The 57,671-nt window shown below is 34.5% G+C and carries 44 protein-coding genes and 1 tRNA gene (2 of these 45 only partly in view); 16 read left to right on the top strand and 29 right to left on the bottom strand.

Going from position 1 to position 57,671, the window contains the following annotated elements; translation table 11 throughout:
• Both ACZ2G2_RS05110 and ACZ2G2_RS05105 read left to right on the top strand, forming a co-directional pair.
• Positions 1–301 carry the final stretch of an AraC family transcriptional regulator gene (locus tag ACZ2G2_RS05110; protein WP_090837315.1) on the top strand. 569 nt of this gene lie to the left of the window's left edge, so the window shows 301 of its 870 coding nt (coding positions 570–870); the start codon falls outside the window, past its left edge; the stop codon is at positions 299–301.
• 16 nt (positions 302–317) lie between these two features.
• A complete protein-coding gene (locus ACZ2G2_RS05105) occupies positions 318–491 on the top strand; it encodes a hypothetical protein (RefSeq protein WP_177183498.1) in 174 nt (57 codons plus the stop codon).
• Positions 492–495: 4 nt separating this feature from the next.
• Here ACZ2G2_RS05105 and ACZ2G2_RS05100 read toward each other — a convergent pair whose 3' ends face one another.
• The 4 genes from ACZ2G2_RS05100 to ACZ2G2_RS05085 all read right to left on the bottom strand — a co-directional run bounded on the left by ACZ2G2_RS05100 (position 496) and on the right by ACZ2G2_RS05085 (position 3,405).
• The gene (locus ACZ2G2_RS05100; RefSeq protein WP_470394324.1) at positions 496–1,152 is read right to left on the bottom strand and encodes an HD domain-containing protein; all 657 of its coding nucleotides are present in this window, start codon (positions 1,150–1,152) and stop codon (positions 496–498) included.
• A gap of 3 nt (positions 1,153–1,155) precedes the next feature.
• Positions 1,156–2,142 carry an acyl-ACP desaturase gene (locus ACZ2G2_RS05095; protein ID WP_090837317.1) on the bottom strand — a complete coding sequence of 329 codons (987 nt, stop codon included), beginning with the start codon at positions 2,140–2,142 and terminating at the stop codon, positions 1,156–1,158.
• A 4-nt stretch (positions 2,143–2,146) separates the two neighbouring features.
• Positions 2,147–2,884, bottom strand: coding sequence for a lysophospholipid acyltransferase family protein (locus ACZ2G2_RS05090; protein WP_470394321.1), 738 nt, complete (start codon positions 2,882–2,884; stop codon positions 2,147–2,149).
• Positions 2,885–2,994: 110 nt separating this feature from the next.
• A complete protein-coding gene (locus ACZ2G2_RS05085) occupies positions 2,995–3,405 on the bottom strand; it encodes a BrxA/BrxB family bacilliredoxin (RefSeq protein WP_090837321.1) in 411 nt (136 codons plus the stop codon).
• Positions 3,406–3,656: 251 nt separating this feature from the next.
• Between ACZ2G2_RS05085 and ACZ2G2_RS05080 the strand changes: the two genes are divergently transcribed.
• The gene (locus ACZ2G2_RS05080; RefSeq protein ID WP_090837323.1) at positions 3,657–4,451 is read left to right on the top strand and encodes a J domain-containing protein; all 795 of its coding nucleotides are present in this window, start codon (positions 3,657–3,659) and stop codon (positions 4,449–4,451) included.
• Between the two features lie 93 nt (positions 4,452–4,544).
• On the opposite strand, the gene ACZ2G2_RS05075 is transcribed toward ACZ2G2_RS05080, so the two are convergent.
• The 6 genes from ACZ2G2_RS05075 to ACZ2G2_RS05050 all read right to left on the bottom strand — a co-directional run bounded on the left by ACZ2G2_RS05075 (position 4,545) and on the right by ACZ2G2_RS05050 (position 10,125).
• On the bottom strand, positions 4,545–5,705 hold the full coding sequence (locus ACZ2G2_RS05075; protein WP_470394319.1) for a metal ABC transporter permease: 1,161 nt from the start codon (positions 5,703–5,705) through the stop codon (positions 4,545–4,547).
• Positions 5,698–6,825, bottom strand: coding sequence for a metal ABC transporter permease (locus tag ACZ2G2_RS05070; RefSeq protein WP_272023133.1), 1,128 nt, complete (start codon positions 6,823–6,825; stop codon positions 5,698–5,700). Before ACZ2G2_RS05070 ends, ACZ2G2_RS05075 begins: the two co-directional genes overlap by 8 nt.
• A complete protein-coding gene (locus ACZ2G2_RS05065) occupies positions 6,825–7,562 on the bottom strand; it encodes a metal ABC transporter ATP-binding protein (RefSeq protein WP_090837394.1) in 738 nt (245 codons plus the stop codon). The genes ACZ2G2_RS05070 and ACZ2G2_RS05065 overlap by 1 nt, the downstream gene beginning before the upstream one ends.
• A 194-nt stretch (positions 7,563–7,756) precedes the next feature.
• Positions 7,757–8,668 (bottom strand): metal ABC transporter solute-binding protein, Zn/Mn family, encoded by a 912-nt coding sequence (locus ACZ2G2_RS05060; protein WP_470394317.1) that lies wholly within the window; start codon positions 8,666–8,668, stop codon positions 7,757–7,759.
• Between the two features lies 1 nt (position 8,669).
• Positions 8,670–9,479 (bottom strand): transporter, encoded by an 810-nt coding sequence (locus tag ACZ2G2_RS05055; RefSeq protein WP_470394315.1) that lies wholly within the window; start codon positions 9,477–9,479, stop codon positions 8,670–8,672.
• Positions 9,466–10,125 carry a metal-dependent transcriptional regulator gene (locus tag ACZ2G2_RS05050; RefSeq protein ID WP_090837335.1) on the bottom strand — a complete coding sequence of 220 codons (660 nt, stop codon included), beginning with the start codon at positions 10,123–10,125 and terminating at the stop codon, positions 9,466–9,468. Before ACZ2G2_RS05050 ends, ACZ2G2_RS05055 begins: the two co-directional genes overlap by 14 nt.
• Before the next feature lie 120 nt (positions 10,126–10,245).
• Between ACZ2G2_RS05050 and ACZ2G2_RS05045 the strand changes: the two genes are divergently transcribed.
• Both ACZ2G2_RS05045 and ACZ2G2_RS05040 read left to right on the top strand, forming a co-directional pair.
• Positions 10,246–10,653 carry a hypothetical protein gene (locus tag ACZ2G2_RS05045; protein WP_470394314.1) on the top strand — a complete coding sequence of 136 codons (408 nt, stop codon included), beginning with the start codon at positions 10,246–10,248 and terminating at the stop codon, positions 10,651–10,653.
• 42 nt (positions 10,654–10,695) lie between these two features.
• On the top strand, positions 10,696–11,238 hold the full coding sequence (locus ACZ2G2_RS05040; protein ID WP_470394313.1) for a hypothetical protein: 543 nt from the start codon (positions 10,696–10,698) through the stop codon (positions 11,236–11,238).
• Between the two features lie 132 nt (positions 11,239–11,370).
• On the opposite strand, the gene feoB is transcribed toward ACZ2G2_RS05040, so the two are convergent.
• The 3 genes from feoB to ACZ2G2_RS05025 form a co-directional block, all read right to left on the bottom strand.
• A complete protein-coding gene (gene feoB, locus ACZ2G2_RS05035) occupies positions 11,371–13,470 on the bottom strand; it encodes a ferrous iron transport protein B (protein ID WP_090837341.1) in 2,100 nt (699 codons plus the stop codon).
• Entirely contained in the window at positions 13,470–13,700 is a 231-nt protein-coding gene (locus ACZ2G2_RS05030; RefSeq protein WP_090837343.1) for a FeoA family protein, read from the bottom strand. The genes feoB and ACZ2G2_RS05030 overlap by 1 nt, the downstream gene beginning before the upstream one ends.
• Before the next feature lie 72 nt (positions 13,701–13,772).
• A complete protein-coding gene (locus tag ACZ2G2_RS05025; RefSeq protein ID WP_090837344.1) occupies positions 13,773–14,447 on the bottom strand; it encodes an SCO family protein in 675 nt (224 codons plus the stop codon).
• A gap of 166 nt (positions 14,448–14,613) precedes the next feature.
• Here ACZ2G2_RS05025 and rseP point away from each other — a divergent pair, with 166 nt between their 5' ends.
• Both rseP and ACZ2G2_RS05015 read left to right on the top strand, forming a co-directional pair.
• Positions 14,614–15,957 (top strand): RIP metalloprotease RseP, encoded by a 1,344-nt coding sequence (gene rseP, locus ACZ2G2_RS05020; RefSeq protein WP_090837346.1) that lies wholly within the window; start codon positions 14,614–14,616, stop codon positions 15,955–15,957.
• A gap of 71 nt (positions 15,958–16,028) precedes the next feature.
• A tRNA-Asn gene (locus tag ACZ2G2_RS05015) sits at positions 16,029–16,102 on the top strand.
• 122 nt (positions 16,103–16,224) lie between these two features.
• On the opposite strand, the gene ACZ2G2_RS05010 is transcribed toward ACZ2G2_RS05015, so the two are convergent.
• Positions 16,225–17,166, bottom strand: coding sequence for an NAD-dependent epimerase/dehydratase family protein (locus ACZ2G2_RS05010; RefSeq protein ID WP_101202888.1), 942 nt, complete (start codon positions 17,164–17,166; stop codon positions 16,225–16,227).
• Positions 17,167–17,326: 160 nt separating this feature from the next.
• Between ACZ2G2_RS05010 and ACZ2G2_RS05005 the strand changes: the two genes are divergently transcribed.
• The 7 genes from ACZ2G2_RS05005 to ACZ2G2_RS04975 all read left to right on the top strand — a co-directional run bounded on the left by ACZ2G2_RS05005 (position 17,327) and on the right by ACZ2G2_RS04975 (position 44,835).
• Complete coding sequence (locus ACZ2G2_RS05005; protein ID WP_470394311.1) at positions 17,327–17,848, top strand: hypothetical protein; 522 nt, start codon at positions 17,327–17,329, stop codon at positions 17,846–17,848.
• A gap of 1 nt (position 17,849) precedes the next feature.
• Complete coding sequence (locus ACZ2G2_RS05000; RefSeq protein WP_101202890.1) at positions 17,850–18,362, top strand: nuclear transport factor 2 family protein; 513 nt, start codon at positions 17,850–17,852, stop codon at positions 18,360–18,362.
• 100 nt (positions 18,363–18,462) lie between these two features.
• On the top strand, positions 18,463–21,927 hold the full coding sequence (locus tag ACZ2G2_RS04995) for a T9SS type A sorting domain-containing protein (RefSeq protein WP_470394310.1): 3,465 nt from the start codon (positions 18,463–18,465) through the stop codon (positions 21,925–21,927).
• 99 nt (positions 21,928–22,026) lie between these two features.
• Complete coding sequence (locus ACZ2G2_RS04990; RefSeq protein WP_470394309.1) at positions 22,027–24,129, top strand: M13 family metallopeptidase; 2,103 nt, start codon at positions 22,027–22,029, stop codon at positions 24,127–24,129.
• Positions 24,130–24,589: 460 nt separating this feature from the next.
• Positions 24,590–41,872: a T9SS type B sorting domain-containing protein gene (locus tag ACZ2G2_RS04985; protein WP_470394307.1), complete on the top strand. Its 17,283-nt coding sequence runs from the start codon at positions 24,590–24,592 to the stop codon at positions 41,870–41,872.
• Positions 41,873–41,925: 53 nt separating this feature from the next.
• The gene (locus ACZ2G2_RS04980; protein WP_090841791.1) at positions 41,926–42,870 is read left to right on the top strand and encodes a PorP/SprF family type IX secretion system membrane protein; all 945 of its coding nucleotides are present in this window, start codon (positions 41,926–41,928) and stop codon (positions 42,868–42,870) included.
• 18 nt (positions 42,871–42,888) lie between these two features.
• Positions 42,889–44,835 carry an OmpA family protein gene (locus ACZ2G2_RS04975; protein ID WP_470394306.1) on the top strand — a complete coding sequence of 649 codons (1,947 nt, stop codon included), beginning with the start codon at positions 42,889–42,891 and terminating at the stop codon, positions 44,833–44,835.
• 68 nt (positions 44,836–44,903) lie between these two features.
• Here the strand turns inward: ACZ2G2_RS04975 and ACZ2G2_RS04970 are convergent, their stop codons facing one another.
• Positions 44,904–45,602: a hypothetical protein gene (locus tag ACZ2G2_RS04970; protein ID WP_470394304.1), complete on the bottom strand. Its 699-nt coding sequence runs from the start codon at positions 45,600–45,602 to the stop codon at positions 44,904–44,906.
• Positions 45,603–45,663: 61 nt separating this feature from the next.
• On the bottom strand, positions 45,664–47,979 hold the full coding sequence (locus ACZ2G2_RS04965) for a M28 family peptidase (protein WP_470394303.1): 2,316 nt from the start codon (positions 47,977–47,979) through the stop codon (positions 45,664–45,666).
• 112 nt (positions 47,980–48,091) lie between these two features.
• On the opposite strand from ACZ2G2_RS04965, the gene ACZ2G2_RS04960 reads away from it, so the two are divergent.
• Positions 48,092–48,559 carry a CBS domain-containing protein gene (locus ACZ2G2_RS04960; RefSeq protein ID WP_470394302.1) on the top strand — a complete coding sequence of 156 codons (468 nt, stop codon included), beginning with the start codon at positions 48,092–48,094 and terminating at the stop codon, positions 48,557–48,559.
• 2 nt (positions 48,560–48,561) lie between these two features.
• Here ACZ2G2_RS04960 and ACZ2G2_RS04955 read toward each other — a convergent pair whose 3' ends face one another.
• Genes ACZ2G2_RS04955 through ACZ2G2_RS04940 form a run of 4 tightly spaced genes read right to left on the bottom strand, consistent with a single transcriptional unit; the run spans position 48,562 to position 51,328 of the window.
• Complete coding sequence (locus tag ACZ2G2_RS04955) at positions 48,562–49,254, bottom strand: hypothetical protein (protein WP_470394300.1); 693 nt, start codon at positions 49,252–49,254, stop codon at positions 48,562–48,564.
• A gap of 54 nt (positions 49,255–49,308) precedes the next feature.
• Positions 49,309–50,433 carry a DUF2891 domain-containing protein gene (locus ACZ2G2_RS04950; protein ID WP_470394299.1) on the bottom strand — a complete coding sequence of 375 codons (1,125 nt, stop codon included), beginning with the start codon at positions 50,431–50,433 and terminating at the stop codon, positions 49,309–49,311.
• A 4-nt stretch (positions 50,434–50,437) separates the two neighbouring features.
• Positions 50,438–50,785 carry a hypothetical protein gene (locus ACZ2G2_RS04945; protein ID WP_090841778.1) on the bottom strand — a complete coding sequence of 116 codons (348 nt, stop codon included), beginning with the start codon at positions 50,783–50,785 and terminating at the stop codon, positions 50,438–50,440.
• Positions 50,786–50,791: 6 nt separating this feature from the next.
• Positions 50,792–51,328, bottom strand: a complete 537-nt coding sequence (locus tag ACZ2G2_RS04940; protein ID WP_101203646.1) for a GNAT family N-acetyltransferase — start codon at positions 51,326–51,328, stop codon at positions 50,792–50,794.
• A 267-nt stretch (positions 51,329–51,595) separates the two neighbouring features.
• On the opposite strand from ACZ2G2_RS04940, the gene ACZ2G2_RS04935 reads away from it, so the two are divergent.
• Positions 51,596–51,928, top strand: coding sequence for a single-stranded DNA-binding protein (locus ACZ2G2_RS04935; RefSeq protein WP_090841774.1), 333 nt, complete (start codon positions 51,596–51,598; stop codon positions 51,926–51,928).
• 71 nt (positions 51,929–51,999) lie between these two features.
• Here the strand turns inward: ACZ2G2_RS04935 and ACZ2G2_RS04930 are convergent, their stop codons facing one another.
• From ACZ2G2_RS04930 to ACZ2G2_RS04890, 9 genes are all read right to left on the bottom strand, one after another.
• Entirely contained in the window at positions 52,000–53,151 is a 1,152-nt protein-coding gene (locus tag ACZ2G2_RS04930) for an AsmA family protein (RefSeq protein WP_470394297.1), read from the bottom strand.
• 70 nt (positions 53,152–53,221) lie between these two features.
• The gene (locus ACZ2G2_RS04925; RefSeq protein ID WP_282069296.1) at positions 53,222–53,362 is read right to left on the bottom strand and encodes a hypothetical protein; all 141 of its coding nucleotides are present in this window, start codon (positions 53,360–53,362) and stop codon (positions 53,222–53,224) included.
• Positions 53,363–53,372: 10 nt separating this feature from the next.
• On the bottom strand, positions 53,373–53,585 hold the full coding sequence (locus tag ACZ2G2_RS04920) for a hypothetical protein (RefSeq protein WP_090841770.1): 213 nt from the start codon (positions 53,583–53,585) through the stop codon (positions 53,373–53,375).
• Between the two features lie 23 nt (positions 53,586–53,608).
• Positions 53,609–54,067 carry a ferritin-like domain-containing protein gene (locus tag ACZ2G2_RS04915; RefSeq protein WP_470394295.1) on the bottom strand — a complete coding sequence of 153 codons (459 nt, stop codon included), beginning with the start codon at positions 54,065–54,067 and terminating at the stop codon, positions 53,609–53,611.
• Between the two features lie 37 nt (positions 54,068–54,104).
• Positions 54,105–54,575, bottom strand: a complete 471-nt coding sequence (locus ACZ2G2_RS04910; protein ID WP_470394293.1) for a hypothetical protein — start codon at positions 54,573–54,575, stop codon at positions 54,105–54,107.
• A 49-nt stretch (positions 54,576–54,624) separates the two neighbouring features.
• Positions 54,625–54,777 carry a lmo0937 family membrane protein gene (locus ACZ2G2_RS04905; protein ID WP_116823882.1) on the bottom strand — a complete coding sequence of 51 codons (153 nt, stop codon included), beginning with the start codon at positions 54,775–54,777 and terminating at the stop codon, positions 54,625–54,627.
• A 26-nt stretch (positions 54,778–54,803) separates the two neighbouring features.
• On the bottom strand, positions 54,804–55,271 hold the full coding sequence (locus ACZ2G2_RS04900; RefSeq protein ID WP_470394290.1) for a hypothetical protein: 468 nt from the start codon (positions 55,269–55,271) through the stop codon (positions 54,804–54,806).
• A 21-nt stretch (positions 55,272–55,292) separates the two neighbouring features.
• A complete protein-coding gene (locus ACZ2G2_RS04895) occupies positions 55,293–55,871 on the bottom strand; it encodes a hypothetical protein (protein WP_470394288.1) in 579 nt (192 codons plus the stop codon).
• A gap of 267 nt (positions 55,872–56,138) precedes the next feature.
• On the bottom strand, positions 56,139–57,671 hold the 3' portion of the coding sequence (locus tag ACZ2G2_RS04890) for a CHASE3 domain-containing protein (protein WP_470394287.1). Its footprint extends 252 nt past the window's final position; only the last 1,533 of its 1,785 coding nucleotides appear in the window; its start codon lies off the right edge, out of view; the stop codon is at positions 56,139–56,141.

Below are 57,671 nucleotides of genomic sequence, written 5' to 3'. Positions count from 1 at the left end.
TGTGAACAAAAATTTTCAGAATCATATTACATTGGATCAGATATCTGATGAGGTTAGTATGACTGTACCTGCATTTTGTCGCTATTTTAAAAAAGTAACAAGTAAAACCTTTACACAGTTTGTTAACGAGTATCGCGTATTTTATGCCACTAAATTATTAACCGAAAGTCAAAGTAGTATTACCGATATATGTTTTGAATGTGGTTTTAATAACTTCTCTCACTTTAATAAAGTCTTTAATGAGGTGGTTGGTAAAAGTGCCTCAAAATACAGAAACGAAATTAAGTCAATGGTACATTAAATAACACCTAAAAGAGATGGATGATAAAATAGAAATAGCATTAAGTTATTACGGTCAAAAACAGAAACAAATTCTTGATGCAGTAAATTTGAGTAGTAATTTAACAGCAGATCAAATTATTAGTTTTGGAGAGGAGATGTCTATTTTAGAATATAAAATTACAGCTTTAGAAGTTGCTAAAGAAAACTAGTTAGTTACCTTTTTCCTTCCCATTCAGCATCAAATTGCTGTAAAAAGTCAACCATGTATTGGTGTCTTTGTTTTGCTATTTTCCCACCGGTTTTGGTGTTCATCATATCCTTTAAAAGTAACAGTTTTTCGTAAAAATGATTAATTGTCGGTGCGTTAGAAGCTTTGTATTCCGCTTTAGTCAGATTTAAATTTGGTTTAATTTCTGGATTGTAAAGGGCTCTGTTTTTAAAGCCACCATAATTAAAGGTGCGTGCAATACCAATAGCGCCAATAGCATCCAATCGGTCTGCATCTTGCACAACGTCCAACTCGATAGATTTAAATGCGTTTTCTATGCCTATATTAGAGCTGTAGGATATGTTTTCAATAATCTTTATAACATGATTAATGGTAGCGGAGTCTACATTGTGTTTTAATAAGAAAGCACCAGCTACTTTTGGACCAATAGTACTATCTCCATTATGGAATTTACTATCTGCAATATCATGAAGTAATGCACCAAGGGTAACAACTAACAGGTCTACCGTTTCGCCTTTTGCAATTAAAAGCGCGTTTTTGTAAACGCGCTCTATATGAAACCAATCGTGTCCACCTTCAGCATCCTTTAAAGTTTCCTTTACAAAGGTTTTTGTCGCTTCAATTAATGCTTGGTTTGACATCTGTTATAATTTTGCAGGTTCTACCCATTTAAATTGGTAAGAGTTTTCAGGTATTTTAATGCGGTCAGCCAAACGCAACATTCTGCTTGGAAGTTTCATTAAATAATCACGTGCCTTTTCAGCCTCGTCATTTAGGTCCGTAATTTTATCAATTTCCCAACGCTTGATTAGTTTTTGTAAAATCTCTATATAATCCATAGAGGTATAAACCCCAATACGTTGTGCAGTGTTAGAAAACTCGTCAAAAACAGTGCTAACTTTACCTCCAGATTCTCTTAAAAAATGAGCAGGCATTGTTATTTTTTGTTTCATCATGTATTGAAATGCTAACATCATTTGACTAGGATCCACCTTAAAAATACGCTCAACAAATTCGCTGTAAGCATGGTGGTGTCTCATCTCGTCTCCCGAAATAATTTTACACATTCTGGACAATTGCTTGTTCCCTTTTTCTTTAGCCAATTTTGCAACACGATTGTGTGACACGTAGGTTGCTAGCTCTTGAAAACTAGTGTAAACAAAGTTTTTATAAGGGTCTCTTGCGGTACCAATATCAAAGCCATCAGCAATAAGGTGCTGCGTAGTTTGTTCTATTTCGCGCATGTTAACACGTCCAGAAAGGTATAAGTATTTGTTAAGCACATCACCATGACGGTTTTCCTCGCCAGTCCAATGTCTAATCCATTTTGCCCAACCGTTTTTTCCGTCTTGTTCAACACCTTCAATATCCATTAACCAAGACTCGTAAGTTGGTAATGCTTCTTCAGTAATCATATCTCCAACTAAAACTACCCAAAAATCATAAGGTAACTCTTTAGATAATTCTCTGATTTCTTTTACTTCTTCAAAAAAGTTAGGCCCTTCAGAGTTTGGTAAAAAATCAGAAGGTTGCCAAATTTTTTCGACAGGTATTAAATATTTTTCTATTAAAGAATCTATATCTTTTTCTAGAAAAGACATCACCTCTAATCTTACATTTTTTAATGACATAATATTATATTTTAATACTGTTTTTAATAGTAGTTTCTATGTGGTCTAGTAAGCTTTGTGTATCACTAAATTCACTTGGTTTTACCGGTTTATGCGCGGTAAATGTTATGTTATTACCAATTCCTAAAGGAAACTTGCCATAACGTAAGTTTTTCCAAGAATTATTTATGGTTACCGGTATGATAACAGCGCTCGGTATATATTTTATTAACGTTTCTAAACCTTTTGTGTGGAATGGTTTTGGTTTTCCATCACGACTTCTTGTGCCTTCTGGGAATATTACCGCAGCACGATTTGTAGATTCTATATAATCTCCAAATTTTCTAATGGCAACAATAGCTTGTCTTGGATTTTTTCTGTCAATTAAAACAGAACCACCATGGCGTAAGTTGTAAGAGACGCTAGGTAATCCTTTACCTAACTCTTTTTTACTTACAAATTTAACGTGGTGTTTTCTAAAATACCACATCATTGGCGGTATGTCTGCCATACTTTGGTGATTAGATACGATAATTACAGGTTGCGAATTATCTAAATTGTATGGATTGGTAAACTTATGGGTAGTTCCTAAAAGGTTTACGCAACGCATTAAGCAAAATTGTAAAAGGTCTACACTTGTTTTATGTGCTTTATAACCTAGCACATTAAAACAAAACCATTGTATAGGATGAAAAACAAGTAAAGACAACCCAAAAAATAGGTAATAAATACATGATAATGGGTATGCTAAAAGTTTTCTCATTTTTTGTTAAAAAATCTATCTCCCAAAAATAGAAAAACCACGTTTAAAAAACGTGGTTTTTCTGTAATACTTAGCTTAAAAAAAAGCTAATGTTTTGCTCTAGAAGTATCTTAACAATGCACATTGTAAGCATCCATAAGGTTTTCTGCAATTAATTCTGCAGGTCTTCCTTCAATATGGTGACGCTCTAACATATGTACTAATTCTCCGTCTTTAAACAATGCCATACATGGCGAGCTTGGAGGAAAAGGTACCATGTGCGCTCTTGCTTGATCAACTGCTTCTTTATCAACACCTGCAAAAACCGTTACAATATGTGCTGGTTTTTTGTCATTTGCTAAACTCATTGATGCTCCTGGTCTTGCATTTGCTGCTGCACAACCACAAACTGAATTTACAACTACTAAAGTTGTTCCTTCTTTTGCAATGGCAGTATTAACTGCTTCAGCTGTATGTAATTCTTCAAAACCTACTTTGGTTAAGTCCTCACGCATTGGTTTTACTAATTCTGCTGGATACATATTCTTGTAATTTTTTATTTATAAATCTATCTCATGCAAAGATAATCAAAAACCGTGCAAAAATTATTATGGCGTTACCTTATAACACTTATGGTGTCATAAGGTCAGGCTATCGCTACTCGCTCTCTGCGAGGAGCTCAGACAGACCGCTCCATCCTTAACGCACCAAACTAGTTATATCAGTAACAAATCAGATTTAAAGTATACTAACAAAGTAGTATATTTACTTTTTTAAAATTAGAACAATATTTATGGCTGGATTAAAATGGATAGGCGCAACTTTAGGATGGACATTAGGTGGGCCAATTGGAGCTATTATAGGCTTGGCGCTTGGTAGTTTAGGAGATGCTATGGCAGGTAAAGGAAACTTGCTAGGAGATGGAAATCCTAATACACAACAAAGACGTCAACCTAATTACAGGACAAAACCAAATTACAGAACACAGCAACAGCGTCGCGCACAAACAACTTCAGGAGATTTTGAAGTTAGTTTACTAATCTTAGCCTCTGTAATTATAAAAGCAGATGGTGTACAAGATCAACGCGAATTGGATTTTGTACGTAGTAAATTTGTAGAGCTTTATGGTAAAGATCGTGCAAATAAAGCCTTCAAATTATTTAAAAGTATAAGTAACCAAAACGTGTCAACAAGAGATGTTTGTGCTCAAATCCAACAAATGATGGATCACGCATCGCGTTTACAATTATTGCATTTTCTATTCGGAATAGCAAAAGCAGATGGCATGGTTACGGATGATGAGGAAGATCAAGTGCAAAGAATATCTAATTATTTAGGCATTAGTAGTCGTGATTATTCAAGTATAAAAGCCATGTTTTATAACAGTAGCGATAATGCTTATAAAATCTTAGAAATAGACAAAACAGCAACTACAGATCAAATCAAAAAAGCTTACCGTAAAATGGCTAAAAAATACCACCCAGATCGTGTAGAGCATTTAGGAGAAGAGCATAGAAAAGGAGCCGAAGAAAAATTTAAGCAGGTCCAAAAGGCTTATGAGTTTTTGCAGGATGAAAGACGATTTTAAATTAGTTTACAGCTGTTGCTGAAACGATACCTTTTTAAGGTTTAAAATGAAATAATTAAAAATAGGCTTCTCACTTTCGAGAGGTCTTTTTTTTTACCCTCTAAACAAAAAGAAATCATCTTTCATATCCTCTATTTGAGCATCCTCGTTAGTGATAATGTAATCAATAGCTTTGGAGGTGAAAGTATCTCCTTTTTCAGTTAAAGAAACAATGTTATTATCTATAATAATCATGTTGTTTTTTTGAGCTAATTCTAAAACATTTTTCGCTCTTACTTTATGCCAATTTATATGCTCGCGTAAATGATTTACGTGACGTTCTTCAAGTTCGTTATGGTTTTTTAAGTGTAATAAAAAAGTTAAAAGACTTACTTCTGTACGTTGTTGTTTTTCGCGATACATAACTGCTATTACACCTTTGTTTGGTGCAAATAAATACACTGCTAAAAATAACAAACCAAGCATTGTGGTAATTGATCCTGCTATAGAAGCGTCTAATTTGTGTGCTAGCCAATAGCCTGAAATGGCACTAAATACGCCAAAAAACATAGCTAAACCTAACATCTTTTTTAAATTGGTAGTTAATAAGTAAGCGGTTGCAGCAGGTGAAATCATTAAAGCGACTACTAATATGGCGCCTACAGCGTCAAAAGCACCTACTGTGGTAACAGAAGACACTGTCATTAACCCGTAATGTATAATTGCAGGAGAGAAGCCAAGAGAGGCGGCTAATCCTTTGTCAAATGTGCTAACTTTAAGTTCCTTGAAAAAGGCAATTAACAATGTAATTGTAATTAATAAAATAGTTCCGATAATCCATAACGACTTTGGGCCAATATCTACTCCTGAAATTATTAGCCTATTAAAAGGCGCTAAAGCTAGTTCTCCAACCAAAACAGCATCAACATCTAAGTGGACATCATTAGCGTTTTTAGCAATTAAAATAACACCAATACTAAACAAAGCCGGAAAAACTAATCCTATGGCAGTGTCCTCTTTTACTAAGCCTGTTTTTTGAATATATTCTACTAAAACCACAGTTATTACTCCTGTAAAGGCAGCTAAAATAATAAGCAGAGGTGAATTTAAATCTTGTGTGATAAAAAATCCAATTACAATACCGGGTAAGATAGAATGGCTTATGGCGTCACTGATCATTGCCATTTTACGTAGTACTAAAAAGGTTCCAGGAATAGCACATGCAATAGCAACTAAACTTGCAATTAACTGTATTTCTATTTGAGCACTATTCATCTTCTGTAGTTTGTTTAGTGTATAAATTTGCGGCTGTTGTAAAACCAATTTCGGTTAAACTCCACATATTTCCATCTAGTGTTACGTAATTTTTTTCGACTAACTTTTGAAGTGTTTTACGCGTAAACCCTTGAAAATTATTTAATAGTTTAACCGCGTGGGGATGCGAAATATTGTCATGTGTTTCTGCAATATGATGCATAAAAGCTAAGGTTTTGTGTAATTCTAAATCGCGTCTGTTTTTAATAAATCGTATTTGCTTAAATAGCAGTCCTCGACTAGGAGAAAACACAAATGAAAACACCACAAATACTGAGGCAACTAAAACAATAACTGGTCCTGTTGATAGATTGGTTTGACTAGCACTTATTGCTGTGCCAAAGACACCAGAAAAGGCTCCAAAAATAGCCGCTAAAAACACCATTTTAGATAAGCTATTGGTCCATTGTCTTGCAGCAGCAGCAGGCGCTAGAAGCATTGCGCTCATTAATACAACACCTACGGTTTGTAGTCCTAAAACAATCGCTAAAACTATAAATGTTGTGATTAAAACATCAATAAATTTGGTGTTAAATCCTAATGTTTTTGTGTAGTCTGCATCAAAAAGCAAGATTTTAAATTCTTTCCAAAATAATAGCAATACAAATAGGCATAACGCTGTAACTGTTGCCATCATCCAAACATCACTTTCTACTAATGTTGCTGCTTGACCAAATAAATACTTGTCTAATCCTGCTTGATTTGCGTTGGGTTGTTTTTGTATAAAGGTTAGCAATAGCATTCCGAACCCAAAAAACAAAGACAAAATTAGCCCTAAGGCTGTGTCACTTTTTAAGTGCGTTTTTTTGACAATGCTTCTAATCCAAAAGGTTCCAATTAAACCGCTTACTAAAGCGCCTAAAAGTAGAGTGTTACTGTCTTTTGCGCCTGTTATTAAAAAGGCAATTGCAATGCCTGGTAACGCAGCGTGTGATATGGCGTCTCCTAGTAGACTTTGTTTTCTTAGTACAGCAAAGCTTCCAAGCATACCAGTTACTGCTCCTAAAATAGCAGTTCCTAGTGTGATGGTTCTTAATGTATAGTCGCTAAAGACTAAAGAAAAATATTCTTGTAAATCCATTATTCTTGAATACTTACTTTGTAGTTAATACCGTAAGTCTTGGTTAGATTATCATCATTAAAGATGTCTTTTACTGGGCCTGTTGCAATTTTCTTCACATTTAAAAAAGTAACCCAATCAAAATATTCTGGAACAGTTTGTAAATCATGATGTACTACGATTACTGTTTTTCCCGCTTTACGTAATTCTTTTAAAATATTAATTATTGCAATTTCTGTGGTGGCATCAACACCTTGAAAAGGCTCGTCCATAAAATAGATTGACGCGTTTTGCACTAGTGCTCGTGCTAAAAATATACGTTGCTGTTGCCCACCTGATAATTGACTAATTTGCCTGCTTTTAAAGGGTAGCATGCCTACTTTTTCTAATGCTTCTAGTGCTGCTTTCTTTTCTTTTTGTCCTGGACGTTTTATCCAACCCAAACTACCATAAGTCCCCATGGTAACAACATCTAAAGCTGTGGTTGGAAAATCCCAATCTACACTTCCTTTTTGTGGCACGTAGGCAACTAATTTGCGTTGCTTGTCGTACGGTTTGTCGTAAATAGTTACACTACCAGCTATAGGTTTTAATATGCCTAAAATAGATTTTATTAGTGTCGATTTACCCGCTCCGTTTGGACCAACAATGGCCATAAGGACACCTTCTGGGATTTCTAAATCAATATCCCAAAGTACCGGTTTGTAGTTGTATGCTACTGTAAGGTCGTCTACTTTTACTGCTATTTTTTGTTTCATAACCATTTCCCAAGTCATTGGGGGCTTTATTTAATTCAAAATATATTCATTTTTTACTTATTCAAAAAACGAATTAAAAAAATATACTTTTAGCAAACCTATTTTTTAGTTAGTGTTGCATCATCCTGAACTTGTTTCAGGGTCTCATTGTTTGTTTTTACTTTGTTTAAATCAAAGTTTTTTTATCTGCTAACTTATTTAAGTGCATTTACAATGGTGTTTACATTGTACTCAAACATACCAATGTAAGTCCCTTCTATTGTTCCTGCGCTTCCTAGGGCATCAGAATATAGTGTTCCTCCAATTTTTACATCATGACCTTTTGAGTTTACTGCTTCTTGTAAGGCTTCAATAGTGCGTTTTGGTACTGAACTTTCTATAAAAACAGCTTTTACTTTTTTGTCTATTATAAATTTAGCTAAATTTTGTACATCTTTTACGCCAGCTTCTGTTGCTGTAGATAGACCTTGTAAACCAACAACTTCAAAACCATAGTTTTTACCAAAGTAATTAAATGCATCGTGTGCTGTTACTAGAATCCTTTTGTCTTTAGGCAGGGTTTGTATGGTCGCTATCACCTTTTTTTGAAGAGTCTCTAGTTTTTCTAAAAAAGTGGTTTCGTTTGCTTTGTAAAAGGATGCGTTTTTTGCATCTTTTTCAGATAAAACTGCGGTTACTTTTTTTGCGAATTGTTTAAAATAAGCGATGTTAAACCAAACGTGAGGATCGTAATTAGAGGCAAAATAATCAGACCCAATCAAGGTTGCTTTATCTATTTCTTCTCCTAAAGCTATTGGGGTTTTTGTGTTACTACCCATCTTTTCAAACACTTCTACAAGCTTTCCTTCTAGGTGTAGTCCGTTATAAAATATAACGTCTGCATTGACTAATTTGGTTACGTCACCTTCGCTTGCTTTGTATAAGTGTGGATCTACACCGCTTCCCATTAAACCATTTATGTTAATAGAATCCCCTCCAATATTTCTAACTAAGTCCGTAATCATAGATGTGGTAGTGACTATGTTTAGTTTTCCGTTCTCTTTTTTGTTAGTATTACAGCTTAATAGTGTGACTAAAACTAATAGTATAAGTAAATATTTTTTCATGTTATTTTGTGTTGTTTGATGGTATTCTAAAGCTTAATCCTGCACTTAGTAATAGATCTTGTCCTTTGGTAATACTTGATCCAACTGTTGCGTCTAATTGTAAATTGTTAGTTATTAAATAAGTTAATCCAGCATCCCAAAGATGATTTGCTTTGTTGTTTTCTGGTAAGTCACCATAAAGTTCTGCGTAAGCACCTAGCTTATCTGTAATACCTTGTCCGAATGCAATAGTGTAGACGTATGATGCTTCTGGCGAATCACTTCCCCAAGCTGCTCCTAAATTGTAAGATAAACTAGAATTATCACTTAATGTATGTGCAAAAGCAAACCTAAAATCAACACCCGTTGTTTCTGGTTTAAAATCTGTGCTAGCGGTAAATGGTAGATATAAATGTCCTAAAAGTCCAATTTCAGGAAACAATCCATTTTCTTTAGCGATGCTAGTTTTAATTCCTAGCAATAAAGGAGAAAAACCACTTATAATATTGTCTATTTGATTGCCATTAATTGATGTTGAACTTTCTGTAAAGTCCCATCCTAATCGTAATTCTAAATTATCTAATAAACCGTAACGCACTAATGTTGTGTTGTACGTGTAGTTTTCTGTTTTGATTTTATGCTCTTCAAAAGTATCATAAAAAGCACCTGTTTCGACTTGTATAGACCCTTTAGGCATAGCGTTAGGAGACTCCGTTGCATCAGGTCTATCTGTAATTAATGGCTCTAATGCAGTGTTGTCTTGCGCTATTGCAGAAATCGAAAGCGCTAACCCTGTAATTATGGAGGCTATTGGCGTTTTAGTCAGTTTCATTAACGTAAATTATTTTTGTAAAATCTTGGTTTAAAAGAATCGTGTTATTATTTATTGAAATTTGAGTCATTTTGTTTTTGCTAAACTGCTTAATTACGGTTAGTTTATTTCCGTATTTTAAACCATTTATAGCGCAAAAATCAAAAAACTCTTTATCATCACTCATTAATCTCGCGATGATATATGTTTTGTTTTCCTTGGTTTTAGACAATGATACAGACGTGTCTTTTGTAGTTATTTCGCCATTTTCGTTGGGAATAGGATCCCCATGTGGATCAAATTTTGGATTACCCAAAAAGGCACTAATTGTATTTGCTAAAAAATCTGAAGTTTCGTGTTCTAGTAATTCCGCTTCGCGATGTATTTCATGTAAGGACATATCAAACGTTTTGTGTAAAAAAGCTTCCCAAAGTCTATGTTTTCTAATAACTTTTAATGCTAACTTTTCACCTTCGTCAGTTAATTGTAAGGCTTTGTATTTTTGATAATCTACTAGGTTTTTAGCAGCTAAACTTTTTGCCATATCAGTGGCTGCAGCATTAGAAATGCCTAGTAATTTGGCTATGTTGCCTGGTTTTGTATCTGTAATATCGTTGATTTTACTTTTGTAGATTGCTTTTACAAAATTTTCTATTGCTACTGACATTTATTATTGCTTTAATAAATTTTTAAGGTTACTTAAATATTTTTCAAATGTAACTAAAATTTCCTTAATTCAATAAAGTGGCATGATTTAAGTTGTTATACTGGTGTTAAATTATTTAAAATGAAATACCTATCCGTATTATTCTTGCTTTGTTTTACTAGTGTAGTTTCTGCTCAAGATTCGACTTTAGTTGCATTAGAAACCCCTAAACTATCAATAGGATTGGTTGAAGGGGGTAGTTATATGCATGAGTATGTAACCGTTAAATTTATTAAAGTTATTCAAGATTCGAGATGTCCAAAAAACGTTATGTGTATCCGTGCAGGAGAAGCAGAAGTGCTTATCGGGATTTATAAAAATGGATTATTATTGGAAGAGAAATCAATTATTGTTAGACCAAATACACGGCTGTTAACTTTGTATTCTAACGCTGAGGTTATCGTGTCTGCTGTTAATTTGTTGCCTTATCCAAAGGAGGCAGGAACTGTTAGTGATCGGTCTTATGTTTTGGATTTGCTTTTTGAATAGTGGTAGGGTATGATTTTTGATAATTATCTGAAAACCAATTTTATGAAACCTTCTGTAATTGTCCTGCTTTTTGTTTTTGTAACCTCTTGTATTCCTGTAAAAATTGCGCCTACCATAGCAGGTGATAGGATTATGGTTGCTAAAAAGTTTAAACGGAAGTTGCCTAAACAATATTCGTTAATCTTTGAAGATCCTAAAGAAGCTAACGAGTTCTATAATTTTATCAATACAAAGTATCAATTAAATCATGTAAATGTTGAAAGTAACGTTGCTTTTAAGATTGAAGATCAACCGTTTTATTTTTCGTTTTACGAAACAAGTAAAGATACTAAGACTATTAATTTAGTACCGATTTTAGTAGATGCTAAAAGAGATGCTGACGGTAATGATCCTTTATTTTTTGATAAATATAGCTCCAGAAAAGGTAAGTGGTATTTGGTACTGACTGCTACGGATTATGATAGTAATGATTGTTTAAATCCTAAACACGCTAATTCTAAAATAATCGAAAAATATCTTAGAGATTTAAGAGTAGAATATCTTAATACTAGTAATTATATCGAGTCTATGTTGCGAAACAATTAATGACAACCACAGTCGTCCGTTCCGCAAGCTTTTTTTGATTTCGTTTTAACGAAATATTTTTTATAAAGAAAAAACAAAGCAAACCCTAAGGTGATAAAAACTAGTATGTTTTGAATAACTGTGTTCATAATATTATTTTAAAAATTGATATGCTATTAATGCCGAAATGTAGGCTATAGCTGTCATGATTACTAATTGTAATGTTGGCCATTTCCAAGTGTTAGTTTCTTTTTTTACAACAGCTAAAGTACTCATGCATTGCATTGCAAATGCATAAAATAGTAGTAGCGATATACCGGATGCAAAATTAAATAACGGACCACCTAAAATAGGGTTTACTTCTCCTGCCATTCTGTTTTTAATGGTGTCTTCATCATCGTTACCAACACTATAAATAGTCGCTAAAGTACCAACAAAAACTTCTCTTGCAGCAAAACTACTAACAATAGCAATCCCTATTTTCCAATCGTATCCTAGTGGTCTAATTACAGGTTCAATAGCATGCCCTGCAATACCTATAAACGAGTGTTCTAGTTTTTGAGAGGCTATTTTTTGATTTAATTCTTCTTCGTTTAAATTTTGCGAAGCGTATTCTGTTTTAACAATATTTTCTGCATCATTAAAGGCGTCTCCTGGACCGTAAGATGCCAAGAACCAAAGGATGATTGAGATGGCTAATATTATTTTTCCTGCTCCAAATACAAACGATTTAGTTTTTTCTAAAACGGTAATGGCAACATTTTTAAATAGCGGTAATTTGTAATTTGGCATTTCTACCACAAAAAACGTTTTACTTTTTATTTTTAAGACTTTGTTTAATATGTAAGCCGAAATAACTGCAGCTCCAAACCCTAATAAATACAATAGCATTAAGGTTAAAGCTTGGTAACTTAATCCAAGAAAACGTCCTTCAGGAATAACAAGTGCAATGATTATTAAATATACCGGTAATCTTGCAGAACACGTTGTAAAAGGTGTTACTAAAATTGTAATTAAGCGTTCTTTCCAGCTTTCAATATTTCTTGTGGCCATAATTGCAGGAATAGCACAAGCAGTTCCTGAGATTAAAGGTACAATACTTTTACCACTTAAGCCAAAACGACGCATGACTCTGTCCATTAAAAAAACGACACGACTCATATATCCAGTTTCTTCTAAAATGGCTATAAACAGGAATAAAAACGCTATTTGAGGTATAAAAATGACTATTCCTCCTAATCCTGATATAATTCCTTCGGCTAATAAATTTGTAAAAGCACCTTCTGGAAGTGTGTTTTTAACCCAATCACTCAGACTAGCAAATACACCATCAATAAAGTCCATTGGTATCGTAGACCAGTCATAAATAGCTTGAAAAATAAGTAGTAATATTAAAAAGAATATTAAGTAGCCCCAGACTTTATGGGTTAAAATACGATCAAATTTTGTGCGTAAATCTTTAGCTTGACTAGCATCTATGGTTTGTCCTTTTTTAAGCGTGTTATTTATAAATTGGTAACGCTTAATGGTCTCTTTTTGCTGAAGACGTTTTAGGTCACTTTTAGATTTAGTTTTAAAACTAGCAAGTGCCTCGACTTCGTTTCTGTCCATTTTACCAAAATTTACATCTTGGGTAATAACCAACCATAATTTGTAAAGCAATTGACTAGGAAAAGCCTGTCTTAGTTTGTCAAAGTAGTCTGTGTCAATTTCTGAGGCATTTAAACATGGTGTTGTTGACAGGTCTCTGTAATTAGAAATTAATAACTTTAAGTTGTCAATACCTTCGTTTTTACGAGTACTAATAACTGCTATTTTTGTTTTTAATTCTTGCTCTAAGTGTTCAATATCTAACGAAATCCCTTTGTATTTCATTCTATCAGCCATATTAATGACTAAAATGGTAGGGATTTCTAAATCTTTAATTTGTGTAAAAAGTAGTAAGTTTCGTTTTAAGTTTTCAACATCACTAACTACTACTGCAACATCCGGAAAATCTTTGTCGTTTTTGTTTAGAAGTAATTCGATGACTACGTTTTCGTCTAAAGACGACGCGTTTAAGCTGTAAGTACCTGGTAAATCAATGATATGTGCTTTTACACCTCTTGGCAATTTGCAAATACCTTCTTTTTTTTCGACTGTAATCCCAGGGTAATTTCCCACTTTCTGATTTAACCCCGTTAAGGCATTAAAAACAGATGTTTTTCCTGTATTTGGATTACCAATTAAGGCGATGTTTATTTGCTTGCTCATTACACTTGTTTTTCAATGATAATATGAATAGCAGTTTCTTTTCTGATTGCTAAATGGCTCCCGTTTATATTTAAATATAATGGATCGGAAAAAGGTGCTACTTGTACCAACTCGACACTATTGCCTGGTAAACACCCCATTTCTAGGAGTTTTAATGGAATTAAATGCGAGGAAACGTCTATAATTATAGCGCGTTCTCCTCTTTTTAGTGTGTCTAGTGTGTTATCCAAGCTTATTTAGATTGATTTTAAAGAAGCAAAAGTATGAGAAAATTTCAGCTTAAAAAAATTGAGAGCAAAAAACTACTCTTCGTATTCTTTTTTTAACTTTTTGATATCATTTAAAAGTGTGGTGATATCTTCCGTTTTTGTGCCATCATAATAGCCTCGAATTTGACTTTTTTTGTCTATTAGCATAAAATTTTCTGTGTGTACCATTCCGTAGTCATCAGGCATTCCGTCGTCTTTAACTGCTAAATAGCTTTTTCTGGCTAGTCTGTAAATTTCGCCTTTATCACCAGTAACTAAATTCCATTTTTTGTCATTTACGCCTTTTTTAATGGCATAACGTTTTAACTGTTCTACGGTATCAATATCTGGAGTAACAGAGTAGGATAATAGCATCACATCGTCATCATTCAATACTTCTTTTTGGATAGTTTCCATATTACCTGTCATAATTGGACAGATGGTTTGGCACGTTGTAAAAAAGAAATCGGCGACGTAAATTTTATCTTTATAGTCCGCTTGAGTTATTGTTTTACCGTTTTGATTAGTCATACTAAAATCGGCAATTTTATGGTATTTTATTTTGTGCTGTATGGTACTGTCAACCAACTCTGTGTTTACCATTGCAGGTTGGTAAATAGGTAGGGGTTTGTCCACTTTTAAGATGTTATAAAAAATAGACATTATAATGATTGAAATTATGCCGAAAACAATCGCAAATAATTTATAATCTTTAAAAAACGAAAGCATTTTTAGTGTTTTAGGTTTATACTGCAAAAATACAATGAAAACCTTAGGTTATCTTATGACATTACTCATAAAATTTGTTAATTCTCGAAAGCATTAAAGCTATTGTTTTTTAAACTAATGGTAAATAGTTACTTTTGGCGCTTATTAAAAAGAATAGAAACACTACATGGAGTTTATTATAAAAATTGGACAGTTTTTGTTAAGTCTGTCATTATTAATTGTTTTACATGAGTTAGGGCATTTTATTCCTGCTAAATTATTTAAAACAAGAGTTGAAAAATTCTACTTATTTTTTGATGTTAAATATTCGTTATTCAAAAAGAAAATCGGAGAAACCGTTTATGGTATAGGTTGGTTACCACTTGGAGGTTATGTTAAGATATCTGGGATGATAGATGAGAGTATGGATAAGGAGCAAATGGCTTTGCCACCACAACCATGGGAGTTTAGATCTAAGCCGGCTTGGCAGCGTTTAATTATTATGTTAGGTGGTGTTTTTGTCAACTTTGTGTTAGCCTACGTTATATATGTAATCATGTCTTTTACTTATGGTGATACAGATGTTACTGCTAAAAGTATGAAAGACGGGTATTGGATTGATAATCCATTATTGGTAGATTTAGGTTTTAAAACTGGAGATAAAATTATAGCTGTTGATGGTCAAAAAGTAGATAGCCATCTAGATGTGGTAAAAAACATAATTAAGACAGAAAAGTATACTATTGATAGAAATGGAGAAACTGTAGATTTACAATTACCTGTAGATTTTCTAGGACAATTGTCTTCAAGAAAAGTAAAAGGTGGTTTGTTTAAATTAAGATTTCCTTTTATGGTTGGAGAAGTGTCCGATACTATGGTTAATAAAGGTGTTGATTTAAAAGAAGGAGATATCTTATTAACCGTAGATAATAAACCGCTTAGATATTATGATGAAGTAGGTGATAGATTGATGGCTTATAAAAACCAAACAATAACGTCTACCTTTTTAAGAGGTACTGAAACAATTACAAGACAGTTACAAGTAAATAACGATGGAAAGCTAGGTATTATGCCAGGTGAAGACGCAAAGCGTTTTGATGCGCTTGGTTATTATGATAAGACATTAAAAGAATATACCTTTTTAGAAAGTTTTGTTGGCGGTAAGGATAAGTTTGTAGATCAAGTTGGAGGTTATTTTGATCAGTTAGGAAAGATTTTTAGTCCAAGCACAGGGGCTTATAAAGGTGTAGGAGGATTTAAAGCCATATACGATGTTTTTCCAAGTACTTGGATTTGGCAAAATTTTTGGGGATTAACTGCCTTTTTATCTATTATGCTTGGTGTTTTAAATTTATTGCCAATTCCTGCTTTAGATGGAGGACATGTTGTGTTTTTATTGTTCGAAATCGTATCAGGGCGTAAGCCAAGCGAGAAATTTTTAGAGAAAGCGCAAGTCGTTGGATTCTTCATTTTGATAGCGTTAGTCTTGTTTGCAAACGGTAATGATATCTTTAAAGCAATATTTAATTAAAAAAAAATTAAATATTGTTTTGTAGAAGTCAAAAAAGATTCTATATTTGCACTCGCAATAGCGAAAAACACTCCTCCTTAGCTCAGTTGGTTAGAGCATCTGACTGTTAATCAGAGGGTCCTTAGTTCGAGCCTAAGAGGAGGAGCAAGTTATAAACCACTTACAGAAATGTAGGTGGTTTTTTTGTGGAATAAAGTGTGGTTTTAAAACATAAAAAAGCCTCTAGTTTTGCTAGAGGCTTTTTAGATATCTTATGTAATCTGGTAATTACTTGCTTAGGTTTTTAAGCATGTCTTTTGTAATACCATCTAAATCGTATTGGTGTTTCCAGTTCCATTGCGCCCTAGCTTCTGTATCGTCAATGCTACTAGGCCAAGAATCGGCAATTTGCTGTCTAAAATCAGGAGTGTAGCTTATTTCAAATTCTGGAATTTGTTTTTTAATAGACTCAGCAATCTGTTTTGGTGTAAAACTTATCCCAGACAGGTTGTAAGACGATCGTATTTGTACGTTCTCTTCTTTAGTAGACATAAGAGATACCGTAGCGTCAATAGCATCATCCATGTACATCATAGGTAAAGCTGTGTTTTCGCTTAAAAAACAATCATATTTTTTCGCTTTTAAAGCTTCGTGATAGATTTCTACCGCATAATCTGTTGTTCCACCACCCGGAAGTGTTTTCCAGCTAATAATACCTGGGTAACGGATGCTTCTAACATCTACATTGTATTTTTCATGGTAGTATTGACACCAGCGCTCACCAACTTGTTTGGTAATACCGTATACCGTTGTCGGTTCCATAACAGTGTGCTGTGGCGTGTCTTCTCTTGGAGTTGTTGGTCCAAAAACAGCAATACTTGATGGCCAAAATACTTTTTTAATGGCCTTAGCTTTAGCAAGGTTTAAAACATGAAAAAGCGATTGCATGTTTAAATCCCAAGCTTTCATTGGATATTTTTCTCCTGTAGCGCTAAGTATAGCTGCCATTAGGTAAATAGTGTCCACATTGTGTTTTTCACAACATATTTTTATTGAAGCATAATCCATGGCATCAATAATTTCGAAAGTACCAGAATTTACTAGTGCTACGTTGTTGTAATTTAGGTCACTTGCAATAACATTTTCGTCGCCATGTATTGCTCTTAATTTATAAGTCAGTTCAGAGCCTATTTGGCCACCTGCACCAATGATTAGTATTTTTCCACTCATTTCTTTGGATTATTTATAAAATATGCCCTCAAAAGTAATAACATTTTGAGGATTTATTAATAAAAATAGTATAAAAGTGTTTGTAAAAACATTTTTATCATTTGGTAAAATGTAATTCATTAAACTAATATATTTGTACGTCAAATATTTAATTTTTATTATGAAATTTTTCAATTTTTTATTAGTTATCACTTTGTTGTTTTCATCTTGTAAAAAAGAAAGTGAAGTTGCGGTTATTGATGACGGTTTTACTGCAATTGACACGTTATTACTTACTAAAAAAGACATAAAAAAAATTACTTATCAAGACATTGCTATAGATGCGAAGGCTAATGCTGTAATCTCTAATTGGCAAGCGTATTTAGATGTAGCAAATGGTATACAAAATTTGTCTACTCCAGATTTTACGTTTTTTAATGCAGATGTAGATTTATTTAATTCTACTATAAAGGATTTAGAAGAAACTATTCCGGAAGCTATTAATACGCAAGCAATAAAAGCAAGGGTTTTGGTGTTAAAAACCATGCTTTTAAAATTTCAAGAGATCGAAGCTTTAAAAACGAGTACTAAAAAAGAAAAATTAGTGGCAATACGTCAAGTGTTTTTTGCACAATCAAATTTGAATTTGCAAATCAATAAAAAAATTGAGAAGGATAATCAAACCATTGTTAAACCATTTTAATATGAAATACTTTACGCTTACTTTATTGGCTGCTTTTACTATTTTTTCTTGTAATAAAAAAGAAGAAAAAATTAATCCTGATTTGGTTAAAAAAGACATCACAACTAATATAGAGGCGTGGCACAAAGCAGCAGCTGATGCTGATTTTGAGGCGTATTTTAGTTTAATGACGGAAGATGGTGTGTTTATTGGTACAGATGCTTCTGAAAATTGGCAGTTAAAAGACTTTAAGTCTTATTCAAAACCACATTTTGATAAAGGAAAAGCATGGCGATTTACAACTCTAGAAAGGCATGTATATTTAGATGAAACTCAAAATTTAGCTTGGTTTGATGAGTTGCTAGATACACAAATGGAAATTTGTAGAGGTTCTGGAGTAGTGGAAAAGGTAAATGGTATATGGAAGGTAAAGCATTATGTTTTATCCATCACTATACCTAATAATAAGGTAAGTGATGTTATTGTTATGAAAAAAGAAATAGATAGTGTTACTAAAATAAAATTAAGAGAGTAGCAATAAATAGAACTCTATAGTGGTGTTTTGTCGATGTTTTTGTTAAATAAACGTGGGTTTATATATAAAACAGTTATTTTTGATTTGAAAAAATCGAAAAATGAAAAAAATATTATCCCTATTGTTTTTACTATCTGTGTCCATTTCTTATGGGCAGTTTAATCAGGATGCGCCATGGATGAGCGACCTAAATAGGACATCACGTACTGATGCAAATCCTGTTAAATTTCAAGAAATTGTAAGTGCTTTTAATACCTATTGGGAAACAAGAGATCCTAATGTTAAAGGTAGTGGTTATAAGCCGTTTAAAAGGTGGGAAACCTATTGGTCTAATTTTGTAAAACAAGATGGGACATTGCCAACGTCTTTAGAGTTGTGGAACACGTATTTGACTGTTCATGGTCAAAATACTAATTCTAGAAGTAGTAGTGTTTTAGTAGACGAGAGTAATTGGATCCCTGTAGGCCCTTTTTCTCATAGTAATACAGGGTCTTGGTCTCCAGGTCAAGGACGTGTTAATGTAGTAGTTCAAGATCCAAATACACCAACAACTATTTATGCTGGTGCTCCGGCAGGTGGTTTATGGAAATCTACAGATGCTGGTCTTAATTGGATTACTACTACAGACGATTTACCACAAATAGGAGTGTCCGGAATTGCAATAGATCAAAATAATTCAAACATTATATATATCGCTACAGGAGATGACGATGCTGAGGATTCTTTCAGTGTGGGTGTGGTGAAATCTACAGATGGCGGATTAACTTGGAATACTACAGGGTTAAATGCTTCAAATAGTCCCAACTTAATGAATGACATTTATATTAACCCAAATAATTCTAATATGTTATGGGTTGCTACGACTAATGGTGTATACAAGACTACAGATGCAGGTTTCACGTGGTCTAATCAAAGTAGTATTGGTGTTCTAAATGGTACATCAGGAGTAAATATTAAGGATTTAAAAATAAAACCAAACGATCCCAATACGCTGTATGCTGTTTCTAATAATAGGTTTTATGTGTCTGGAAATGCAGGTGAGTCATTTATTGAGGCAGGTTCAGGTTTGCCCACGTTTGGTGTCTCTAGATTTGTTATAGATGTAACTCCAGCTAATCCAAACGTTGTTTACGCTTTGGCATCAAATAATTCTTTTGGATTCGGAGGTGTTTTTAAATCAAATAATTCGGGAGCTACATTTACACAAGTAGCTTCTCTTGCTGTTAATGGAGATATTTTTGAATCTACTCAATCATGGTATGATTTAGCCTTTGCTGTTTCAGATACTAATGAAAACGAAATTTACACAGGAGTACTTAATATTTGGAAAGGTCTTGTAAATGGAGCTGGTACTCAAACAAGTTTTACAAAACTGAATGACTGGAGCGCACCTTTTCAGTCGGCATATTCTCATGCGGATATTCATTTTTTAAGATTTTTTAATGGTGACTTGTATGCTGGTACAGATGGAGGTTTTTATAAATCTACAAATGAAGGAGCTAGTTTTACAGATTTAACAGCTGGGATGCAAATTAGTCAGTTTTATAGGGTTGCAGTTTCTAAGCAGACCTCTAATAAAATAGTTGGTGGTTTGCAAGATAACGGAGGTCACGCTTTTAATAATGGGCAATGGCAAAATTATTATGGAGCAGATGGTATGGATACAGCAATAGATCCTGCCAACTCAAATAATTTTTATGGTTTTACTCAAAATGGAGGAGGGTTATATTCTTCTACATCGGCTGGTGCTAGTATTTCAGCAACTGTTCCTTCTCCTCCTGGGGAGTCAGGTAATTGGATCACACCACTTGTCATGAATAGTGATAGTGAGTTATATTCAGGTTATGGTGCGTTATATAAGTTGGAAAATAATAATTGGGTTGCAGTGTCTTCTTCTTTTGGAACTAATATTGATGTTTTGGAAATTGATGATTTAAATACTAATACTATTTACGTTGCTACTAATTCAACCCTAAGGAAAAGTAACAATGCTGGTGTTGACTTTACCTCTCTAGAAGTGTTTACCTCGGGTATTAATTCAATTGAAGTTAATAATACAGATAATAATATTGTGTACGTAACAACATCAGGTACAGATGGTCAAGTTTTAAAGTCTACAGATGGCGGACTTAATTTTATTGATATTTCCCAAGGTTTGCCTGATGTAACTAAAAATAGCATAAAGCATCAAGCTTTACATTCTAAAAACCCATTGTATTTAGGAACAAGTTTAGGAGTTTATAGGTATGATGATGATACATTGGCGTGGGAGTTGTTTAATATTGGTTTGCCAAATGTGTCTGTAACAGATGTTGAAATAAATGTTTTAGATGATAAGATAACTGCTGCAACTTATGGTAGAGGGATTTGGCAATCAGAAATTCCTACTGAATTAGCAGCATCGGATGTAAGGTTAGTTTCTCTTAATGGAATAAGTAGTTCTATAGAGTGTAATGCGAATATTTCACCTCAAGTAGAAATTGAAAATAATGGGGTGTCAACAATTACTTCCGTAGACTTTACTTATTATATAGATGGTATGCCAAATGATTTTATTTGGGCTGGTACTTTATTGTCTGAAGCAACTACTGTAATTGACTTGCCTCAGTTTACTTTGCCGATAGGAAAGCATGATTTTAAAGTGAGTGCTTCAACCGCTACTGATGCCTATGAGGTTAATAATAATTCAGATGAAAAAATAATTTATGCTAATCAAAGCGGAACAGTAGATGTAGTTAATACTTTTCAAACAGAAGAAGATAAACTACTGGTTTTTGATGAAGGAGCTTCTACTCAGTATTGGTTTCGTGGTACACCTAGCGGTCCTATTTTGAATAATATTGGAGGTGATTTCTTAAATCAAGCTTATGCGACTAATATTCTGGGAGATTATAGTAATGACACAAAAAGTTATTTAGTAACCGAATGTTACGATTTGTCAACCTTGGCTGATCCGCAAATAAAATTTGATATGGCTTTTGAGCTAGAAGAAAATTGGGATATCGTTTATATGGAGTACTCAATAGACCAGGGTGTAAATTGGACTGTTTTGGGAGAAGCAACAGATGCTAATTGGTATAACAATGCAACAGAAACAGGAGAAAATAATACTTGTTTTAATTGTCCTGGTGCGCAATGGACTGGGGTCGCTCCAGAATATGCTGTATTAACAGAGTATAGTTATGACTTGACACCGTTTAATGCAGAAACAAATATGATGTTTAGATTTGTGTTTCATTCTGATCAATCTGTAGTAGAAGAAGGTGTTATTGTAGATAATTTGGTAATAACAGGTAATGCTCTTAGTGTAGCTGAGTTTTCAGAAAGTAATTTCTTGGTTTTTCCAAACCCATCAGAAGGTGTCTTTAATATAAAGACTAAAACTATTAATACATTTAATATTAGTGTATACGATGTAACAGGAAAAATGATGTATCAAAAGCAAGATGCACAAACTAATAATAACAACTACAAATTAGATTTAAGCAAGTATTCTACAGGGGTCTATTTTCTAAATTTAGAAACTGAGACTAGAAAAATAACAAAAAAGCTAATAGTTAATTAATAGTTAATTTATACTTAAAAAAAGCACCTTATTAAATTCTTAAAGGTGCTTTTTTATATCTTGAACCCTTATTAAAATGTTTTTATAAACACTATTTATATGAAAATCAACCTTAAAAAAACAACTGTAATAGGTATAGTTGGCTGCTTGACCATCTTAGGATGTAAAGAAGAACAGAAGCAAGCAGAACCTACTGCTCAATTAGAAGTAGTTCCTGGAATCAATCTTGATTACATGGATAAAACCACACAACCTAAAGAAGATTTCTTTAGATATGTAAATGGAAAATGGTTGGAAAATAATGAGATTCCGGATGATCAATCAACTTGGGGTAGTTTTCAAGAATTACGTAAAAAAACAGATTCGGATGCATTAGCTATTTTAAAGTCTGCAATGTCAGATAATAAAGATTTAGAAAGTATAAAAGTATTACCCGGTTCAGACCAAGAAAAGGCGGTACATTATTACCAAACTATAATGGATACTGTAGGTCGTAACAAGTTAGGTATTGATCCAGTAAAACCATATTTAGAAAAAATCGCAAATATTAAAAACAGCGATGACTTACAGGCTTACATGATAGAAATGGAGCCAAAAGGAGGTGGAGGTTTATACGGTTTTGGTGTAGGTTCTGATCCAAAAGACAGTAATCGTAATGTTGCTTATTTAGGTGGTGGTAGCACTGGTTTACCTGATAGAGATTATTACATTAAAGATGATGCCGATTCTAAAGAGAAAAGAGAATTGTATGTAGCGCATATCACTAGAATGTTACAGTTTTTAGGAGATAATGAAGCAGATGCAAAAACGCAAGCAAATCAAGTCTTAGCTTTCGAAACAAGATTAGCAGAAGCTAAAATGGATAAAGTAGATCGTCGTGATGCACGTAAGCGTTACAATCCTAGATCTATTGAAGAGGTTCAAAAAATGGTACCTGCTGTAAATTGGAAAAACTTTTTAACTGGTATTGGTATTAAAAAATTAGATACTGTAATTATTGGTGATCTTGGTTATTTTAAAAGATTACAAGAGGTGTTAGCAGAAGAAAATGTTAGTGATTGGAAAGCATATTTAAAATGGTTGACATTTAATAATTCAGCAGGATTTTTAAGTACAGATATTGAAAACGCTAATTGGGAGTTTTACGGTAAAGAATTAAATGGTGCTAAAGCGCAACGTCCTAGAGACGAGCGTGCATTAGGAGCTTTAAACGGAACAATTGGAGAAGCTTTAGGTAAATTATACGTTGATAAGAAGTTTCCTGCGGAAGCTAAAATCAAAGCAGAAAAGATGATTAAGAATGTAATATTAGCATTCGAAAATCGTATTAATAAATTAGACTGGATGAGTCCAGAAACTAAATTAAAGGCAATTGAAAAGTTAAAAGCAACTAAAGTGAAAATTGCTTATCCAGATCAGTGGAAAGATTATTCAGAATTACAAATTAGTAGTGTGGAAAATGGAGGATCTTATTTGCAGAACTCTTTAAATGCACGTGCTTGGGGATTTAAAGATGATATTGAAAAATTAGGAAAACCTGTTGATAAGTCGGAATGGTATATGGCACCACAAGTAGTTAATGCATATTTTAACCCTGCATATAATGAGATTGTTTTTCCAGCAGCTATTTTACAACCGCCATTTTATAATTTTAATGCTGATGATGCCGTAAATTACGGCGGAATTGGAGCGGTAATTGGACACGAGATTTCTCATAGTTTTGATGATTCAGGATCACGTTACGATAAAGACGGTAATTTAAATAACTGGTGGACGGATGAAGATCTTAAACAGTTTGAAGGTTTAGGTAAAAAATTAGCAGATCAATATAGTGCTATCGAGGTGCTTCCTGAAACAAATATTAATGGTGCTTTTACTTTAGGGGAAAACATCGGAGATTTAGGAGGGGTACTTGCAGCGTATGATGCTTTACAAATGAGTTTTGAGCAAGACGGTAAACGTCCAGAAGATATTGACGGTTATACTGCAGAGCAACGCTTTTTTATGAGTTGGGCAACAGTATGGAGAACAAAAATGCGTGATGACGCTTTAAAGACAAGAATAAAAACAGATCCGCATTCTCCAGGAATGACTAGAGCTGTACAACCTTTATTAAATATAGATACTTTTTACGAGGCGTTTGATATTAAAGAAGGTGATAATATGTACATAGCGCCAGAGGATAGAGTTAGAATTTGGTAGAATAATTTTTACTAGTTATATAAAAAAGAGCGACTTAACGGTCGTTCTTTTTTTTGTTTAACGGTGATAAATGCATTTGATAGGTTTTCTTTTTATTTTATTGCCTTAAAAATCTGCTGTTCGTCGACTATAATGGTTGTTTCATCGAAAATTATGATTAAATTACAATAACGTAAACTACTTTTGTTAATATTTTAAGATAATTACACTATATTAATATTTCAGTAAGAACCACATTGAATAAAGTTAAACAAACCAAATACCATTTTAATAAGTTAATACTTATGAAAAAAAGTACCCAACCCAAATTAAATCAATTCTATTTTGACATCGAAGTTTTAACTTCTTTATTAGTCTCATTTAATTGTTTTCTTCAGTATCGCTTTACTAAGAAATCAGTTCAAATGGTGTCGTCTCATAATAATAGAAGTATAATAGTAAAAAGTTAAATTTTAAATTTATGAAAAACAATTACTCTAACCCTTTCGCTTTTCTCGATTCTTGGAAGCAAAGAACATTTTTGCTTTTAGTATTATTTACTATGAGTTTTGCAAATTCTTCTTTTGCTCAGGATTATATTAATGAAGATTTTGAGATAACATATCAGCCAATTATGTCGTCTGCTGCTGCTGGCGTAGGTATTGGTGCAGGGAATGAAGCATTTAACGAGGTTAATATCCTTGCACGTGGTTCTAGTACTAATACGGTTTTACTTACAATGAAATTGTCTCCAGGAGTGGAGTATATTCCTGGTGCAGGAAGTATAGTCATTACTGCGTCTAATCCGTCAGGAGCTTTTACGGTTACTGAATCTGATGTAACAGACTTGAATAATCCTGTTTTTGCCATAAACAATGGTGCTGCTTCAAATAGTTGGGCTGCAGGAGATAATGTTTCTTTCCAATTCTTGAGAACAGCAAGTTGTGCTGCGGTAGTATATAGTGAAGGAGGCGGTACGTTTAAAGATAATGCTGCTTTTACTTATGTAGGTGGTGATGGGTCTGGTGAAGATACTAGCACAATAGGAGGTACTTATAATTTAATAGCGCCTTCATTATTAGTGGATGGTCCTATATTATCAGTTCCGGCTGTAGTAGGTGGGCTTCATACAAGAGAGATTTCAGATATTAATGCAGGTAACTCTGGTACTGTAGAGGGGTATCATTCAGTGCTTATAGGTACTAATGTAACTGACTATAAGTTGTTTTATAATGGCACAGAAATTATGCCTGATGACGCTTTGGCTAACCCATTAATATATAGGTATACTATGGGTGTTGCTCCATTTGATGTGGTAAGTGCTTCTGGCGCAACTTTTGAAGATGGTGATGGTGTTTTTGAAGATGGTGAAACACTTGTTTTTACAGAACAATTTAGTCTTGACTCTTGTGGTGCTACTACTGCAGATACAAATGTAACCCACCGAGCTGGATGGGATTGTTATTTGTCTGCTGAAGGAATTGGTTCTGTGCTTTTTGGAGCAGCAGATCCTAATTTGGTATTTACAGTGGTTTCTAATCCAAGAGAGATTTGTGGTGTAAATACGGTAGTTGTAGAAATAACAAATACGGGTGTTGGAGCTGCAGCTTTTGCAAAGGACGTTAAGTTGTCTTTTGGTTTGGGTTCTAATAGTCAGTTATTAAACATGGATTATAATTATAATTTACGTTGGTCAAGTAATAGATATGGTCAAAAAATATTTTCAAATTTTAGATTAGGTGCGAGTGAGGTTGATGTTTCTGGGGATATTACGGGATGGACACCTACTAATGGAACCTATGCAACATGGGGTGATACACAAGTGTTAGCAGAAAACACACTAACAGGTGTTGGTCCAGATGGTCCAGATGGTCCTGGTGGTTTTTCAGATGTGGATGGAGATGGTTTTTATGATGATATTGCAGCTGGAGATACGGTTCTTTTAACATATGATATGGAATTCATAGATGATGATGCCTTCGCTTGTGGTTCTGGGTATGATGCGATGCAAGATTGGGAACATTTGTTTCTTAATGCTTTAGCTAAAACACAATGTGATGTTACTAGAGTTGCTGGTGTAGATTTAGGTTATGGTAACCTTGGAAGAGACTATTCTAATCCTACGTTAAGAGAACAAGATACTGATACTTCAGATGGAGAAGTGTTTGAGTTAGCATTAAATCCTTATTTTGTAAATTCGGGTACAGCCTACAAGCATAATGGTCATGCTATATTAAATACTGATGCGGATAATGAAATGCTTGTAGAGTTAGATGTTCCGGTAGGTGTAACTTTAGATCCTGCTAACGGAGATCCTAGGTTTACTCAACCAGGAGGTATAGGTACACCTGTGTTCTACTCAACATCAGATTTAATTAATGGATACAGTAATCGTAATGGAGGAGATGCGGATCGTTATATTCGTTTTCCTTTAATTGCTACTTGTGCAACTCCTAATCCTATTGTAGTACCATATAAGACAACTTATAATTGGTATGATGATTTAGCAGATCCACTTGTAGATGCGCCATGTAAAACAAATGAAGTGCATTGTGATACTTTTTTACCTGTATTATTACATAATTGTGGAGGTTGTATAGGGCCTAATATTACTGCTTTTGATTCTTATAGAATAACACCTGGGTATACAGATAATACCATGACTACTTTGGTGACTTTAGATCCAGCAGTGCATGAGTTAGATAAATATTTAGCAGGGGATGATATGCGTGTGTCTGCAGAAGGATATATGAACAGTCCTAGTACTGTTGCAGATGAAATTATTATTGGAGATGACTTACATTTTAGACAAACATATGATTTGCCAGCAGGTGCAACTCTTGGTCAAGAGACCATTAAATTTATAGAAGGGGAAGTATATTTCTTTGATGCTTCGGCAAATACAACAACTGCTGTTACAGCATTAAATGCACCAGTAATTATTCCGGCAGGAAGTAATAACTTTATTGCAGATTTTGATTTGTCTAATGCAATACCTTTATTAGATTCTGGTACAGTAGATGATGGTGATAAGTTTTTTATACAAATGGATTGGCACTTTATGTTAGATACATATTATGCAAACAGTTTAAATGTAATGGGTTTTAGAGGAAGATTCTTTACTCTTGAGCCTGGACATATCAATGCTAATGCAGCAACGGAAGTTAGTTGTGATGACTGGGGTGATTCTGTAGTGTTTACAAGACCTTATATTGCTACTTATGGTATTGCTAGAAATTTTTCAGATTGTAATACGTTACAAACAGTAGATTACAATAATTATATGCGAAGCTCAATAGGGCACATACATCCTGGCGAGTATAGACCCATTTCAGCAATAAAACAAATTGATTACGTTGTGCCAGATGGTGTTAGAGTTTTAGATGCACTTCAGTCAACTACAGAAGGGACTTTTAGAGCAAGTAACGGAGATTTAGATTTAGTGCAAACTGGACCTAATAACTGGACTGCAACTCCAACAGGTAATTTTAGAAATGCAGATCAAAGAGGAAATGCGGCGTACAATACACAACTTAGCTTAAAAGGAACTTGTGAATTATTAGCGGCAACAACAGTAGATGTGTTTACTACAATGGATTTATTTCCTTGGGCACACAATGTTTATGCAGATCCAGCTAAATATGGTGAAGATTTAACTAGAATTCAGGATATTACTTTTTCTGATGACGCGGATACTTCAAACAATCAAACAGGTGCAGCAGGTAATACATACGCTGGTAATACAGGTGCCTTAAACTATACGCCACCAACTTATAACTTTCAACCTCTAATAGGTTCAAGTACAACTGGATTTGGTCCAGAGGCTTTCTTTGATATGCAGGTAAGAAATACTTCTGGTGCTGTAGGTTATCATTGGATAAAAGTGCTTGCTGGTGACATAGTAGTAACAAATGCTAATCTTGATACTGCTGTAGATGGTACTGGAGGAACGGCTGTGGATCCTTCAACAGAAATTATTACAGATGCAGATGGTAATTTTTATATTCAAATAGGAGCGATTGCTGCTGGAGGTACAAAAAATATAAGAATTGCTGGTACTTATGACTTCTGTGAAAGAAGAGATATTAACTTTTATTTAGGATATGATTGTGATGCGTATCCAGCAGATTACTCAACCACTACAGATTTCTGTTATAAAGAAGTAGTAACAATAGCATTAATACCAGCAAGTGGTTTAGTGCAGCAAGAGATTAGTAGTCAGCCTGCAGGTTCAGTTAATAATTGTGCGCCTTTTGTTATGGAGCTAGAATATAATTCTGGTCTAAATGCTACGGTAGTAGATCCAATATCTACATTATCGGTATTTGGTGGTACGTCTGCTTTAGATATTATTAGTATTGAAGTTGAGTATCCAAAAGGATCAACTAATTGGCAACCTTTAGATTTAGTTAATGACGTTATTGATAATGGAACGGATTATATAATAGCTATAAAGCATCCTGTAATGGATACTTTTGGAGGTATTCCTGGAACAGGTGCTGTAGGTGTTAGTGAAGATGATAGAAAAGTTGTAGTTCGCTATGAGTTACAGACAACTTGTGATTACCAGTCTAATGCACCTTTAAATTTTAAGATAAACGGTAGTGCTCCTTGTGGAGATCCTGTTATAAACGATAATACAAATGTTTTAAGTGATGGTGTTACTGTTGAGGGATTAAATGCTCCTTACAGAGCTTTACCAGAATTAGATGTGCCAGATCCTATAGATGGTTGTGGAGGAAACTTTACTATTTACGATAAAACTACAATTAGAGATAATGCAACAGGTCCTCTTGCAGTAACAGGTACAGCAGATTACTGTAAAGTAGAAATACCTGTAGGTTTAGAATATGTGCCAGGTACTTTTACAAATACATCTTGGCCAGCTGATGGGAATCCAGGATCAGATATGATTGTGTTAGATTCTGAAAATCCAAATGAACTAATTCTTTTATACCCAGCGGGTATGACTAATTTTGATACTGTAGTTTTCTCTTTTGATGTAACTCCTATTAATGGTATTTGTTCTGATGCAGCTAATGTAAAAGTTAGTAATTATTTAGAAGGTTCAGGTTCTGCTTGTGTTGCTAATGGAGGTGTGGTTTGTACTGATGCTGTTATTCAAACAGGAAGTAGACAGAAAGATCTTGAAATTCGTAAGCCTGCTCCGGCAGCGCTAAGTTCTTCAGAAGCTGTATTAGAAGAAACAGTTTCTACTTTCGGATATTCTTTAGCAACAATAACTATTGAAAATTCAGGAGGAACTGAAATGCCTTCAGGAACAGAGTTTAATTTTTACTGTGCTGATGCAGCAGGAGAGCCAACAGGGACTAGTATTTTTACTGGTAACTTAGTAGGGTCTATTGCTCCTGGAGCATCTTTAACAGAAAGTATTGAATTTAATGGAACAGAAGCTTGTGACGAAATTAACGGGCTTGTGTTTGTTATTGTACCAAGTGATGCTAACTGTTTATGTGGTCCTACACAAATACCTATGGTATTACGTAGAGCAGCTATTCAAGCAATGCCAGATGATTTTGTTACAGCGGTTGACCAGTCTATCATTGCAAATTTATTTGAAGTGAATGATGGTTTTGGTGATGATCACGATGACGAAGATATTTTAGGACAAGGTAATACAGTCGTGTCTAACTATACTCAGCCAGCTAATGGTACTGTAATACTAGATGACGATGGTAGAATGACTTTTATTCCTGCACCAGGTTGGTCCGGAGAAACTACTTTCGAATATACTATTATGGATGAAGATGGTAACGAAAGTACTACTACAGTAACTATTCGTATACCAGATGGTCCAGTTGCAGAGGATGATGAGGATTTATTAAATCCAGCAGGTCCAGTAACAATGGATACATTAATCGGAGATAATGATACACCTAATACGTTGGCAGATCCTTCAAATGCGATTGATCCTTCAACTGTTAACTTTGTAGATCCAGCAGCGACTGATACAAATGGAGATGGGTTTAATGATAGTTTAGTGGTTCCTAATGAAGGGACTTGGACTGTATCACCTACAGGAGAAGTAACATTTGTTCCTGAACCAGGATTTACAGCTGATCCAACACCAATTAATTATGAAGTAAATGATACAGGCGGATTAACATCAAATGAGGCAACACTTACAATTACATACGTAGTTGTACCACCAGTTCCTCAAGATGATTTTGATTTAGATAACGTATCTGGTTCAACAGTAACAATAGATGTATTTGCTAACAATCAAGATCCAGCAAATCCTAATCCTTTAGTAGATGCTGATGCTGATGGATCAGTAGATGTAGGAAGTGTTAGTTTAGTTATACCTCCAGGAGCTACAGGAATTAATGTAGTAGACGGAAATGTAACAGGATTTAACGTAGCAGGTGAAGGTACTTGGAGTGTTAATCCTTTTACAGGAGCAGTAAGCTTTATTCCTTTATCAACATTTACAGGTAATCCAACACCAATAGATTATACAATTCAAGATAATGATGGTAATGTTAATTTACCAGCAGACAATGCAACTATAACAATTACATATACATGTAATTTACCAATACCAACATCTCCAGACGCGACTCCAATGTCTTGTGTGGCGGATGGAAATACTATTGGAGATTTAGTTGTAGATAATACACCAGCAGGAGCAACAGTAATATGGTATGATGCTGCAGGTAATGTGTTATCAACTACAACACCATTAACAAATGGAGTGAGTTATTTTGCAGGATTTGCAGAAGATGCACCATCTACATGTATGTCTAGTATGTCAGACAGACTAGAATTTGTAGTAGCAGTTAATCCAGAACCAGAAGATCCAAATGGTGATTCTCATCAGGAATTCTGTGAGTCTGAAATGGCTACAGCAACTTTAGCTGATTTAGAAGTTACAACAGATGGTCAAACATTAACTTTAAATTATTATGACACTTTAGCAGATTACGAAGCTGATCCTAAAGTATCAATTCCTTCAACGACATTATTAACAGCGTTAACAGATGATTTAGTAGTAATTAGTCAAACTAATGCTGCAGGTTGTGAAAGTATAGATTTACTTACAGTAGTAGTAGATTTTGTACCACAAGCTAATCCTGGTGTTGATGGAGCAGTCACTGCAACATGTGATAATGTAGATTTATTTGCAGCTTTAGGTGGTGCCGATACAGGTGGTACTTGGAGTCCAAATTTAATTGATGGAATATTTGACCCAGCAGTTAATACTGCAGGTGTATATACATATACGATAAGTCAAGAAATGCCTTGTGTAGATGTTTCAGCATCGATAACTGTTACTAACGATTGGCCAACTGCTGATTGTGATGGTGATGGAGTAACAAACGCAGATGAAGTTTTAGATGGAACAGATCCAACTGATAGTTGTGATTATAATCCAGCAAACGTTACTTTAATTCAATCAGGATCTTGGTTAACAGAAGACTGTGATGGTGATGGAGTAACTAATGAAACAGAACTTATAGACGGAACAGATCCAGATAATCCTTGTTCATTTACAATAGCAAATGTTACAGTAGCTCAATCAGGAGACTGGTTAGCAGCAGACTGTGATGGTGATGGTGTAACAAACGAGCAAGAAGTTGCAGATGGAACAGATCCAAATGAAGCTTGTGATTATAATGTAACAAGTGTTACAGTGGTTCAATCAGGAGACTGGTTAGCAGCAGACTGTGATGGTGATGGTGTAACAAACGAACAAGAAGCTATAGATGGAACAGATCCAAATGATCCTTGTGATTATAGATTAGTAAATGTTACTTTAACTCAAATGGGAGACTGGTTAACAGCTGACTGTGATGGTGATGGAGTAACAAACACACAAGAAGTTACAGACGGAACAGATCCAAACGATCCTTGTTCATTTACAATAGCAAATGTTACAGTAGCTCAATCAGGAGATTGGTTAGCAGCAGACTGTGATGGTGATGGAGTAACAAACGAGCAAGAAGTTGCAGATGGAACAGATCCAAATGACGCTTGTGATTATGATGCAGCAAGTGTTACAGCAGTTCAATCAGGAGACTGGTTAGCAGCAGACTGTGATGGTGATGGTGTAACAAACGAACAAGAAGCTATAGACGGAACAGATCCAAATGACGCTTGTGATTATACAGTAGCAAGTGTTACTTTAACTCAAATGGGAGACTGGTTAACAGCTGACTGTGATGGTGATGGTGTTACAAACACACAAGAAGTTACAGACGGAACAGATCCAAACGATCCTTGTTCATTTACAATAGCAAATATTACAGTAGCTCAATCAGGAGACTGGTTAGCAGCAGACTGTGATGGTGATGGAGTAACAAACGAGCAAGAAGTTGCAGATGGAACAGATCCAAATGACGCTTGTGATTATAATGTAACAAGTGTTACAGTGGTTCAATCAGGAGACTGGTTAGTAGCTGATTGTGATGGTGATGGTGTAACAAACGAAACGGAAGTTACCGATGGAACAGATCCAAATGACGCTTGTGATTATACAGTAGCAAATGTTACTTTAACTCAAATGGGAGACTGGTTAACAGCTGACTGTGATGGTGATGGTGTTACAAACACACAAGAAGTTACAGACGGAACAGATCCAAACGATCCTTGTTCATTTACAATAGCAAATATTACAGTAGCTCAATCAGGAGACTGGTTAGCAGCAGACTGTGATGGTGATGGAGTAACAAACGAGCAAGAAGTTGCAGATGGAACAGATCCAAATGACGCTTGTGATTATAATGTAACAAGTGTTACAGTGGTTCAATCAGGAGACTGGTTAGTAGCTGATTGTGATGGTGATGGTGTAACAAACGAAACGGAAGTTACCGATGGAACAGATCCAAATGACGCTTGTGATTATACAGTAGCAAATGTTACTTTAACTCAAACGGGAGAGTGGTTAACAGCTGACTGTGATGGTGATGGAGTAACTAATGAAACAGAAGTTACAGACGGAACAGATCCAAACGATCCTTGTTCATTTACAATAGCAAATATTACAGTAGCTCAATCAGGAGACTGGTTAGCAGCAGACTGTGATGGTGATGGAGTAACAAACGAGCAAGAAGTTGCAGATGGAACAGATCCAAATGACGCTTGTGATTATAATGTAACAAGTGTTACAGCAGTTCAATCAGGAGATTGGTTAGCAGCAGACTGTGATGGTGATGGTGTAACAAACGAACAAGAAGCTATAGACGGAACAGATCCAAATGACGCTTGTGATTATACAGTAGCAAATGTTACTTTAACTCAAATGGGAGACTGGTTAACAGCTGACTGTGATGGTGATGGAGTAACAAACACACAAGAAGTTACAGACGGAACAGATCCAAACGATCCTTGTTCATTTACAATAGCAAATGTTACAGTAGCTCAATCAGGAGATTGGTTAGCAGCAGACTGTGATGGTGATGGAGTAACAAACGAGCAAGAAGTTGCAGATGGAACAGATCCAAATGACGCTTGTGATTATGATGCAGCAAGTGTTACAGCAGTTCAATCAGGAGACTGGTTAGCAGCAGACTGTGATGGTGATGGTGTAACAAACGAACAAGAAGCTATAGACGGAACAGATCCAAATGACGCTTGTGATTATACAGTAGCAAATGTTACTTTAACTCAAATGGGAGACTGGTTAACAGCTGACTGTGATGGTGATGGAGTAACTAATGAAACAGAAGTTACAGACGGAACGGATCCAAACGATCCTTGTTCATTTACAATAGCAAATATTACAGTAGCTCAATCAGGAGACTGGTTAGCAGCAGACTGTGATGGTGATGGAGTAACAAACGAGCAAGAAGTTGCAGATGGAACAGATCCAAATGACGCTTGTGATTATAATGCAGTAAATGTTACAGCAGTTCAATCAGGAGACTGGTTAGCAGCAGACTGTGATGGTGATGGTGTAACAAACGAACAAGAAGCTATAGACGGAACAGATCCAAATGACGCTTGTGATTATACAGTAGCAAATGTTACTTTAACTCAAATGGGAGACTGGTTAACAGCTGACTGTGATGGTGATGGTGTTACAAACACACAAGAAGTTACAGACGGAACAGATCCAAACGATCCTTGTTCATTTACAATAGCAAATATTACAGTAGCTCAATCAGGAGACTGGTTAGCAGCAGACTGTGATGGTGATGGAGTAACAAACGCACAAGAAGTTGCAGATGGAACAGATCCAAATGACGCTTGTGATTATAATGCAGTAAATGTTACAGCAGTTCAATCAGGAGATTGGTTAACAGCAGACTGTGATGGTGATGGTGTAACAAACGAACAAGAAGCTATAGACGGAACAGATCCAAATGACGCTTGTGATTATACAGTAGCAAATGTTACTTTAACTCAAATGGGAGACTGGTTAACAGCTGACTGTGATGGTGATGGAGTAACTAATGAAACAGAAGTTACAGACGGAACGGATCCAAACGATCCTTGTTCATTTACAATAGCAAATATTACAGTAGCTCAATCAGGAGATTGGTTAGCAGCAGACTGTGATGGTGATGGAGTAACAAACGAGCAAGAAGTTGCAGATGGAACAGATCCAAATGACGCTTGTGATTATGATGCAGCAAGTGTTACAGCAGTTCAATCAGGAGACTGGTTAGTAGCTGATTGTGATGGTGATGGTGTAACAAACGAACAAGAAGCTATAGACGGAACAGATCCAAATGATGCTTGTGATTATACAGTAGCAAATGTTACTTTAACTCAAATGGGAGACTGGTTAACAGCTGACTGTGATGGTGATGGTGTTACAAACACACAAGAAGTTACAGACGGAACAGATCCAAACGATCCTTGTTCATTTACAATAGCAAATATTACAGTAGCTCAATCAGGAGATTGGTTAGCAGCAGACTGTGATGGTGATGGAGTAACAAACGAGCAAGAAGTTGCAGATGGAACAGATCCAAATGACGCTTGTGATTATAATGCAGCAAGTGTTACAGCAGTTCAATCAGGAGACTGGTTAGTAGCTGATTGTGATGGTGATGGTGTAACAAACGAAACGGAAGTTACAGATGGAACAGATCCAAATGACGCTTGTGATTATACAGTAGCAAGTGTTACTTTAACTCAAATGGGAGACTGGTTAACAGCTGACTGTGATGGTGATGGAGTAACTAATGAAACAGAAGTTACAGACGGAACAGATCCAAACGATCCTTGTTCATTTACAATAGCAAATATTACAGTAGCTCAATCAGGAGACTGGTTAGCAGCAGACTGTGATGGTGATGGAGTAACAAACGAGCAAGAAGTTGCAGATGGAACAGATCCAAATGACGCTTGTGATTATAATGCAGTAAATGTTACAGCAGTTCAATCAGGAGACTGGTTAGTAGCTGACTGCGATGGTGATGGTGTAACAAACGAACAAGAAGCTATAGACGGAACAGATCCAAATGATGCTTGTGATTATACAGTAGCAAATGTTACTTTAACTCAAATGGGAGACTGGTTAACAGCTGACTGTGATGGTGATGGTGTTACAAACACACAAGAAGTTACAGACGGAACAGATCCAAACGATCCTTGTTCATTTACAATAGCAAATATTACAGTAGCTCAATCAGGAGACTGGTTAGCAGCAGACTGTGATGGTGATGGTGTTACAAACGCACAAGAAGTTACAGATGGAACAGATCCAAATGATACTTGTGATTATAATGCAGCAAATGTTACAGCAGTTCAATCAGGAGACTGGTTAGTAGCTGATTGTGATGGTGATGGTGTAACAAACGAAACGGAAGTTACAGATGGAACAGATCCAAATGACGCTTGTGATTATACAGTAGCAAGTGTTACTTTAACTCAAATGGGAGACTGGTTAACAGCTGACTGTGATGGTGATGGTGTTACAAACACACAAGAAGTTACAGACGGAACGGATCCAAACAATCCTTGTTCATTTACAATAGCAAATATTACAGTAGCTCAATCAGGAGACTGGTTAGCAGCAGACTGTGATGGTGATGGAGTAACAAACGAGCAAGAAGTTACAGATGGAACAGATCCAAATGACGCTTGTGATTATAATGCAGTAAATGTTACAGAAGTTCAATCAGGAGATTGGTTAGCAGCAGACTGTGATGGTGATGGTGTAACAAACGAACAAGAAGCTATAGACGGAACAGATCCAAATGACGCTTGTGATTATACAGTAGCAAATGTTACTTTAACTCAAATGGGAGACTGGTTAACAGCTGACTGTGATGGTGATGGTGTTACAAACACACAAGAAGTTACAGACGGAACAGATCCAAACGATCCTTGTTCATTTACAATAGCAAATATTACAGTAGCTCAATCAGGAGATTGGTTAGCAGCAGACTGTGATGGTGATGGAGTAACAAACGAGCAAGAAGTTGCAGATGGAACAGATCCAAATGATACTTGTGATTATAATGCAGCAAATGTTACAGAAGTTCAATCTGGAGTTTGGTTAGCATTAGATTGTGACGGAGATGGAGTAACAAACGAACAAGAAGTTATAGATGGAACAGATCCATTAGATAATTGTGATTTAGTATTCACAAGTCAAACCATAACAGCAGATGCAGCATGGTTAGCAGCAGATTGTGATGGTGACGGAGTAACTAATGAGCAAGAAGTTATAGACGGAACAGATCCTACAGACGGATGTGATTTCTTAACAGCTAGTATTACAGTAATAGCAAGTTCTGAATGGAACATGTTAGATTGTGATAATGACGGATTAACAAATGGAGATGAGATTACAGAAGGAACAGATCCTCAAAACCCAGATTCAGATGGAGATGGTGTTATAGATGGAACAGAAGTTACTGATGGAACAGATCCATTAAACAACTGTGAGTTCGATTTAGACCACCAAACATTAACAGCAGATGCAGCATGGTTAGCAGCGGATTGTGACGGTGATGGAGTAACAAACGAACAAGAAGTTACAGATGGAACAGATCCATTAGATAATTGTGATTTAGTATTCACAAGTCAAACCTTAACAGCAGATGCAGCATGGTTAGCAGCAGATTGTGATGGTGACGGAGTAACTAACGAGCAGGAAGTTATTGACGGAACAGATCCTACAGACGGATGTGATTTCTTAACAGCTAGTATTACAGTAACAGCTAGTTCTGAATGGAACATGTTAGATTGTGATAATGATGGATTAACAAATGGAGATGAGATTACAGAAGGAACAGATCCTCAAAACCCAGATTCAGATGGAGATGGTGTTATAGATGGAACAGAAGTTACTGATGGAACAGATCCATTAAACAACTGTGAGTTCGATTTAGACCACCAAACCTTAACAGCAGATGCAGCATGGTTAGCAGCGGATTGTGACGGTGATGGAGTAACAAACGAACAAGAAGTTACAGATGGAACAGATCCATTAGATAATTGTGATTTAGTATTCACAAGTCAAACATTAGTAGCAGATGCAGCATGGTTAGCAGCAGATTGTGATGGTGACGGAGTAACTAATGAACAAGAAGTTATTGACGGAACAGATCCTACAGACGGATGTGATTTCTTAACAGCTAGTATTACAGTAACAGCAAGTTCTGAATGGAACATGTTAGATTGTGATAATGATGGATTAACAAATGGAGATGAGATTACAGAAGGAACGGATCCTCAAAACCCAGATTCAGATGGAGATGGTGTTATAGACGGAACAGAAGTTACCGATGGAACAGATCCATTAAACAACTGTGAGTTCGATTTAGACCACCAAACATTAACAGCAGATGCAGCATGGTTAGCAGCGGATTGTGACGGTGATGGAGTAACAAACGAACAAGAAGTTATAGATGGAACAGATCCATTAGATAATTGTGATTTAGTATTCACAAGTCAAACATTAACAGCAGATGCAGCATGGTTAGCAGCAGATTGTGATGGTGACGGAGTAACTAATGAGCAAGAAGTTATTGACGGAACAGATCCAACAGATGGATGTGATTTCTTAACAGCTAGTATTACAGTAACAGCAAGTTCTGAATGGAACATGTTAGATTGTGATAATGATGGATTAACAAATGGAGATGAGATTACAGAAGGAACGGATCCTCAAAACCCAGATTCAGATGGAGATGGTGTTATAGACGGAACAGAAGTTACTGACGGAACAGATCCATTAAACAACTGTGAGTTCGATTTAGACCACCAAACATTAACAGCAGATGCAGCATGGTTAGCAGCGGATTGTGACGGTGATGGAGTAACAAACGAACAAGAAGTTACAGATGGAACAGATCCATTAGATAATTGTGATTTAGTATTTACAAGTCAAACATTAGTAGCAGATGCAGCATGGTTAGCAGCAGATTGTGATGGTGACGGAGTAACTAATGAGCAAGAAGTTATAGACGGAACAGATCCAACAGACGGATGTGATTTCTTAACAGCTAGTATTACGGTAACAGCAAGTTCTGAATGGAACATGTTAGATTGTGATAATGATGGATTAACAAATGGAGATGAGATTACAGAAGGAACGGATCCTCAAAACCCAGATTCAGATGGAGATGGTGTTATAGACGGAACAGAAGTTACTGACGGAACAGATCCATTAAACAACTGTGAGTTCGATTTAGACCACCAAACATTAACAGCAGATGCAGCATGGTTAGCAGCAGATTGTGACGGAGATGGAGTAACAAACGAACAAGAAGTTATAGATGGAACAGATCCATTAGATAATTGTGATTTAGTATTCACAAGTCAAACATTAACAGCAGATGCAGCATGGTTAGCAGCAGATTGTGATGGTGACGGAGTAACTAACGAGCAAGAAGTTATTGACGGAACAGATCCTACAGATGGATGTGATTTCTTAACAGCTAGTATTACAGTAACAGCAAGTTCTGAATGGAACATGTTAGATTGTGATAATGATGGATTAACAAATGGAGATGAGATTACAGAAGGAACAGATCCTCAAAACCCAGATTCAGATGGAGATGGTGTTATAGACGGAACAGAGGTTGCTGACGGAACAGATCCATTAGATAATTGTTCATTTAATATTATACATCAAACTTTAGCAACTGATGCAGCATGGTTAGCAGCAGATTGTGATGGTGATGGTGTAACGAATGGTACGGAGATAATCGATGGTACAGATCCATCAGATAATTGTGATTTAGTATTTACAAGTCAAACATTAGTAGCAGATGCAGCATGGTTAGCAGCAGATTGTGATGGTGATGGAGTAACTAATGAGCAAGAAGTTATAGACGGAACAGATCCTACAGATGGATGTGATTTCTTAACAGCTAGTATTACAGTAACATCAAGTTCTGAATGGAACATGTTAGATTGTGATGACGATGGATTAACAAATGGAGATGAGATTACAGAAGGAACGGATCCTCAAAACCCAGATTCAGATGGAGATGGAGTTGTAGATGGAACAGAAGTTACTGACGGAACAGATCCATTAAATAACTGTGAGTTCGATATTTTACATCAAACCTTAACAGCAGATGCAGCATGGTTAGCAGCAGATTGTGATGGTGATGGAGTAACAAATGGACAAGAAGTAACGGATGGAACAGATCCATTAGATAATTGTGATTTAGTATTCACAAGTCAAACCTTAACAGCAGATGCAGCATGGTTAGCAGCAGATTGTGATGGTGACGGAGTAACTAACGAGCAAGAAGTTATTGACGGAACAGATCCTACAGATGGATGTGATTTCTTAACAGCTAGTATTACAGTAACAGCAAGTTCTGAATGGAACATGCTAGATTGTGATAATGATGGATTAACAAATGGAGATGAATTAACAGAAGGAACAGATCCTCAGAATTCAGATTCAGATGGAGACGGAGTTTTAGATGGAACGGAAGTTACAGACGGAACAGATCCATTAAATAATTGTGAGTTTGATTTAACACATCAATCATTAACAGCAGATGCAGCATGGTTAGCAGCAGATTGTGATGGTGATGGAGTTACAAATGAGCAGGAAGTTATTGACGGAACTAATCCATTAGATGAATGTGATTTCTTAGTTGAAAATCAAACAGTAGCAGTTGGCCCAATTTGGTTAGCAGCAGATTGTGATGGTGATGGAGTTACTAATGAGCAAGAAGTTATAGATGGAACAGATCCTACAGACGGATGTGATTTCTTAACAGCTAGTATTACAGTTACAGCAAGTCCAGAATGGAACCTATTAGATTGTGATAATGATGGATTAACAAATGGTGATGAACTTACAGAAGGTACTGACCCACAAGATTCAGATTCAGATAATGATGGTGTTATAGATGGAACGGAAGTTTCAGATGGAACGGATCCATTAAACAATTGTGAGTTTGATTTATTACATCAAACATTAACAGCAGATGCAGCATGGTTAGCAGCAGATTGTGATGATGATGGTGTAACAAACGAACAAGAAGTTATAGACGGAACAGATCCTTTAGATTCATGTGATTTTGTAGTAGGAAGTCAAACAGGAACAGTTGGTGCAGCATGGTTAGCAGCAGATTGTGATGGAGACGGAGTAACAAATGGTCAAGAAGTTATAGACGGAACTGATCCAGTAGATGGATGTGATTTCTTAACGGAAAGTATTACAGTAACAGCTAGTTCAGAATGGAACTTATTAGATTGTGATAATGATGGATTAAATAATGGTGATGAACTTACAGAAGGTACAGACCCACAAGAACCAGATACAGATGGTGATGGAATCATTGATGGTACTGAAGTTACAGATGGAACAAGTCCATTAGATAATTGTGATTTTGATATCTTACACCAAACTATAACAGCTGACTCAACTTGGTTGACTGCAGATTGTGATGGTGATGGAGTAACTAACGCTCAAGAAGTGTTAGACGGTACTGACCCAATAGATCCTTGTGATTTCGATATGTTGAGTCAAGATGTATCAATAGTATCTTCTACTTGGGAAGCTATTGATTGTGATGGTGATGGTGTAACAAACGGAGATGAGTTAAATGATGGTACAGACCCTCAAGATGCTTGTGACTTTGTTTACACAAGTCAGACAGTAACAATTAGTGATGCATTCGCAGACTTAGATTGTGATGGTGATGGTGTAACTAACGGTCAAGAAATTGCTGACGGTACGGATCCAACAGACTTATGTGACTTTGTAGTTGCAAGTCAAACGATTGTAGGTTCGGATGAGTTTAACAATGGTGATTGTGATGGTGATGGAGTTTCTAATGAAATTGAAATTATCGATGGAACAGATCCTTTAGATCCTTGTGATTATGAGTTTACTAGTCAAGTAATTGATTATGAAACACAAACTGTTGAAGGTGTTAGTGCTGATTGGTTACTTTTAGATTGTGATGGAGATTCTACATTAAACGGAGATGAAATTGCAGATAATGATAACAATGGAATCCCTGATTATGAGGAAGCTGATAATGGAGATACTGATGCACCAGATGGTTTAATTGTCTTTGATATTATGACACCAGATGGAGACGGAAATAATGATGTGTTTGTAATAAGTGGTATACAACAATACCCAGAGAATACATTAAAAATCTATAACCGTTGGGGTGTTAAAGTATATGATGTAGATGGTTATGGTCAAGGTAATAATTTCTTTAGAGGTACTTCTGAAGGTAGAGTTACAGTTAAAAAAGATGACAAGCTACCTGTAGGTACTTACTACTACGTATTAACTTATGTTAACGAAAGCGGTAACTCTGTAGAGAAAGCTGGACCATTATATATAAACAGAAATTAAATTATCAAATACCAGTAACTCGAAAGAGTTACTGGTTTAAACTTATAAAAAACATGAAAAATTACTGCATAGTTATTTTAGCCTTAATGGGTTTAGGATTTTATTCTAACCAAAGTTATGCGCAGCAAGATGCTCAATACACTCAATACATGTACAACACGCTTAGTGTTAACCCAGCGTATGCGGGGTCTAGAGATGTACTAAGTTTTGTTGGTTTATATAGGACACAGTGGGTAGGATTAGACGGTGCACCAGACACGTTTACTGCTTCATTGCATTCACCTGTAGGAGAAAAAGTAGGTTTAGGTCTTAACGTAACTCAAGATGAGATATTTATTACAAGCGAAACTTACATCGATTTATCTTTTAGTTATACACTTGATTTAGCCAATGATGCTAAATTAGCGTTAGGTATTAAAGCCGGAGCGCATTTACTTAACATTGATACTAATAGGTTAAATACTGGTGCTTTTAATCCAGGAGATGCTAATACAGAAATTAATGTTGATAATAAATTTTCTCCTCAATTTGGTTTAGGTCTTTATTATTACACAGATAAATTCTATTTAGGTTTAAGTGCTCCAAACATTTTAGAGACAGAACACTTTGATCAAAATGCAGCAAACAATAATTCATTTGCAACTGCTAAAGAAAGAATCAATTTTTACCTTATGGCAGGTAGAACATTTGATCTTAATACAGATTTAAAGTTTAAGCCTTCTGCCTTAGTCAAGGTTGTGGACGGTGCGCCACTTCAAGTTGATTTATCGGGTAACTTTTTAATCAAAGAAAAGTTAACATTAGGTTTAGCTTATCGTTGGAGTGCTGCTTTAAGTGCTATGGCTGGTTTTCAAGTATCAGATCAAATCATGTTAGGTGTTGCTTATGATAGAGAGACTACAGAGTTAAAGCAATTTAATGATGGTTCTTATGAAATATTTCTAAGGTTTGAATTATTTAAAAGAAATAACCGTATGATCTCGCCAAGATTTTTCTAATCCCAAAAACTAATCAACATGAAAAAAATAATTACAATTTATATTAGCTTATTTTTTCTTTCAATAAATGTTTTATCGGCTCAAGAAAAGAAGGCTGTAAAAGAAGGTAATAAGGAATTTGAAAAGCTAGCCTATATAGAGGCAAGACAATCTTATTTGAGAGCTTCTAATAAAGGCGTTAAATCTGCAGAGTTATTAAAAAACTTAGGGGATTCTTATTATTTTAATGCAGACTATACAAACGCAGCTAAATGGTACGGTCAATTAATGCAATCTTCAGATAGTATTCCATCGGAGTACATCTATCGCTACGCTTTATCATTGAAAAGTGATAAAAGATATTTAGCGTCAGATAACGCTATGGAAAAATTTCACCAAGCTAAAGGTGAAGATTACCGTGCTAATTTGTTTGTTAATGAAAGAAACTATTTGGAAGAAATTGAAATGCAATCAGGACGTTTTGAACTTGTAAATGTAGATTTCAATTCAGAATTATCAGATTTTGCACCATCTTTTTACCAAGGGAGTTTAATTTATTCTTCTAACAGACAGCAAAGAAGCGCAGCAAAAAGAGTACATGATTGGAACGAACAACCATTTTTAGATCTTTACAAGTTAAACAGTACAGAAGTACTTAAAACAAGTAGTTCTAAATTTAGTAGTACAGTAAATTCTATTTATCATGAGTCTACTGCAGCTTTTACAAAGGATGGGTTAACTATGTACTTTACTAGAAACAACTATACGGATAAAGACTATAAGGAAGATGAAGACGGTACAAACAGATTAAAACTATACAGAGGTACAAGAATAGATTCAGGAAATACTAATTGGGATGTTCAAGAACTACCTTTTAATAGTGATGAGTATTCAGTTGCACACCCAACGTTAAGTCCAGACGAAAAAACATTATATTTTGCAAGTGATATGCCAGGTACTAGAGGACTTTCTGATTTGTATAAAGTGGCTATAAAAGATAGTGTTTTTGGAGATATTATAAATCTTGGTGATAAGATTAATACAGAAGGAAGAGAAACATTCCCTTTTATTAGTCAAGATAACAAGTTATATTTTGCTTCTGACGGTCATGTTGGATTAGGAGGATTAGACGTTTTTGTTTCAGAATTAAATAATGACAAAATTGGAGATGTTTTTAATTTAGGAAGACCTGTTAATAGCCCTGAAGATGATTTCACTTTTATAATTGATAGTGAAACTAGTTTAGGTTATTTTGCATCTAATAGAGAAGGAGGTAAAGGTTTTGATGATATTTATAGTTTTAAAATGTTTAAACCAATTATTTCAAGATGTGAGCAAGCTATTAATGGTGTTGTTTTAAATAAAGAAAACGATCAGCCAATTGGAAATGCAACGGTATACTTATTAGACGAAAACAATAAAGTAATAAACGAAAAAACATCTAGAACAGATGGTAGTTTCGATTTTACCTTAGATTGTTCAAAAGGGTATTCTATAAGATCTACAAAAGAAACGTATTCTACTGCTGAAAAAGTATTTAATACGCCAAATATTACTGGATCAATGGAGCGTACATTATTTATGAAAAAACAAGACGAATTACCTGCTCCGTTAGGAACAGATATTGCACCGTTGTTGGGAATAAATCTTATTTACTTTGATTTAGATAAATCTTTTATCACAAAAGATGCAGAGGTTGAGTTACGTAAGGTAATTGACTTTATGTATGTGTATCCTAATGTAAATATAGATGTAAGATCTCATACAGATAGTCGTAACACCGATCAATATAATATTGATTTATCAGACAGAAGAGCTAAGTCTACAATTGAATATTTAGTGACTGTAGGAGGTATTAGCAGAGCTAGATTAACAGGACAAGGTTATGGAGAAACACAACTACGTAACAAATGTAGTGATGGTGTTAAGTGTAGTGAGTCAGAACATCAATTAAACAGAAGAAGTGAATTTATTATAGTAAAATAAATCTCAGTTTTATATATTAAAAAAGCCTTCCAATTTGGAAGGCTTTTTTATTTGTAATACAAACTAAATTATTCTTTAGTTTCTGTTGATTGGGTTTGTGGTGATAATGCGTTTTTAGCAATTAAAGCCATGTTAAATTGTGGCTCAATAGCTAAAGCTTTATCTAATAGTAATAAAGCTGCTGCTTTGTTTGTGTCTTTGTTTTGATTAAATTGTACTAAAGCATCAAGATAATAAAATGCAGATTTTAAAGGCACTTTATAAGGCTGCTGTGTTTCGTAAAAACTTTTACCTTGATTGTCTTTTACGTTTGTTAACCCTAAGTCTACATATTTTTTAGCTTCAGTAAGGTTATTCAGATTTAAATTAAGCTCTGCCAACTCATAAGCTACTTGTGCATTTTTATTTTTGTCATAAATAGCTTTGAAAAAAGGTATAGAACCTTCCAAATTTCCTATAGATTTTAATGCTACAGCTTTTACTTCTATAGCCATTTCAGAATCCGAAGATTTTTGTTCTGCGCCAATAGTGTTTAAAGCCTGGTTAAATTTCCCTTCTTTTAAATAAATATAGGCTAAGGTATCTTTTCTTGCTTCTGATGGTTTTAGCAAATTTAGATGCGTAATAGCATTTATCAAACCCTGCACATCACCTTGGGTTTTCATTTGTTTGTAATAAGCTTCGTAGTGCTTTGTTAATGCGTCATTAGATTGTGCATTTGCTCCTAAACAGAAACCAAAAACAGCTAAGTAAAGTATCTTTTTCATTGTTATAATTTTAATTGCGTCAAAACTATGAAAATATTTCATGTTTTGTCTTAAAGGGTTATTAATTAATGGGTTGTTGTTCTATAGTAATTGTCTTTTTTACTAACACTGCATCATTTAAAACAAATGGTTTGGGGATCATATTTGGACTTCTTGGAGGTATACTAAAATGTTCGTTTTCTAACAAGTCAAAAGAGGCTTCAAAAAGTTGTAGCTGCGTTATTTGATCTATAGGAACACAAATTTGCATGTCCAGCATCTGGCCTTTTTCAACATAAAAGCTAAATAGTCTATTGCGCTTCCTGTTTTTAAATACTAATGAATCTCCTTTAGCACGGTAAGCATCCACACCATTAATTTTAAAAGATTTAAATAGATTGGTAGAATCTGAAAATACTTCCATGCGTTGCACATCACGTTGTGGCATAATGCAAATATTAAAAAAGTGGGTGTTATTAATTATGGTATCATTACTGACTTCTATTTTAGGTGAAGGAATAGCCTTTACAGGAGCGCTGGAAGCATAAGTGTAACCTGACGCATATTTACTGCCAAAAGTATTTTTATTTAACTCAGAAGCTTCTTTTGGCGTGCTACCTAAAAAGTTTTCGGTATAACTATCTAGTGTTTTATCATAAGTTGCCCAAAGTGCTGTGTTGGTGTCTAAATCTAGTGTGTAGACTAAGCTATTTGGTTTTGGTGTGTCGGGTGTAAATGCGGAATTAAAGTGCGCTATGAAAAAGGCAACCATTCCGAAGAAAAAGAAAACATAACTCCATCTTTTTTTGTGCTTTAATTGCCCAAAAACGGGTAAGCATAATCCAAATATTAAAACGACTAATACCGCACTAGCGACTAACATTTTTAAACCTAAACCAACGGGAAACATTTTTACAAAAGGCGCAAGTATAAATAATGTAGGGATGCATAATATTGCTAAAAGGAAACTATTAGGTTGTTTTTGTTTAAGTAAAACAAAAAAGGCAGCTAAACTAAAGTATACCGGAATAATAAAAAAGCTGGCACCTTCCAGTTTTAATGCAATTGCAGTACAAATTATAAGCCACAATGTTAAAGGCGCAACCAATAAACTAGTAGTATTGTTAGCTTTATAGGTTTTACGATAAAACATAAAACTTATTGCTATTGTTATTAAAACAAAAAACCAAATATAGGTGTGACCGTTATAAGTAAAACCATGAAGCAACTCTTTGTATTCTGGATAGATAAGTAGTATTAATGTCCATCCAAAATAACCAATGACACCACTAGTAATTAAGCTTAGTAAAAAGGATGTAAATCCTATTTTTATTTCTTTAAGTTGTAGTTTTCGGTTTCTAAAACCATAAATAATTAGTCCAATAAATAGTACAACAGCTAATATTAACATTGGAAAAATCCAACTAAAAGGATAGATTACAGTATTAAAAAACGGAACATTAAAGTAAATATAGTCTTCGGTACTTTTTACTTGGTTTAAATTGGCTTGACTAAAATGATGTAATAGTGGCATAATGTAAGTGCCTTGATGTTCTAGAGTGTTTCTGTCCAACCGCTCATAATTATCCATTTTTGTATGATAATCAAAATGATCGTCTATAAATGCAAAGTTGAAACCTTCAATATCACAATCGCGCCTAAAAACGGTTAAGTCCGTATCATTTGGAAGCATTTTATATATGCTGTAGGCTAATGAGTTTGCGACAGGAAATTTAGGGTGTGCAGCTACAAATTGTTTCATTAAATTGGCATTTCCACCATTAGTTTCTATCAGCATGTAACTGGGTCCACCGCTTCCTCTAGCTTCAAAATTTAAAACTAAACCAATGTCTTTTGCCCAGTGGTGTTGGTTAACAAATAAATCGGCACCATTTAAACCTAATTCTTCAGCATCCGTAATACCAATTATAATATCATTTTTGGGCTGTTTTCCATCTGCTAAAAAAGCACGTAAGCCTTCCAAAATTGTTACCACTCCAGAACCAGCGTCACTAGCACCAATGGCACTATGTGGATTACTATCGTAATGCGTTAATAACATTAATGCTTTAGTATTTGCAGTTCCCTTTATTCTTGCAAGTATGTTTATTGGTTTTGCTAAATTACCCCATTTACTTATAGTGTAACCTTCTTGAAGTTGGGGCTCTAATCCTAATTTTTCTAATTCTGAAACAATATAGTTTCTCACCTTAGTGTGCTCTTCGCTACCCGTATAATGTGGTTTTTTAGAGATTTCGGCTAATTGAATTAAAGCACGTTCTGTTGAAAATTGATTTAAAGGGGTTTCTAAATCCGAAATTTTATTAGGTAATAAAGCATCAAAACTGGCGTAAACAGCAAGAATAATTATAAGTATAGCAAGCGCTTTTTTTAACATTTTAAGGATGGTTAATTAGTTGATATAAAAGTAGTAAAATATTGTGTGTGTTAATGGTTTAGGTTAAATGCTTTAAAATCAGTAACTTTAAGTAAAATAAAAAATAACAGGTATGGGAATTAAAAGTTTTGAAGGTCCGAGAAAAGGACAACAGCAAGTAGAAAGTAATCAATCCTTAAAGGTTAGTGATTACATGACAAGAGATTTAATAACTTTTAAAGCAACGCAAAGCGTAGAGGAAGTAATAGACACATTAATTAAATATAAGATTTCTGGTGGACCAGTGGTTAATGAAAAAAACGAATTGATTGGTATTATCTCTGAAGGCGATTGCATTAAGCAAATTAGTGAAAGTAGATATTATAATATGCCAACACAAAATAATAGTGTAGAGAAACATATGGCAAAAAATGTCGAAACAATAGACGGTAATCTTAATGTTTTTGACGCTGCTAATCGTTTTTTAGAATCTAAACGTAGACGTTTTCCAATAGTAGAAGACGGAAAATTAGTCGGGCAAATTAGCCAAAAAGACATATTAAAAGCAGCCATGCAATTAAAAGGTCATAACTGGAAATAGTGTTACGCACGACCATGTTTTGGTCGCAATGCTTCAGGTGTATCTGTAATTAAAATTTTATCATCCGCTTTGGCTGTAATTGAAGCTATGCTAGAATAATTATAGTCTTTTACCGGGTTGTCTAATTTTATCCATTTGACATGCCCAGCTACGGTTATGCGCTCGCCAACTTCTACGATAGCTTCAGTATAGCGTAGTTGTTTATTAAAACCAAAGACGGATTCTGTCTTAATATTATATGCTTCTAGAAGTGCTTTAAATTCAGGTGTGGGATCTTTAAACGTGCCAGAGCTTACTGTTTTATCCGTATCTAAATAATCATAATAGTTTTTTGGGTCTTGCATCGGGAAAATAATAAGACGCTCTCCTGTTTGCTCAACAAAAAAATCTTGAATTCTTTTTTCGTTAACTATTGTTTTCCAGTGTGCGCTTTTACCATTACTTTCTTTTCTCTCAATTTTAATTTTATAAAACACGCATTTACGTTTGCTTAATGGTGCTATTAAAGGATCTCCAATGTTAAGTGCAGTACCTTCTATTTTAGCAAAACGGTTATTTTGTAGACTACCAATTCTACTAAAACCCACTTTTTTTAATCGTCTTAAAATGGTTGTTTTGGCACTAAAATAATAGATTAATAAAATAATAATTGCAATAGCAAAGGCTATTAGAAAAACAATAATAGTGGTTGACATTTAAAAAGCTGGTTTATGGTTGCTATACTATTAGTATAAAAAAGGAATGATTAGTTACAGTTTTTGCGTTCCAGATTTTAAAGCATACAATGCAAAAGATGCTAACCAATGCGCACCAGCATATTCTCCAGAATCCATTTTATTATAGCTAGCATTAAAATGGGTATTAGCTAAGGCCATCATGTTTTGGTTGTCTAATATCAAGCCCATTTCATACAAACACCAAGCGCGACTAAAATTTAAACCATCCAAATGTGCCATTTTGCCATCCGTTTTGTCAACCACTTCTACAGTGTTTATAAATTGTGATGGATTGTGTCTAAAATCAGGTAAAAACGCATCCAACCATTTGATGTACTCTGTTTTTGGTAATACTTTAGCCATAAGTGAGGCTTCCTGTAGGCAAGGTGATAAAAAATCAAAACCTCCAGGCTCCCAAGTTATCGGGCACCCTTCATCTTTTAAATAAAATACTTTGGCTTTGTCAATAATTACTTGTTCTAATTTTGGACTGTATTTTTTAGCATAATCCAATGCAAAACTCATCCCAAAAGCGGTGTTTGGATGTTCTCCAACACGGATTGGATAATTTAATTTATTAAAAAAAGCGATGCATTTTTCCTCAATAAGTGCTGTTAAAGGGGCTAGGTTTTTTGATAGTTGTTGGCCTTCCGGCGTGTCCCATTCTTTTAGGCTTTCGGCTAATTTAAGTAGCCAAGCCCAACCATAAGTACGTTCAAATGTTTTGTTGTATTGGTCATCAAAATAGTCTATTTCCTTTAAAATATTTGTTTCTGTTAAGGTTGCTTTCAGCTTAGCTAAAACAACATCTCTAGATTTAAAATCAGGAAAATCTTTTAAAATATTAACTAAAGTCCAATGTCCATGTACAGAACTGTGCCAATCAAAACAGCCATAAAAAGCAGGATGTAACTGTTGTGGTGTTTTTAAATATGTACCATCTCCTAAAACCTGATTTAGTTTGTTAGGATATTCTTGATCCAAACAAGTGTATGCAAAATGATATAGATATGTTGCTTTTTTTCCGTCAAGCGGAATTGGAGTTACGTTTGCTACAACTTGATTTTTAGTTACATCAAGATTAGGTGTGGGTGCTACGTTATTGTTTTTATTACAGCTAAAAATGAAAACTAGCAGTAAAATAAATAGGTTTTTCATAGTATTATTGGCGTTTTACAAGTGCATAAAAATCGTTGTCTAAAGGCAAGTAACCTTGGTCATAGACAAAGTAGTAAATAGTACCAGCTTTTGTGGTGTAAATACTTGTAAAGTAATTAAAATCGAAACCTTTGGCTTCTAATTTAGTTTTGGTGGTTTTTGTTTTTTGATCAGGATTTAGGCTTTCTAAAATGCGCCAATTTTTACGTAAACGGTTATTAATGTTACGGATTAAGTTTTTACCATCCTTGTTAACTTTATTGTTATGTGCATTTCTACAACCGTCACTACAGAATTTTTTATCTATCCGACCAACTATTTTATCTCCACATTCGGGACAAGCTTTATTCATGATTGTTTATAAATTAGGGTTTTTAATGGCGTACCAACGTAATTGTATAGCGTCTTCGGGATAATAAAAATCCTCAATATAATCTAGACCTATTTTTAACAGGGCATTGTGTGACGCTTCATTTTTTATTTCGGTTAAACCGAAAATAGTATCTAACTTCAGTGTTTCAAAGCCAAAATTAACAGCAGCTTTTCCAGACTCTGTGGCATACCCTTTATTCCAATATTTGGGTATAAGTCGGTAACCAACGTCGTAAAAATTAGTGCGATTATTAAACGTGTAATCGTCAATAAGTCTTAAGCCAGACCAACCAATAAAATCGCCCGACTTTTTTTCTATAAGTGCTAATCTACAAATGCCATGTGCTTTATATTTTTGCTTACATGTGGCAATGTATTCTAAACATTGGTCTTTATTGGTTACGGGTTTGTTACCTAAATATTTATGTACTAGTGGATCGGAATCTAATGCAAACAGCCCATCAACATCTTGGTCTTCAAACTCGCGAAGTAGTAACCGTTCTGTTTCTATGTAAATACTCATGCTTATTTTTTATAGTTGAATTTTATTTTCTCAATTACTAATTCAAAATATATTCTAGCTTCTGAGTGATAGAAAATAATGGTGTAAATAATTGTTTCATAAATAGTTAAATTGAAAAGGAAAGATACGTAATTTCCGTTTACAAACGACAACAAACGTTTACAACCGACATTAAATGCGTAACTACCGATTAATATTTGGTTACTAAATCATCTTTGCAGTGTTGAATGGAACTAATGAAATTCAATACTATTAAAACCTTATCTTATGAATACGTTAAGAAACAAAGTACAGTTAATTGGAAACCTTGGACAAGATCCTGAAATTATTAATTTAGAATCTGGTAAAAAGTTAGCAAGATTTACATTAGCCACAAACGAAAGTTATAAAAATGCAAAAGGCGAGAAAATTACAGATACGCAATGGCATCAAATTGTTGCGTGGGGGAAAACCGCAGACATTATAGAAAAATATGTTATCAAAGGAAAAGAAGTGGCTATAGATGGAAAGTTAACCACAAGAAGTTGGGAAGATAAAGACGGTATGAAACGTTATACAACAGAAGTACTTTGTAATGAATTGTTGTTGCTAGGGAAGTAGTGGTTTGTAATAATTTGACACAAAAAAGGAGGCTAAATAGCCTCCTTTTTTTTTATTATAATTTTCTTTTTCTAGTCTTTATTTTTTTTCGCTTCTCTTTCTTCTTTTCTCAGCGCTCTTTTTTCTTTTCTGGTAAGTTCTTTGTCTGTAAATGCATCTTTAAACTCTATATCATCATCAATTTCTCCTTTAAATGCACTTATCCATCCATTTTTAAATATACCTCCTATAGTAGTTAGTACACCAGATTGGATATTATTTAAATCGCCTTCCATTGGTATTTTAGTAGCAATAGTATCTGTACTTTGATTTTTTAATACAAATTTGAAAAAGCCCACAAAACCTTCCCAAATAACACCAAGGACACCATCGTCTTTACCTATTAGTTTAGAGTCTTTTAAAAGTGGTTTCATGTAACCTTTAAAATAACCGTCCGCTATTGCAATTTCACTATAAAGCCCAAATGTACCAGACTCAAAATCAATACCGCTATAGTGTCTTGTAAATGGGTTTAAACTTGTTACATCAGCATCTTCTAAAGCAAAGGACACATCCATGTCTGGTATTTCATTAATAATATTGACGTTACCATTAAGTGTTACTTTTCCTCCTCCAATGGACAGGGCTGTTGCTGTAATTGGAGATGGTAAGATTAGCTCATTTTCTTTTACATTTCTTAAGTTGTCGGCTTGTAACGAGATAGTATTAAATTGTAAATCGATATTTGGATCCGTATTTAATTGTACATAGGCTAGTTTACCATTTTTAATGTCTAAATGGTTAATGTCTATCGGGACTAAGTCTGTTAACGCTTTGGTCCAATCGTCAACATCAGGCGCTTTACTTGCTGTTTCTTGATCTTCTTGTACGTAGATTATTTCAGGATCAGTCATTAGTATTTCACTAACAATATGTCCTTTTAATAACGATTTCCATTCTATTGATATATCTGTTTTTGGAAATTTTAAAAAAGGAATCTGTGTTTTGGCATTGACTTTATTTAAGTACATACCATTAATAACATAAGCGCCTCTTATTAACGAAATATCAATATCTTCTACTTGTCCGTAATAACCAGGTATATCGGCTAGTACTTTGTTTACATTGTCTTTAACTAGTATTGGTAAATAAAGTCTAAAAGCAATTAATACCACTATTAAAGCTAAAGGTATCAAATACCTTTTCTTTTTAATTCCTCTGTTTTTCTTTGTTTTTAGTGTCATATTGCTCTTACTATTATTCAAAAAAAGGCTTACTTACGCGAGCCTTAAGGTTTTACAATATAGTGTAAATTTAATCTACTGCGTCTTCAACGTCATCCTTTACACTTTCTACTGCGTCTTCTACTTTTTCTCCTGTTGTTTCTTCTCTGCATCCAGATAATGTTATTGCTAAACAAAATAAGACTACAAATGCATATGGTGCTTTTTTCATTTTTTATGGTTTAAGATTTGTCTTTAATTTTGATTTCATCGTCAGTAATTTTCACCTTTTTAGTTTCGGTTTCCATTTTGACTTTGTTGTCTTTAATTTTCATCTCAGCACCATCATCTTTCATCTCTTCCATTACCTCTTCCTTTTTAGTTTGCTCTCTACACGCCACAAATGAGGTGCTTAAAACAGCTAGTGTCAGGAATGTATATATTAACTTTTTCATGATTTTTGGTTTTTAAGGTTAGTTTATCTTATGATGTCTTCCAGTTTTTTTACGGTGTTTAATGCCGATCTTACTGTGGTTAACTGAGTTTGAATAATTGTTTTGATTTCAGAATCTTCATTAAAACGTTCTAGCTTTTCTTCGTATTCCGTTAAACTTGCTTTTTCACCTCTGATACACTCTTCTAATAAGGCTTCATCGGTATCTGACGTTAATGTAGATTTTACATTAATCCATCCTCTATGTAAATCTCCAGTTAAAGTTCCAGATGCTTTTGGCTCTGCGTTATGTTTTCTAATTTGAAAGTCCAACTCAGTTGCAAATGTGTTACGTTGTAACGCTTTTTGTTGCATCCAGTTTTTTAATGGCTGGTTTTCTGTTTTTTGCATGACCTGTTTGTATCCAGCTTCTGCATCGTAATTTTTTTGTAATAAATCTTGTAAAGTGTTTACTAATTCTTTATTGTCTTTTGTGATTTTCATGGTTTTGAGTTTTTGTTGTGTTAATAATAATTTGTTTTTAGAATCTATAGCGTATCCCTAAGGCTATATCAAAATCTACATCGTCACTATAATCATCATCAAATCCTAATTCTGGTCTAAAGTCTAATGATAATTGTAAGGGAATATCAAAATTATATTCGATACCAATGTCTCCTGCTACTAATGCAAACGTCCCATCGTTATTTCCGTTATCGTAAGATCCAAATCCGGCTCCAGCACCAACGTACCAGTTAAAACTGTCGTCTATTGGCATTACCCATTGGTATAAACCAACTAGTTTAAAAACGTCTAAGTTATCTGAGTCTCTCCAACCTAAGTCAAACTCTAATCTGTTGTTGTCATTTAGGTGTCTTTGGTATGAGATTTCTGCTCCAAGACCATCATTGTCTCCTAGTCTTAAACCTAAAGCGTTTTTAGATATGTCTTGAGCGTTTACTGTAAATGCTGAAAGTGTAAGGGCTAATACTGATAATATAAATGTTTTCATTTATGTTGTTTGAGTGTTATGTTTTTAATGTTTTATTTAAGTAGTCTTGTTAGACTCCTTTTCCTCCAATTAGTCTTAATAAAATTGCAATTACTGCTATGACTAATAGGATGTGAATTAATCCACTTGCACTGTAGACAAAAAATCCTAATGCCCAACCAATTACAAGTATTACTGCGATGATATAAAGTAGTCCTCTCATGATGTTTTATTTTTTAGATTAATAGTTTATTTTCTTGATTTAAAAGATTCGATAATTTTAGACTTAGGGACTTCTGTGTTCCCCATAAGTTTTACCATTTTTTCTGCTTGATCTGCACTTGTTGCTACACCTGTGGCATAACCACGATCTGTTACAACGCCCCAAGTATAAACTTGTTCTGTACTTGTTGCTTTACTTAGGTTTATACTAGTAATGTCTTTTTGTAGTATTGTAGTTGTTTTGGAGATCATTGCTATTTGCTTGTTAGCATCCTTTAAATTATCTGCAGTTCCGGTAAATACAACAGTGGTAGTTTTTACAGACCATTGATAAATTTGCGTTTCGGCATCATTTTCTGGCTCGATAGGTGTGCTAATTGGTAATGTTATGCTAGTATCTGTTAATAGTTGTTGCTCTAAGAAATCAAGTTCTGCTGCGTTTGCTGATAATATACTTGAAGCGATAAGTCCTAATGTAATAATTGCTGTTTTCATAGTTAGATGTTTTAATTGTTGTTAACTGTTAGTGTTAAGGGTGTTAATTATATTTTTTGTTCTGGTTAAACTGTCGTTAATTTTTGAATCTGCTTTAACAATCAGTTTTTTAAACGTTTTGCTATTTGTTGTTTTTGATAGCTTGTTTAAAAGAAAGAGCTGATTATCTATTATAGCTTTCAATTTTTGTAATGCTTTTATTTTGTTTTCTTGGCTACTATCTACTATAACATTACTGGGTGATATTTCTGAGTAATTTGGTATTGATATTAGTTTGTTAGTGGCTACTGTATTAAATGCTTCAGCTATTTCAATGTGCGTTTCTTCTATCTTTTTTATCAAGGCTACTGCGCTATCTTTAGTTACTACATGTTGTAATTTTTTACTTAAGTGGATAACATCTTGATTATCCTTTGATAACATTAATAGCAGTTTTGCTTCGTTTTTATTAGTTGCTATTGTTTGTTGTGTTTGCTCTATTTCTTTATTCTGTTGGCTTTTACTTTTAATAAACTCGTCACAAGAATTAAAACTTAAAGCAATTAGTAATACTGTAAAGAAGAGCACAACTGTAAATCTTCTATTTTTCAGATATTTCATTATTTTTTTACTTGTTAATTATTGTTGGTACAAAGATGCAACCGACTTGTTTGTTTGCTGTTACATCATTTTTGATATTGTTTACAGAATTAGCATCTTGTGTATTACATTCCGTATTAAATACAATGCAAAGTTGCGATATAACAAGAGGTTTGCTGTTACATCATTTTAGTATAAGGTTATATGATTTCAATATAGCATTACATTTTATGCATAAAAAAAAGCCTTACGTGATGTAAGGCTTTAGATATATTAAAATAAAAGAATTTAGTCAATTGGTAGGTAAACGGTAAAGGTTGCACCTTTATTAGGTTCTCCCTTTGCGGTGATATACCCTTTATGGTTTTCTACAATTTTTTTGCATATAGATAGACCAATCCCGGTTCCAGAGTATTCGTCTTTGTTATGTAGTCTATTAAATAGTGTAAATATTTGCTCGGCATATGTGTTATCAAAACCAATACCATTATCTGTAAATACTAGTTTATGATAAAACTGATTTTTAGGTTTTATAATACCGTCTTCTTTATCTGCTTCCACAACTTGATGTGTGATTTCTATTTTTGGAATAACACCTTCTGCTTTGTATTTAATAGCATTACCTAATAGGTTAACAAATAATTGCTGAATTTGAAACGGGATGACTTTCATGGACGGAAATGCATCTGATGTTATAATAGCATTTTCTGCTGAAATAACTTCTGCCAAATCCTGTTTTGCAGCTTCAAAAATCAAGTTTATATTAGAGTCTTCAAAAACTTTATCGGCTTTGTTTGATCTAGAAAATTGTAATAAATCATCAATTAGTAAACGCATTCTAGTTGCTGCATTTTTGATTCGGTCTATATAACGAATCCCTTTTGGTGACAATTTATCAACTTCTTCATCTTCTAATCGTGATAAAAAAGTTTGAATTTTTCTTAATGGCTCCTGTAAATCATGACTGGCAACATAATTAAAAGAAGATAATTCTTTATTGTTTCGTTCTAACTCTGCATTACGCTCTTCTAGTACTTTAAAGCTAATAATTTCGTCAGTTATATCTGCTGTTGTTCCAAGTAACACGGTTTCATCTTCATCATTAACTAAAGATTTACCATAAGCCTTTAGATGTTTTACATTTCCATTTTTATGAACCACTCTGTAATAGATGTACGGTAGCTCAACATTCTCCTTCATTTGTTCTACTTGCTTACTTAGCTGGTCCACATCTTCTGGATGTACGTAGGTTAAAAAGTTTTCTATGGTAGGTTTAAAAGATTGTGGCTGTTCGCCTAATAACCTATATAAATTATCAGAATAGGTAAATGTGTTTGTTTTTACATTCCAAGTCCAACTACCGTGTTTACTTACAATTTCTGACTGGTTTGTGGATTCTTTAAAAATTTCTAATTCTTCGTTAGTAGCTTTTAACTGTTTGATGTTTTTGTAAATACTATTGTATGCAGCATACATTAATAATAACGAACATAACAATAAGGAAAACAATAATAAAGGCGTTGCCATTAAGTCGCTTTTATATTCGTTATTTCGTTGGTTTAGAAGGTTGTTTTGTATAGCAATAGCGCCCTTAATTTGATCTCTAATACTATCCATTAACACTCTACCATTCTTGAAGTTTTGGATAAAAGCAGGATCATCAATATCATTTTTTGGTAAAGACCTGTAAGACGTTTGAAAAGCTAATAACCTTTTGTTAATTAATAGGTTTAGATCCTTTAAGCTATTGGTTAAAGTAGTATTGTCTTTTGCTAAAACTTTAAGCTCTGCAAAACTGTTGTTTATTTTACTACGTCCTGA

Source organism: Olleya sp. KKT75, assembly GCF_055635485.1.
This window is presented reverse-complemented; position numbering and strand designations above follow the sequence as displayed.

Excerpts from the sequence above, each read along its gene's own strand:
- ACZ2G2_RS05105 (WP_177183498.1), top strand. The coding sequence starts at position 318 with ATGGATGATAAAATAGAAATAGCATTAAGTTATTACGGTCAAAAACAG.
- ACZ2G2_RS05100 (WP_470394324.1), bottom strand. The coding sequence starts at position 1,152 with ATGTCAAACCAAGCATTAATTGAAGCGACAAAAACCTTTGTAAAGGAA.
- ACZ2G2_RS05095 (WP_090837317.1), bottom strand. The coding sequence starts at position 2,142 with ATGTCATTAAAAAATGTAAGATTAGAGGTGATGTCTTTTCTAGAAAAA.
- ACZ2G2_RS05090 (WP_470394321.1), bottom strand. The coding sequence starts at position 2,884 with ATGAGAAAACTTTTAGCATACCCATTATCATGTATTTATTACCTATTT.
- ACZ2G2_RS05085 (WP_090837321.1), bottom strand. The coding sequence starts at position 3,405 with ATGTATCCAGCAGAATTAGTAAAACCAATGCGTGAGGACTTAACCAAA.
- ACZ2G2_RS05080 (WP_090837323.1), top strand. The coding sequence starts at position 3,657 with ATGGCTGGATTAAAATGGATAGGCGCAACTTTAGGATGGACATTAGGT.
- ACZ2G2_RS05075 (WP_470394319.1), bottom strand. The coding sequence starts at position 5,705 with ATGAATAGTGCTCAAATAGAAATACAGTTAATTGCAAGTTTAGTTGCT.
- ACZ2G2_RS05070 (WP_272023133.1), bottom strand. The coding sequence starts at position 6,825 with ATGGATTTACAAGAATATTTTTCTTTAGTCTTTAGCGACTATACATTA.
- ACZ2G2_RS05065 (WP_090837394.1), bottom strand. The coding sequence starts at position 7,562 with ATGAAACAAAAAATAGCAGTAAAAGTAGACGACCTTACAGTAGCATAC.
- ACZ2G2_RS05060 (WP_470394317.1), bottom strand. The coding sequence starts at position 8,668 with ATGAAAAAATATTTACTTATACTATTAGTTTTAGTCACACTATTAAGC.
- ACZ2G2_RS05055 (WP_470394315.1), bottom strand. The coding sequence starts at position 9,479 with ATGAAACTGACTAAAACGCCAATAGCCTCCATAATTACAGGGTTAGCG.
- ACZ2G2_RS05050 (WP_090837335.1), bottom strand. The coding sequence starts at position 10,125 with ATGTCAGTAGCAATAGAAAATTTTGTAAAAGCAATCTACAAAAGTAAA.
- ACZ2G2_RS05045 (WP_470394314.1), top strand. The coding sequence starts at position 10,246 with ATGAAATACCTATCCGTATTATTCTTGCTTTGTTTTACTAGTGTAGTT.
- ACZ2G2_RS05040 (WP_470394313.1), top strand. The coding sequence starts at position 10,696 with ATGAAACCTTCTGTAATTGTCCTGCTTTTTGTTTTTGTAACCTCTTGT.
- feoB (WP_090837341.1), bottom strand. The coding sequence starts at position 13,470 with ATGAGCAAGCAAATAAACATCGCCTTAATTGGTAATCCAAATACAGGA.
- ACZ2G2_RS05025 (WP_090837344.1), bottom strand. The coding sequence starts at position 14,447 with ATGCTTTCGTTTTTTAAAGATTATAAATTATTTGCGATTGTTTTCGGC.
- rseP (WP_090837346.1), top strand. The coding sequence starts at position 14,614 with ATGGAGTTTATTATAAAAATTGGACAGTTTTTGTTAAGTCTGTCATTA.
- ACZ2G2_RS05010 (WP_101202888.1), bottom strand. The coding sequence starts at position 17,166 with ATGAGTGGAAAAATACTAATCATTGGTGCAGGTGGCCAAATAGGCTCT.
- ACZ2G2_RS05005 (WP_470394311.1), top strand. The coding sequence starts at position 17,327 with ATGAAATTTTTCAATTTTTTATTAGTTATCACTTTGTTGTTTTCATCT.
- ACZ2G2_RS05000 (WP_101202890.1), top strand. The coding sequence starts at position 17,850 with ATGAAATACTTTACGCTTACTTTATTGGCTGCTTTTACTATTTTTTCT.
- ACZ2G2_RS04995 (WP_470394310.1), top strand. The coding sequence starts at position 18,463 with ATGAAAAAAATATTATCCCTATTGTTTTTACTATCTGTGTCCATTTCT.
- ACZ2G2_RS04990 (WP_470394309.1), top strand. The coding sequence starts at position 22,027 with ATGAAAATCAACCTTAAAAAAACAACTGTAATAGGTATAGTTGGCTGC.
- ACZ2G2_RS04985 (WP_470394307.1), top strand. The coding sequence starts at position 24,590 with ATGAAAAACAATTACTCTAACCCTTTCGCTTTTCTCGATTCTTGGAAG.
- ACZ2G2_RS04980 (WP_090841791.1), top strand. The coding sequence starts at position 41,926 with ATGAAAAATTACTGCATAGTTATTTTAGCCTTAATGGGTTTAGGATTT.
- ACZ2G2_RS04975 (WP_470394306.1), top strand. The coding sequence starts at position 42,889 with ATGAAAAAAATAATTACAATTTATATTAGCTTATTTTTTCTTTCAATA.
- ACZ2G2_RS04970 (WP_470394304.1), bottom strand. The coding sequence starts at position 45,602 with ATGAAAAAGATACTTTACTTAGCTGTTTTTGGTTTCTGTTTAGGAGCA.
- ACZ2G2_RS04965 (WP_470394303.1), bottom strand. The coding sequence starts at position 47,979 with ATGTTAAAAAAAGCGCTTGCTATACTTATAATTATTCTTGCTGTTTAC.
- ACZ2G2_RS04960 (WP_470394302.1), top strand. The coding sequence starts at position 48,092 with ATGGGAATTAAAAGTTTTGAAGGTCCGAGAAAAGGACAACAGCAAGTA.
- ACZ2G2_RS04955 (WP_470394300.1), bottom strand. The coding sequence starts at position 49,254 with ATGTCAACCACTATTATTGTTTTTCTAATAGCCTTTGCTATTGCAATT.
- ACZ2G2_RS04950 (WP_470394299.1), bottom strand. The coding sequence starts at position 50,433 with ATGAAAAACCTATTTATTTTACTGCTAGTTTTCATTTTTAGCTGTAAT.
- ACZ2G2_RS04945 (WP_090841778.1), bottom strand. The coding sequence starts at position 50,785 with ATGAATAAAGCTTGTCCCGAATGTGGAGATAAAATAGTTGGTCGGATA.
- ACZ2G2_RS04940 (WP_101203646.1), bottom strand. The coding sequence starts at position 51,328 with ATGAGTATTTACATAGAAACAGAACGGTTACTACTTCGCGAGTTTGAA.
- ACZ2G2_RS04935 (WP_090841774.1), top strand. The coding sequence starts at position 51,596 with ATGAATACGTTAAGAAACAAAGTACAGTTAATTGGAAACCTTGGACAA.
- ACZ2G2_RS04930 (WP_470394297.1), bottom strand. The coding sequence starts at position 53,151 with ATGACACTAAAAACAAAGAAAAACAGAGGAATTAAAAAGAAAAGGTAT.
- ACZ2G2_RS04925 (WP_282069296.1), bottom strand. The coding sequence starts at position 53,362 with ATGAAAAAAGCACCATATGCATTTGTAGTCTTATTTTGTTTAGCAATA.
- ACZ2G2_RS04920 (WP_090841770.1), bottom strand. The coding sequence starts at position 53,585 with ATGAAAAAGTTAATATATACATTCCTGACACTAGCTGTTTTAAGCACC.
- ACZ2G2_RS04915 (WP_470394295.1), bottom strand. The coding sequence starts at position 54,067 with ATGAAAATCACAAAAGACAATAAAGAATTAGTAAACACTTTACAAGAT.
- ACZ2G2_RS04910 (WP_470394293.1), bottom strand. The coding sequence starts at position 54,575 with ATGAAAACATTTATATTATCAGTATTAGCCCTTACACTTTCAGCATTT.
- ACZ2G2_RS04905 (WP_116823882.1), bottom strand. The coding sequence starts at position 54,777 with ATGAGAGGACTACTTTATATCATCGCAGTAATACTTGTAATTGGTTGG.
- ACZ2G2_RS04900 (WP_470394290.1), bottom strand. The coding sequence starts at position 55,271 with ATGAAAACAGCAATTATTACATTAGGACTTATCGCTTCAAGTATATTA.
- ACZ2G2_RS04895 (WP_470394288.1), bottom strand. The coding sequence starts at position 55,871 with ATGAAATATCTGAAAAATAGAAGATTTACAGTTGTGCTCTTCTTTACA.